The sequence below is a fragment of the Serratia sp. JKS000199 genome (assembly GCF_900215455.1).
Taxonomy (GTDB): domain Bacteria; phylum Pseudomonadota; class Gammaproteobacteria; order Enterobacterales; family Enterobacteriaceae; genus Serratia; species Serratia ureilytica.
Map to the genome: position 1 here is coordinate 3,180,073 of NZ_LT907843.1, position 55,520 is coordinate 3,235,592.

A 55,520-nucleotide genomic window follows, 5' to 3' on the forward strand; every position below is an offset into this window, starting at 1 on the left:
TCGATCGGCTCCGGGAACCACAGATCTTCGCAAATCAGCAGCCCCAGACGGTAGCCTTTCAGTTCCACCACGCAGGTGTCGTTGCCGGCGTGGAAATAGCGCTTCTCATCGAACACGCCGTAGTTCGGCAACTGCTGTTTGAAGTAGCGGGTCAGCAGGCGGCCTTCGGCAAACAGCGACAGCGCGTTGTACAGCTTGTCGCCTTCGCGCCACGGGTGGCCGACCAGGATCGCCGTCTCGGCGGAAGCCTGCTGCAGGCGCAGCAGCTGCGCATCACAGCGCTGATAGAAATCATTGCGGTACAACAGGTCTTCCGGCGGGTAGCCGGACAGCGCCAGTTCGGTGAACATGACCAGATCGGCTCCCGCCTTCTGCTGCTCCTGCACGATTTGCAACATGCGTTCGGTGTTGCCTTCAATGTCGCCGACCAGCAGGTTCAGCTGGGCCAGGGCGATGGAAAGTGATCTGCTCATTTGTGTACGATCCCGCTTAATACGTTCCATGGTGCTCTACGCCGGGGCGCGCCGCGGCAAAGAGAACGGAGTGTAAATCATTCCGCCGGATTTGTTGAGAACCTGCGTGGCAGGCGCCGGCGGGAATCTGTCATTCTTTGAAATCGTTGGCGTCCAGCTCGTGGCGCGACAGCAATTTGTAAAACTCGGTGCGGTTGCGGCCCGCCATGCGCGCGGCCTGGGTCACGTTGCCCTTGGTGATCTGCAGCAGTTTGCGCAGATAGTGCAACTCAAACTGGTTGCGCGCTTCGGCGAAAGTCGGCAGCGCGGTGTTTTCCCCTTCCAGCGCCTGTTCCACTAGCGCCTCGCTGATCACCGGCGCCGAAGTCAGCGCCACGCACTGCTCGATGACGTTGACCAACTGACGCACGTTGCCCGGCCAGCTGGCGGTCATCAGCCGCTTCATGGCGTCGGTCGAGAAGCTGCGCACGAACGGCTTGTGCCGCTGAGCCGCTTCGCGCAACAGGTGATTGGCCAGCAGCGGAATGTCTTCGGCACGCTCGTTGAGCGCCGGGATCTTCAGATTCACCACGTTGAGGCGATAGTAGAGATCTTCGCGGAACTCGTTCTTCGCCATCGCCTTTTGCAGATCGCGGTGGGTGGCGGAGATAATGCGCACGTCGATGTCCAGATCGCGGTTGCTGCCCAGCGGCCGCACCTTGCGCTCCTGCAGCACGCGCAGCAGTTTCACCTGCAGCGACAGCGGCATGTCGCCTATCTCGTCGAGGAACAGCGTGCCGCCCGCCGCCGCCTGGAACAGCCCCTCGCGGCTGCTGACCGCGCCGGTGAAGGCGCCCTTGGCGTGGCCGAACAGTTCGGACTCCAGCAGTTGCTCCGGCAGCGCCCCGCAGTTGATGGCGATGAACGCCTTGCCCGCGCGCGGGCTGGCGGCGTGGATCGCCTGCGCCAACACCTCTTTGCCGGTGCCGCTCTGGCCGTTGATCAACACGCTGACGTCGGACTGGGCCACCATTTTCACCTGCTCCAGCAGCCGCAGCATCAACGGGCTGCGGGTGACGATGTCTTCGCGCCAGGCGTCGTCACCCGCGGGGGAGGCCGACAGCGACAGCGCCTCGTCGATGGCCTTATAGAGCGCATCGCGATCCACCGGTTTGGTGAGGAAGCTGAACACCCCCTGCTGGGTGGCGGCCACCGCATCGGGAATCGAACCGTGCGCGGTAAGAATGATCACCGGCATGCCCGGCTGATGCTTTTGGATTTCGGCGAACAGCGCCATGCCGTCCATCTCATCCATGCGCAGATCGCTGATCACCAGATCGATCTGTTCGCGCGCCAACAGGCGCAGCGCTTCCTGGCCGCTTTCGGCGGTGGTGACGTGAAAACCTTCGCTGGTCAGGCGCATGCCCAGCAGCTTCAGCAGGCTGGGATCGTCGTCAACCAATAACAGGTTGGCCGGTTTGCGTGCGGTCATTGCGCGTGGGACTCCTTATTGGCGGGGTGCGGCGTATAGGTGTCTTCCGGTTCAACCGGCAGCGCGGTGCCTTTTTCCGGTTCGTCCTGCGTTTCAGCGCCTTTGGCGGCCGCGCCGCTTTTACCGGCGGCTTCGCCCTTCTGCTGGCCCGCGCCGTTTTCCGGGATTTCCCCTTGCAGCTGCTTGCGCGATGAGAGCTGGCGTTCGATATCGGTCAGGTTTTCCAGCTTGCGCGAGGTGTCCTGCAGCTGCGACTGCAGGCGCGCCTGATTCTGGCGCAGCGAATCGATCTGGCTGTCGCTGCTCTCCTGCAGATGCTGATAACGCGCTCTCTCATCGAACAACGTGATCTGCAGCATCTGCTGCTGGCGCCACAGCTGCGTCAACGGACGTAGCGAACCGGGGAACTCCATCCGGTAACTGTTGATCCTGTCGAGCATCTGGCGGCGTTCACCGGAGGTCGGCTGTGCGCTCCCCAGCAGGATGCTCTGTTTGAAAACGCCGGACCAGCTGTCGCCCGGCACCGTTTTCGCCAGCGCACGCGCCTGGGTCGAGCCGATGCGATCGGCGCAGTCCATCGCGCGCAGCCAGTAGAGCGCGTTATCCAGCGCGTCCTTGTCGTCCAATTGCCACAGGGTATCGCAAGCCGCGGTGCGGTAATCGATCACCTTGGTATCCGGGATCGCCTCTTGCTGCTGAGCGCTCAATCCGCCGCTGACGGCGCGATCGACGCAGCCCGCCAGCAACAGCGGCATAAAGAAAACGGCGCCCAGCCAGGTGATCGGGCGTTTGCCGAGCGGCGCTCTGTGCGTGGCACGCGGTGAACGTTCGGTCTGTGAAAGACGAAGGCGTTTAGACCATGTGTACATTATTTATTCATTCTCGGCGGTTAACGGCAGTTCAATGCGGAAGCAGACGTCTGCACCGGCGACCGTCGCCAGTTGCAGCTCACCGCGCATGCGACGGATACAGTCCTGAGCGATGCTCAACCCCAGTCCGCTTCCTTTTACCGCCCCTTTTCGCTGGTGACTACCCTGGAAAAAAGGCTCGAAAATCATGGCTCTTTCAGCCTCGGGGATCGGCGTGCCGGTATTGGCGACGTCGATTTGCACCCGTTGTCCAACCTGACGGCTGCGGATCCAAATGTTACCGGATTCCTTGCCGTAGTGCACCGCATTGGAGTAGAGATTATCCAGCACGCGCATTAATAGCGTAGGCTCTGCCCAGCAGATTTCCGCTTCCAGCGCGATTTCGGTGGAAATCATCTTCGCCCGCGCCGGCAAACTGTGCGCGGCGACCACCAAATCGACCATCTCGCGCAGCTCGACGTTCTCGTGCTCCGCCGGGCCATCGGCCAGTTTGCGGTTGTAATCCAGCAGTTGTTCAATCAGCTGCTGCAGGTGGCGGCTGCTGTTGTCGAGGATCGTCACCACCTCTTTCTGGTCGGAAGTCAGCGGCCCCGCCACCTCGTCGGCCAGCAGTTCGGTGCCTTCGCGCATGCTGGCCAGCGGCGTTTTCAATTCGTGCGAGATATGGCGCAGGAACTCGTGGCGCTGCGACTCCAGCCACGCCAGCCGTTCGCTCAGCCAGATGATGCGCTGCGCCAGCGAACGCAGCTCGCGCGGCCCTTTGAACGATGCGGTGCTGCCCAACGCGCGCCCTTCCCCCAGGCGGTTGATCATCCGCTCCACGGCCTTGACCGGCCCGATGATCATGCGGGTGAACAGCACCACCAGCAGCACGCTGACCAGGAACAGCAGCAGCGCCTGCCAGCCGAAGAACTGGCCGCGCTCGGCGATGGCCTGCTGCAGCTGCTGGCCGCGCGAGAACACCACCGCGCGCGTGGCCTGCACCATTTCGGCATTGGAGCGCGAGAACGACTCGAGCAAGGCGGAGGCTTCTTGGTCCGGCCCGCTGTTATGGCACTTGATCGCCGCCAGCTGGGTCAGCAACTGACGCAACGTTTGGTAGTAGCGCTCGTCCGGCAGAATCGGCGCGTGGGCGTCCAGCATCTGCGAATACTGCTTGCGCTGATTTTGGTACAGCTTCTGCAGCGTGGGCTCAACCAGCACGCAGTACTGACGATAGCTGCGCTCCATCTCCAGCGCCACGCTGGTCATCGCCTCGCTGCGCCGCGCGTCCACCAGCGTGGTGCGGTTGATGTCCGCCGCCTGCGCGCTCAGGTGATCCAGACTCTGGTAGGCCTGATAGGCCAGCACCAACAGCGGCAGCAGCACCAACAGGAACGCCAGCAGCACCAATTGCCGCAGCGAACGGGGGAATAAACGCCATTTTTTCAACGAAATCATCTCATTCTCTCAGGCCTGTCACGATGCTAACTGACTCGCCGGAAAGAGAAAAGCCCGGCAAGGGAGAATCCTGAACGCACAAGGAAAAAGCCGCGGGATCGGTGAACCGCGCCGATAAGGTTGGCCTGCCAATGACATACGGTCCCGGTAACAAAAACCGGTACGAAAGCGAGAGTGTGGGAATAGCGTCTGCGTTCGAGGGCATAGGCAACGAAACAGGGGTAAGCGCAGCGTTGAGAATTGACGCCGGGGCAATAAGCTTGCCCCGCCGCAAGGAAAGTGTGGATGCCCTTGAACCTCGTCCCCAGGGTGATGTAGCGCAGCGGCTGGCATCGAACAGGACGAATAGCATCCGTAAGTATCCAGGATTGATGAACCCTTCATCACAGTTGGATACAGGCGGTGCCTCACTCCACGTGTCGCCCGATGCTTGATAAAGCCGCTTGCGCGGTCTGTTATCGGTTTGGTTGGACGATAGGCACCATTTCTTTGGCATCATTCGGAGGCTTATGAGGTAATTTGCCGTCTAATTACGGCACCGTCATAAAAAGGTGAATGAGCAGCCGCCGAGAATAATGCACGTTACGTGCCAACTTTGCAACAAAAATCATAACATAATGATTTTATTTGATAATAAATAAAAAAAGGTAAATCCATGCACCCAATCAGCACCAATGCACGATGAAAAAAACACCACCCTGTCGCCAAACGCCGACAACTAAAGTCAAACCTGTTTACCGACAATAAAATCAATGGGTTAAATGTCTCCATTTAGCGACAAGCAAACCAGCGCTTGTCGCTAAATGCAGACACTGCCGCCAATCGCCGAGTGCCGGCCATAAAAAAGGGCGCAATTACTTGCGCCCTCTGTACGGTGGTGGCCGTTTTTAGCCCAGTTGCTTACGGGCGTTGCGGAACATGCGCATCCACGGGCTATCCTCGCCCCACTCTTCCGGGTGCCAGGAGTTGCTGACGGTGCGGAACACGCGTTCCGGGTGCGGCATCATCACCGTTGCGCGCCCGTTGGCGCTGGTCACGGCGGTGATGCCATTCGGCGAACCGTTCGGGTTAGCCGGGTAAGCTTCCGTGACCTGACCGGCGTTGTTGACGAAACGCAGCGCCACCAGGCCGTGGCTTTCCAACGCCGCCAGATGCGCCGCATCGCGCACTTCGACATGCCCTTCGCCATGGGAAACGGCGATCGGCATGCGCGAGCCGGTCATGCCCTGCATGAACAGCGACGGGCTGGCCGCCACTTCCACCAGGCTGAAGCGCGCCTCGAAGCGATCCGACAGGTTGCGCACGAAGCGCGGCCAGTGTTCGGCGCCCGGGATCAGCTCACGCAGGTTGGACATCATCTGGCAGCCGTTGCACACGCCCAGCGCCAGCGTCTGCGGACGGTGGAAGAACGCCTCGAACTCGTCGCGCACCCGCTCGTTGAACAGGATAGACTTCGCCCAGCCTTCGCCGGCGCCCAGAACGTCGCCGTAAGAGAAGCCGCCGCAGGCCACCAGCGTGTGGAAGTCCTGCAGATCGCGACGCCCGGCCAGCAGATCGCTCATGTGCACGTCCACGGCGTCAAAGCCGGCGCGGTGGAACGCCGCCGCCATTTCAACGTGGGAGTTCACCCCCTGCTCGCGCAGCACCGCCACTTTCGGGCGAGCGCCCTTGGCGATGTACGGCGCAGCGATGTCTTCCTCGGGTGCGAAGGTCAGCTTCACGTTCAGGCCGGGATCTTGTTCATCCTGCTTGGCCTGATGTTCCTGATCGGCGCACGCCGGGTTGTCGCGCAGACGCTGCATCTGCCAGGTCGTTTCCGCCCACCAGGTGCGCAGGGTATTGCGGCTTTCGCTGTACAACGCTTTGCCGTGCTGATTGATGACGAAACGATCGCCGGCCTGTACGCTGCCGATGTGATGCACGTTGTCGGTCAGACCGTGCTGCGCGAACGCCCGCTTCACGTCGTCGAGACGTTCGGCGCTCACCTGGATCACCGCGCCCAGCTCTTCGTTGAACAGCACCGCCAGCGCATCGTCGCCGAGGCCATCGAGGTTAACCTCTACGCCGCAGTGACCGGCGAAGGCCATCTCCGCCAGCGTCACCAGCAGGCCGCCGTCAGCGCGGTCGTGATAAGCCAGCAGCGCGCGATCGGCCACCAGCTGCTGCATGGCGTTGAAGAAGCCCGCCAGCTGCGCGACATCGCGCACGTCGGCCGGTTTGTCGCCCAGTTGGCGATAAACCTGCGCCAGCGCGGTAGCACCCAGCGCGTTATGGCCGTTGCCCAGGTCGATCAACAGCAGCGCGCTGTCGCCCTTATCGGTGCGCAATTGCGGCGTCACGGTGTGGCGCACGTCTTCCACGCGGGCGAAGGCGGTGATGACCAGCGACAGCGGCGAGGTCATTTCACGCTGTTCATTGCCTTCCTGCCAGCGGGTTTTCATCGACATGGAGTCTTTGCCCACCGGAATGGTGATGCCCAGCGCCGGGCACAGCTCTTCGCCCACCGCTTTCACCGCTTCGTACAGGCCGGCGTCTTCACCCGGGTGGCCGGCGGCGGCCATCCAGTTGGCGGACAGCTTCACGCGCTTCAGGCTGCCGATTTCCGTGGCGGCCAGGTTGGTCAGCGCTTCCCCGACCGCCAGGCGGCCGGAGGCGGCGAAGTCCAGCAGCGCCACAGGCGCGCGTTCGCCGAGCGACATCGCTTCGCCATAATAGCTGTCCAGACTGGCGGTGGTGACCGCGCAGTCGGCTACCGGGATCTGCCACGGGCCGACCATTTGGTCGCGCGCCACCATGCCGGTGACGGTGCGGTCGCCGATGGTGATCAGGAAGGTTTTCTCCGCGACGGCCGGCAGATGCAGCACGCGCTTCACCGCGTCGGCCAGCGTGATGTTCTCACGCTGTACCGCCTGGCCCTGCGCCTGCAGACGGGTCACGTCGCGGGTCATCTTCGGCGTCTTGCCGAGCAGCACGTCCAGCGGCATGTCGATCGGCTGATTGTCGAAGTGACGATCGTTCAACGTCAGATGTTGCTCTTCGGTCGCTTCGCCGATCACCGCGTAAGGCGCGCGCTCGCGGCGGCAGATCTCGTCGAACTGCGCCATCTGCGCCGGGGCGATCGCCATCACGTAACGTTCCTGCGATTCGTTGCACCATACTTCCAGCGGGCTCATGCCCGGCTCGTCGTTGAGGATGTCGCGCAGTTCGAAACGGCCGCCGCGGCCGCCGTCGCTCACCAGCTCCGGCATGGCGTTGGACAGGCCGCCGGCGCCGACGTCATGGATAAACAGGATCGGGTTCTGGTCGCCCAGCTGCCAGCAGCGGTCGATCACTTCCTGACAGCGGCGTTCCATTTCCGGGTTGTCGCGCTGCACCGACGCGAAGTCCAAATCGGCATCGGACTGGCCGGACGCCATCGATGACGCCGCGCCGCCGCCCAGACCGATATTCATCGCCGGGCCGCCCAGCACCACCAGCTTGGCGCCGACGGTGATTTCCCCTTTCTGCACGTGATCGGCGCGGATGTTGCCGATACCGCCCGCCAGCATGATCGGTTTGTGGTAGCCGCGCAGCTCCACGCCGTTATGGCTGTTGACGCGCTCTTCATAGGTGCGGAAGTAGCCCAGCAGCGCCGGGCGACCGAATTCGTTGTTGAACGCCGCGCCGCCCAGCGGGCCTTCGGTCATGATGTCCAGCGCGGTGACAATGCGCTCCGGTTTGCCGAAGTCCTGCTCCCACGGCTGTTCAAAGCCGGGAATGCGCAGGTTGGACACCGAGAAGCCCACCAGGCCGGCCTTCGGCTTGGCGCCGCGGCCGGTGGCGCCTTCGTCGCGGATCTCGCCGCCGGAGCCGGTCGCGGCGCCCGGCCACGGCGAGATCGCCGTCGGGTGGTTGTGGGTTTCCACCTTCATCAGGATATGCGCGTCTTCCTGATGGTAATCGTACGTGCCGTTCTCCGGCGCGGCGAAGAAGCGGCCGACCTGCGAGCCTTCCATCACCGCGGCGTTGTCTTTATACGCCGACAGCACATAGTCCGGCGTCTGCTCATAGGTGTTCTTGATCATTTTGAACAGCGACTTGGGCTGCTGTTCGCCGTCGATGATCCAATCGGCATTGAAAATCTTGTGGCGGCAGTGCTCAGAGTTGGCCTGCGCAAACATATAGAGTTCGATATCCGTCGGGTTGCGCCCCAAACCGGTAAAGGCATTCAGCAGGTAATCGATCTCGTCCTGCGCCAGCGCCAGGCCGAGCCGGACGTTGGCCTGCTCCAGCGCGGCGCGCCCTGCGCCCAGCACGTCGACCGACTGATACGGCGCCGGCTGATGGTGCGCGAACAGCTGTTCAGCCTGTTGCAGCTCGCTGAAGACGGTTTCCATCATGCGATCGTGCAGCAGCGCGGCGAGCTGGTGCCACTGGGCTTCCGTCAGCTCAGGCGCCTTGACGTAGAACGCCAGACCGCGCTCCAGCCGCAGCACCTGTTGCAAACCGCAGTTGTGGGCGATGTCGGTGGCTTTGGAAGACCAGGGGGAAATGGTGCCCGGGCGCGGCGTGACCAGCAGCAGCCGGCCTTCGGGGGCGTGTTCGGCGAGAGAAGGACCGTACTTGAGCAAGCGCTGAAGTTTGGCGTGTTCTTCGGCACTTAGCGGTGCGCTAACATCGGCAAAGTGGACATACTCGGCGTAGATATCACTGACGGGCAAGTGGGCGTCCTGGCAGCGGGACAGCAGTTTGGTAATGCGAAAAGCCGATAAAGCGGGCGAACCACGCAGAATTTCCATAATCAAAGTTCTCTCGTCTTCGAAGCGACGGATAAGACGCTTCATTGGGCGCAACAGGGGAAAACGCGCGTCATTATAGAGAATCCTCGCCGCCGACGAAACCGTTTGCGTAGGGATTATTGATAAAAGCGCGCCGCACCGTCGAATTGTCATAACGTGTCAATAAAGTTGCACACTGGCGTTTTGTTGCGCAAAATGCCCCCCGCACTGGTGATTTAACCATGAGAAAAGTCGCGGTTGTCGTCGCCGGCGTACCTGTGCCACCACTGGATAACTATTTGAAACGTCTTAAAATAAACTACATCCTCATCGGCGTTGTCACCCTGCTTCTGGCTCTCGCGCTGTGGCCCAATATCACCTGGCGCAGCGGCCAGGGCGGGCAACTCCAGGAGATCATTTCCCGCGGCGAGTTGCGTATCAGCACGCTGAACTCACCGCTGACCTATTTCAACACCAAGCAAGGGCCGGGTGGGCTCGACTACGAACTGGCCAAGCGCTTCGCCAACTACCTCGGGGTAAAACTGGTGGTGATCCCCCATCAGAACATCAATGACCTGTTCGACGATCTGGACGACGACGACGCCGACCTGCTGGCGGCGGGCCTTATCTACAACCAGGAGCGCCTCAGCCGCGCGCGCACCGGCCCCGCCTACTACTCCGTTTCCCAACAGCTGGTGTACCGGCTGGGCACCCCGCGGCCAAAAGGCTTCGCCGACATCAAAGGCAAGCTGGCGGTCGCCTCCGGTTCCGCGCACGTCAGCACGCTAAAGCAGCTCAAACAGGATAAATACCCGGATCTCGCCTGGGAGTCCTCCAGCGATCTCACCTCCAAAGAGCTGCTGGAGCGGGTTGCCGACGGCAAGCTGGACTATACCCTCGGCGATTCGGTGACCATCGCGCTGCTGCAGCGCATCCATCCGCAGCTGGCGGTGGCGTTCGACGTCACCGACGAAGAGCCGGTCACCTGGTACCTCAAACGCGACGGCGATGACAGCCTGTACGCGGCGATGCTGGATTTCTACAGCCAGATGGTGGACGACGGCACCCTGGCGCGGCTGGAAGAGAAATACCTCGGCCACGTCGGCAGCTTCGACTACGTGGATACCAAAACCTTCCTGTCGGCCATCGACTCGGTGCTGCCCAACTTCCGCCCGCTGTTCGAGAAACACGCCAACGAGATCGACTGGAAGCTGCTGGCGGCCATCGCCTATCAGGAATCGCACTGGAATCCGCAGGCCACCTCCCCCACCGGCGTGCGCGGCCTGATGATGCTGACCCGCGCCACCGCCGACGGCCTGGGGGTCAACGATCGCCTCGATCCGGAAGAGAGCATTCAGGGTGGCGCCCTGTACCTGCAGCGGCTGATGGCCAAGGTGCCGGACAGCGTGCCGGAAGATGAGCGCATCTGGTTCTCGCTGGCGGCCTACAACATGGGCTGGGGCCATATGCTGGACGCGCGCAAGCTGACCAAAACGCAAAAAGGCAATCCGGACAGCTGGGTCGACGTCAAACAGCGCCTGCCGATGCTCAGCCAAAAGCGCTACTACCCGCAGCTGACCTATGGCTATGCGCGCGGGCGTGAAGCCTACAACTATGTAGAAAACATCCGCCGCTACCAGGTCAGCCTGGTGGGTTATCTGCAGGAAAAAGAGAGAAAGGCGGCGCAAGCGGCCGCCGAGCAGGAAGCGTTGGGAAAAGGCTATCCGACGGTGATGCCGGAACTGGCGCTCAACTACTGATTATTCCGGCTTATCCGCCGCCCGCTGCGCCAGCTTGAGCGCTTTTTTCTGTTCGCGGCGCAGGCGGAAGAAATTGCTCAGGGTGGCGGCGCATTCGTCCGCCAGCACGCCCGAGACGATCTCCACCTGATGATTCATGCCCGGATGGCGCAAAATATCCACCAGCGAACCGGCCGCGCCGGTTTTCTCGTCGGCGGCGCCGTACACCAACCGGCGGATGCGGCTGTGCACCATCGCGCCGGCGCACATCACGCAGGGTTCCAGCGTGACGTACAGCGTGGCGTTCAACAAGCGGTAGTTTTGCAGCACCGCGCCGCCCTGGCGCAGCGCCATGATCTCGGCGTGCGCGGTAGGATCGTGCCGGCCGATCGGCCGGTTCCAGCCCTCGCCGATCACCTGATTGTCCAGCACCAGCAGCGCACCCACCGGCACCTCGCCCTCTTCCTGCGCGCGCAGGGCCAGCTGCAATGCCTGACGCATCCAGTACTCATCGTTATATTCAGTCATCGCATAATTCCTCGTGCGCTTTTGCGGCGGGCATTATACACACTAGCCTCCCTTTGTCGTAGCCGCCCGCCAATGGCTATACTGGCCACATCAGCGTGTGATTCAGGGACAAGAAACATGAAACTCAGTAAAAAGAACGCCGTCGTGGTGCGCAAGGCGCTGGACGGCTGGGTTGGGGAAGGTGCCTTGACCCCCGAGCAACAACAGCAACTGCTGCTGCATGTGGACGTGCAGCCTTTCGACTGGCGACGGCTGGCGCGCTATGCGTTTCTCGCCGCGCTGGCCTCGTTGCTGATCGCCGTCACCAGCCTGTTCGCCGACAGCGCACTGCTTGAATGGCTGAGCGAACTGTTCCGCTTCGACGCGCCGGTGCGCATGGCGATCGCCGGCCTACTGGCGGCGCTGGCCTACGTCTGGGCGCTGCGTCGTCGTCAACGCCACCCGGAAAAACGCTACGGCAATGAGGCGGCGCTGTTTGTCGCCGTGTTGCTCACCGCCTGCGCCTTATGGCAACTGGGCGTCTGGCTGGATAACGGCAGCGGGCGGGTTTCCGTGCTGCTGCTGGTCGCCGCGCTGCTGTACGGCGCGATCGGCTGGTTCAGCCGCTCCGGGCTGGTGTGGTGGTTCGCCTTGCTGTCGCTCGGCAATGCCTTCGGTGCCGAGACCGGCTACCTGTCCGGCTGGGGCGCCTACTGGCTCGGCATGAGCTACCCGATTCGCTTTATCGCCTTCGGCGCGGTGCTGATTGCCGCCGCATTGCTGCTGCGGCCGCTATTGGCGCAGCGCGGCCTGCAGCGGGTGTCGCTGGCGATGGGCCTGCTGTACCTGTTCATCGCGCTGTGGCTGCTGTCCATCTTCGGCAACTATGGCGATCTCGACAGCTGGTACCGCGTGCGCCAAATTGAGCTGTTCCACTGGAGCCTGCTGTTCGGGCTAGCCGCCCTCGCCGCCATCTGGCTGGGGTTGAAGCATGACGACGCCATGCTGCGCGGCTTCGGGCTGACCTTCCTCGGCATCAACCTCTATACCCGCCTGTTCGAATTTTTCTGGGACAGCATGCCGAAGGCGATTTTCTTCGTGCTGCTTGGCCTGAGCCTGTGGGCGCTGGGGCATTATGCGGAGAAGATCTGGCAGCTCGGGCGCAAACCGCACGACGTAACCGACGACTGAACGCGGCAGCGATAACAGCAAAGGGCGGAATCTTCCGCCCTTGGTTTATTCCAGCTGCTGCAGCTCGCCCTGCTTGCTTACCCGCCAGCGGTGCTCACAAAAGAACAGCAGCGGATTATCCTGCTTGCTGTCGCTGTAACCGCTGTACAGCTTCAGCGGCACACCGAGCCGCTGCTCGAGCTGCACCACTTTCTGCGCCCCCAGGCAGCGCAGGGTCAAGACCCAGCCGCCGCAGCGGCGCGTGATGCGGCTGCCGATCAACCGTACCCGCGGCAGAAACGCCGAATCGCGATACACCTGCTCCACCAGCCGCTCCGGCGAGCCGGTAATCAGCCACACTTCGGCATCGTGCTCCTCCAGGTACTGCCGCAGCCGCATTTGCACCACCGGAAATGCGGTCACCTTCTGGCGAAAGGCCTCGATAAACTGCCGCTCCAGCGCCTTTAGCGTCGCTTCGGAACGCCCGAAGGTGATCGCCCACAGCAGCAGGCTCATCGGCCAACGCGCGGCGCGTCCCAGCAGCAGCAGCGCCAGACCGATCGGCAGCAGCAGCGGTATCACCAGCAACAGGTTCAGCGGTAAGCGGCGCAGCAGAAAACGCAAGAAACTGCCGAACATATCCTCCTGATGCAGGGTGCCGTCCAGATCGAAAAAGACCACGCGGCGCCCCTCTGCGGCCGGTTGTTGCTGCTTGTCGCTCAAACGCTACTCCTCGGGATCGTTGAACCCCATCATCCAGGTGAAGAGAAAACCGGCGATAATCGTAATCAGCATCCCCGCCAGATACAACATCACCTTACCTGAGACGATGGTCAACGCCAAAGGCAGCCCCGAAATGCCGAAGGTGATCACCGTCGCCACCTTCCAGTAGCTGATCAGCGCTCCGCCAACCGCACCGCCGAGGCAGGCGCCGATAAACGGCCGGCCCAGCGGCAGCGTCACCCCGAAGATCAGCGGCTCGCCGATGCCGAGAATGCCGACCGGCAACGCCCCTTTGATCACCTTCTTCAGCCGCGCGTTGCGGGTTTTCAACAGCACCGCCAGCGCCGCCCCCACCTGACCGACGCCGGCCATCGCCAGGATCGGCAACAGCGGGTTGGAACCGTGCGCCTGCACCAGCTCGACGTGGATCGGCACCAGCCCCTGGTGCAAGCCGGACAGCACCAGCGGCAGGAACAGCCCGGAGAGCAGCGCCCCGACAAGCAGCCCGCCCTTGTCGATCGCCAGATTGGCGCCGTGGGCGATGGCATCGGAAATGGCGCCGCCGATCGGCTGCAGGATCAGGATCGCCAACGAGGCAGTCACCAGCGTGGTTAGCAGCGGATTGAGGATCAGTTCGACCGACTCCGGCAGCAGCGTGCGCAGGCGTTTCTCCACCCAGCACATCAACGCCACCACCAGCAGTACGGCGATCACCCCGCCGCGCCCCGGCTGCAGCGCCTCGCCGAACAAGGTGATCTGCGCCAGCGCCGGGCTGGAGAGGATCCCGGCCATCACGCCGCCCATCGCCTGTGAGCCGCCGAACACCCGCGCGGCGTTCACCCCGACCAGAATGTTCATGATGGCGAACACCGCACTGCCGAAGATCGCCAGCAGCCCCAGCGCGTTCGGGTAGTCCACCGCCAGCTGGCCGGCGATGTCGGGCCGTTTCAGCAGGTTGATGATGCCAGTGATCAGGCCCGAGGCGATAAACGCCGGGATCAGCGGAATAAAAACGTCGGCCAGCTTTTTCAGCGCGCCGCTCATCGGCGCCGCGTATTTCTGTTTGGCCTGCGCCTTGGTGCGGGCGGCGTCACCAACGGCGGGCTGCGCGCTGCCGCTCAGCAAAGCGCGCATGGCGTCCACCACCTTGGCGGCGGCGCCTGGGCCGACGATAAACTGATGCTGTTCACCCTGCTTGATATAGCCCTTCACGCCGGGCAACTGCTTGAGGGCCGCCAGATCCAGACGCTGTTCGTCGCTGACCTCGACGCGCACCCGCGTCATGCAGTTCTCCAGTTTGAGGATATTGCCCTCGCCCCCCACGCCCGCCAGGATCTGTGTCGCCAATGCCGTTGTCTTGTCCATCGCCGCCCCCACCGTGAATTAACGCGCCAACGCCGCGCGCAGGTAGCCGTCGTGCCGCTGCAGCCGCTGCTGAGCCTCATCGGCGCTGACGCCGGCTAAAATCATCAGGATCGCCGGTTTGACCTCAAAGCCGGTCTGCGCCAGCGCCGCCTCCGCCTGAGCGCGTTCGGCGCCGGTGGCCTCCACCACGATGCGGCAGGCGCGATCCACCAGTTTGACGTTGGTGGCCTTCACGTCCACCATCAGGTTCTGGTAGACCTTGCCCAGCTTGACCATCGCGCCGGTCGACAGCATGTTGAGCACCAGCTTCTGCGCGGTGCCGGATTTCAGGCGCGTTGAACCGGTCAGCGCCTCCGGCCCCACCACCGGCGAGATCGCCACCTGCGCTTCGTGCGCGATCGGCGAATCCGGGTTGCAGGAGATGGCCGCCGTCGGGCAACCCAGCCCGCGCGCATAGCGCAGCGCGCCGATCACGTAAGGCGTGCGCCCCGAGGCCGCCAACCCCACCACCATATCGACGGCGGTCAGGTTCAGCGCCCGGAGGTCGGCCTCGCCCAGGGCTGCGTCATCTTCCGCCCCTTCCACCGCTTTGAACAGCGCACCCGGCCCGCCGGCGATTAGCCCCACCACCACACCGTGCGGCACGCCGAAGGTCGGCGGGCACTCGGAGGCATCCAATACGCCCAGGCGCCCGCTGGTGCCGGCGCCCAAATAAATCAGCCGCCCGCCGGCCTTCAGCGCCACCGCGGCCAAATCGACCGCCTGCGCGATCGCCGGCAGCACCTTTTCAATCGCCTCCGGCACCTTGCGATCTTCCTGGTTAAAGCAGCGGACCATGTCCAGCGTCGACATCTCATCCAGCCCCATGGTGGCCGGGTTGCGGGTTTCCGATACCAGTGCGCCTAAGTTCATCTGTTCACCTTTGAATTTTTAATTCACAAAATTAAATCAATATTTGAATATTTTATTCAACAAAGCGAGCGCTATTTGCTATTTTAACGACGAGCTCACAAAAATTTTCACCGCGCGTTTTCGCTGCCTGCGTGGCAAAATGGCCGCTGGTTTCCAGGGAAAGATCAATGAGTACCCTTCTGCGCATTCGCCAGATGTATCCGACACTGGCGCAAAACGACCGCAAGCTGGCGGATTTTTTGCTGAACAATGCCGAACAGGCGCGCCATCTCAGCTCGCAAAAGCTGGCCCAGCTGGCCGGCGTCAGCCAGTCGAGCGTGGTGAAGTTCGCCCAAAAGCTGGGCTATAAAGGTTTCCCGGCGCTGAAGCTGGCGCTGAGCGAGACGCTGGCCCAGCCGCAGGCCGAACCGGTAGTGACCGTTCATAACCACATTCTCAGCAGCGACACGCTGAAAACCGTCGGTGAAAAGCTGTTGGCGGAAAAGCAGGCGGCGCTGCGCGCGACGCTGGACATCAACAGCGAAGAACGGCTGCATCAGGCGCTGGACATGCTGCGCCAGGCGCGCCGGGTGATGCTGATCGGCATCGGCGCCTCCGGGCTGGTGGCCAAGGATTTTTCCTTCAAGCTGCTGAAAATCGGGGTGATGGCGGTGGCCGAAGCGGATATGCACGTTCAACTGGCGGCGGTGCAGGCGCTGGACAAACGCGATCTGCTGGTGGCGATCTCCTTCAGCGGCGAGCGGCGTGAAATCAATCTGGCGGCGGAAGAAGCGCGCCAGGCCGGCGCCAGGGTGCTGGCGCTGACCAGCTTCTCGCCCAACGGCCTGCAGCAACGCGCCGATCACTGCCTCTATACCATCGCCGAAGAGCCCCGCACCCGCAGCGCGGCCATCTCTTCCAGCACCGCCCAGTACGCTCTCACCGACCTGCTGTTTATGGCGCTGATCCAGCACGACCTCGATCATGCCCGCGACCGTATCAGGCACAGCGAACAATTGATGAAAAAGTTGGTTTAACCGGTATAATCGCCGCTGCGAAAAATACCCCTGTTAATAATGAGAGATACGTCATGGCCCTGCTAATCACACGCAAATGCATCAACTGCGACATGTGCGTACATTGATTTATTTTTCATGGTAATCAGCAGATTATGATTGCGTGTTATAGTTTGCGTTCCTTCACCTCACCGCCTGAACCTAGCCTAAATTTCTCCCCGCAACACAAAATCGTCTGATTATTGTCTTAGCCGACTTGCTAAAGCTCATGGGTCAGCCAGATAATACTGTATGTATAAACAGACATGATGGATGAAATTTATGGGTAGCATTACACTCGCCGGGCGGCAGATTTTCGTTCTCAATGAGAATGACAGGTACCCAGAGCTACAGCAAAACAGCCCACCTTTTTTCGCAATCCGCGAAGATGAAGAAGGTCAACACTGGCTTTATGTTTTACATAAGGGAGGCTGGCCGCTCGTATCAAATGTGCCGTTTCAGACTCAAGGTAAAGCCGTTGATGCGGCCATAGCGTTTAATTTTGATGTGCTTTACAAGTGATAGGTGCTGCCCCTGCCGATGTTCAACCGTCCGAACAATACGAGGCCAGCAACGGGGCAGCAGATTTTAGATAGGGTCAACGTTCACATTTTCAAGAGCGGCAGTTTCCTCGACTGCTTCCGGTGCTGCTTCAACCTCGCGCGCAGGCATTTCCAGGCGCAGATCAATCCATCGCCCAGCCGGAATATCCATCGGCTCACCGGCCACAATCGCGGCTGTGTCGATGTCAAAGCGGCGCTTGCTGACCTTCACATAGATCGTGCCATCCTTGCCGGTGTTGGCTGAGACAAAGCACAGGCGGTTGCCGTTCACGTCCTGCGGCACTTCGATGTTCCAGCCATCTTCCGCAAAACCTAAAGCGCCGGTGACTTTGTAAACGCCAACTGAAACACGCTCAGCTGATACTCCTTCCGCTTCACCGTTCACAGCCGCGCAACCAGAGAGTGAAAAACCGCCAGAAAGATAGTCGTCTTGCATTGACTCCGGAGAACTCGCCAACCTGGCGATCGGCGATGCTGCTTTCAGGAATCCGTTACCGTCTACGGTAGCGTTGTAATCTGACCAAGTATTTTTAATGGCGTAAGCTTTATATCCTAGAGGCTGCTCAGCCTGCCATTTGTAATCCCCCATTGGTACAACATCCAACATGGGGCTTTCACGAATGCTGCTTAGCAGTGTTATATTTGGCACATTGAATGCCGGACCACAAACCCATAGCTCCCAACGTGAAATTGTATTGTTATAGAGGGCGCCAAACTCAATATCACTTACTGAATTTGGTGTTAAACCTAGCGAGAGGATTTCAAGCCCGCGCGCATGTAACGACGTTATAGTTGACCCTCTGCCAGTAAAATACACATATTTAATGTCCATTCCTATAACGCCATAATTTCGACCTCCAATAACGGCAAAATGCACTGCGGTGGCTCCGGTTGAAGATATGGGGCATTCTGCAATTTTACAATAACGTCGCGCACCTATTGGACCATTAATTCGTGGAGGAACAATCTGACCATAACCACCATTTTTTATAGCGCTGGCAAGAGTTCCCGCCGCATTGTTTTCGCTAATTTTTGCCGCCGCTGCCGATGCCGCTGATTTATCTGCTGATAACGCTGCATCGGCACGCAGGCGATCGACCGTCTGCACAATCTCTGGTGTGATATCACTTTCACCTGGACGCCGCAGGAAATCATTGAGTGTACCGGGTAGGGAGTCGGTATAAACCTCTATCGTGCCTACTCGTTCCGGTTGTGCACCATAAACTGACACAATCACCTCGTAGGCTCCAGGCTCTACATTAAGCGAATAGCGGCCCGTATCATCGGTGACAGATTGCGACTTTGCCAAATTCAACACCGTGGATGATGTTTTCATTGAGCGCATAGTAATAGTTACGCCAGAACGAGAATCACCGTAAGGCCCCTTTAAAACTCCGCTGATTAATACCATTTAATAATCTCCCATGCTTTTTATTTTTTCAGGTTATCCATTGCAGCTTCCAGTCGTTCTATTTTTTCCATCAACGCAAGAATCGCTTCGTGATGTAGCCCGGCTGAAACACCTGAACTATCTGGGGCTAGAACGTCTTTTACAATCGTGCCGTCACTAAACTCCATGTCGCCGGAAATAAACACTGATTCGGGAAACACTTCTTGTATTTCTTGTGCAATAAAACCAACCCCTGCGCTTCCATTAGATTTAAGATTCCACATATAGCCGCGCAGCTTTTTCATTTTCCCTAGAGGGTCTTGTATGAGGCGAACATTATCCTTAATTCTTATATCTGAACTCTCCACCCATTTCCCGTTAGCAGCATAGGCATTCCCATCAGATGACATTGAAAATGCCACTACCAGACCGCCTGTTGCATTTGCGATGCGGTATCTGAACCCCCCAGTTCCCTGTCCTCGGTTATTGACGAATTCACTGACGCCATTGGAACCATCCCAGCCTATCGCCGTGCACGCATTCGATATGATGCTTCCCGTTCCCTGAATTCGTACTGCACTGGTAATCAGCCCGCCGGTTTTATTGTCTATGGTCCCCAGCCTCACATCATCACCAGCGGCAACTGTTCCTGATGTTGCGCCGACGTTTCTTGTCGCAGAGTTGCCAAGGCCAAGATTTGTACGTGCAGTAGCAGCGTCTTTTGCTCCCGTACCTCCCTGCGCAACGGTGATTGCTGTGCTCAATGCCTTCAGCTGGGTTATATCGTTATTCACCCCTTTAGCGGCTTTATTTTCCAATGCCGTAGTAAAGCTATTCCAGGCTGGGCCGGTATAGGTACTGCCGTCAGGTAACGTCACCGTTATGTTTCCGGTGCCGCTGAATACCTGTTGCCAGTTGTTTTTATCGAGGTTCAGTCCGCGTAGCGCTTTCGCCGTCTCTGCGGCAAGCTGGGCGGTAATGGTGTTCATCGCGGCGCGCGGTACGGCATACCATGCTGCACCCGCCTGCGTTGGGCCGTCATAGGCTTTAATCAGCGTCGCCTGTGTGGCGCTATCAACGGTTTTCACCGGTAGCGTATAGGTGACGCCGCCGACGACGCTCACGATGAAATCACCGGCTTTCAGCTCGGTATTGAACGCCGTCCCCGCACCTTTCACTACGGCGGAGTTGTTCGTTAGGGTAAGAGTGCCTGCGGGCATGATGCTCTCCTAAATCGTTGCATAAAAAAACCGGCTCAGTGGCCGGTTGTCAGAAGTAATGGGCTGCGTTTATAACCATGAGCGGCATCTGTGACGAGTACCATCGGTTTGATGTATTCCACTGGGTCTGTATTCTTCTCCCTGATTCAGAACGCCAGAATTGGACGGCGCTGCCGTTAAACCGATAGCCGCAGCTGTAGTAGTTATAAACCCCGCCGCTACCTTGAGAGTCACCACGCATAAACGCATTAACGGCAAGGGGGATCATTGGCCTGGCTATCCCTGTATCGATTAAATCTTCGGGGTTCCTGCCGACATTAACCGAACGCCCATCCCAAACTAACGGCTCTGTATCGCTGGTGAATGTGTTATTACCGGCGGCGTTCTTAATCACCATTCCGTAACCGCGTGGTGTCGGTGGGTAATAACCGCTGTTCATAATGACCACTTTCACATTGGCAGTGGTTAACACCGCTTCACCCGAACCATTATCACGCGATACCGTTAATTCGTTATATTGCACAGCATGGTAAATAGAAACGCCGGGGTCATCGCACCGAACAAAGACAACCTTGGTGTTATCATTTTGAACGACTGGCAATGTCCATTTGCCGTTAATCGTCACTTCCCCTTTCCAGGCAACAAAACCCAGCCGGGACGAACTGTTAATGCTCATCCAGTCCACCGAGTTTCGAATCATTATTCCATACGTGCCTGAAACTGATTGCGGCGGTTGAACCTGGTATATGCTGAACTCGGTAAAGAACGCCTGCTGATTTGCATTGGTAAAATCAACAATTATCCTCCCACCATCGGTTCGCCATCCAGTAACCCCGCCGTAAGACGGGGGATTTGTCTGACTGCCGAATATATACCCGGTCTGACCAACCAGAAATACCGGGTTCCCAGCGACGTAATCAGGCGGAGTATAAATCTTTTGTTTATTGCCATCCGCCCAGGGTTCTTTATCGTTGGCTAATAGTGAAATGCTATTAACCGCCGCCAGCTCTTTGCCATTCATCCACAGGCCATACGCCACGCTACAACCTCCCCATTCTCACCCGCAGATTACCGCCAGCGTCATAAACATTAATCTGGTCGCCGCGTATCTCCATGCGCCCGTTACCGTCGCCACCGTTAATCTGGATTTGTCCAGCCCCTGCGCCGCTTTTATCCATCCGCCAGCCGCTGGTTGCGCTGAAATTGTCGGACTGAATAAAGCCGCTGATTTTGGCATTGGTGATTGCCGCATCCGCAATTTTCGCCGACGTGATAGAAGCGTTCTGAATGAAAGCATCGCTGATAAACACCTGGCCGTTGACTACAGCGAACGGCGAGTATTGCGTGTCGCCGCTGCCGCTCATCAACACGAACTGATTGGCGTTGAACCCGATACGGGTGATGACGGGTTTGCCGGTTTCTGCCAGCACGGCGATCGACATGCCCGCGTTGTAGAACACGCCGTTAACCCTCACACCGGCTTTCAGTGTGTGGATTGCCGTTGCGCCGTCGGCATCGACTGTTGCCGTCAGCTTGTCCTCCAATACCGCTGTCACGTCATCAATTTGCGCCTGCACCTGCGTAGACAGTTCAGCCAAGGCGTGATCGACTTCCGCTATCGTGGTTTTCACCACCAGAATATCAGCCCGCACCGTGCCGTATTGCGCCCACTGGTGTTCCACCGTCGCGTTGTTGGCCAGCGCGTTCTGGATGATGGCCTCAATGTTTGTGTCAATGTCGCCAGTGAGGCGGTCGCCGTCTTTGTCGGTCAGAAACCCATCGCCGATACTCTCCAGGTAGTCACCGGCATTTGCGTTGGATTGCCCCTTAATCCAGCCTGTCCAGTCGCCCTGATTGCCGGTACGGTCTTGCAACCGCGCGCGGAACCAGAATTCCTGCCCCGCCTTCAACCCGGTCATGGTGTGGGTGTGCAGCGGATACGGGATATCGGCCAACAACATCGCGTTATTCCCGGCGGCGTTATCTGCATACTGAATTTCGGTTTTCAGCGTGTCCTCGGCCCCGTCTGGGAATCCCCAATCGAGCTGGATACCCCAAAGTAACGGAGAAGCCTTGAAGCCGACCGGCACCGGCGGCTTGCCTTCTTTCCCTTTCAGGTAGGTTTCGATCGACGTCGCCCAGATAGACGATACGTCACTGGCGTTGATGGCCCGCACGCGAACTAGGTAGCGCCCAGCGTAAATTCCTGGCACCTCGAATCCCAACGCAGACGTGCGCGGCATCGATACCCAGTTACCATTATCTTTCCGCCATTCAGCCTCATACGCTATCGCGTTATCCACTGCCCCCCAGGCGGCGCGCAGGGTGGTAATCGCGATGCCCTGGCTCACCGAGGAGTAGCTGTCGATGGTGATGTTTTTCGGCGGGGCTTGCACGCCAGGAGGAATAATCGATATCGGGCGATCGTCGATGCGCGCGCCGGTATCGATGCGGGCGTACTTGTTCGGGTCATGCTCGGTAGCATTAATCGTAAAGGTGTTATCGCCATTATCGGCAATACCCACCACACGGTAGAGCTGAACAGCCAGATCATCAGCATCGATAGACCAGGCAGACTCCGACACGGGTATCTCGCTATAGGCAGTGGTAACGGTCACCACGCGATCATTCACCGCCTGCACGGTGCGAGCCTGTGCTTTGCCTGAAGGCAGGTTAATGATCAGGCGATCGCCGACTTTAGCGCCTGGCTTTCTGTCCAGCTTCAACTTGCGACCGTCCACCGCACTGATACGGCCACCGATCACCCGACCGGCAACCATCTGATCGGCCACGCCGACGATATGCCCAGGCATGGGGATCATGCCATCGAGGCCAACAGAGAAAGTAACCGTGCGGTCTTTGCTGTTGGTCAGCAATGCCCAGCGGCCCCGGCGGTTTGCCTCGCTCTGGCGGGTACAACCGATCGCTGTCAGCTCGGTTTGGTTCACGTCGTACCGGCGCACCAGGTCGCTATCAAATACGGCCTCTATCGCATCGGCGTAGTGGTTCGCCGGATCAGACCAACTGACCATCGCGGTGCTGTAGCGGGTGCGCTCGCTGGCAGACGAATAGGTAAACTTGCCGTCGATAACGTTGGCACGGGTATAGGTAAAGTCCATATCGCGCGGCATATCCGCCAGGGCAACCATTTGGTTTTGTCCCCAATAGGTCATGCCACGGAAGATACCGGCCAGATCGCTCAGCACCGTCCAGGCATCCTCGCGGGATTGAATGTAAACGTTGCAGGTAAAGCGTGGCTCCATGCCATCACCGCCGCGACCATCTGGCACCAGCTGATCGCAATACTGGGCGATGCGGTACAGTTCAGACTCGGATATTTGAGTTGAGTCGATGCGATCGCCCAGGCCAAAGCGGTCGGCTAAAATAATGTCGTAGAACACCCAGGCCGGATTATCGCTGTAGGCCCACTTATAGCCCCCCGTCCAAACACCGGTATAGCTGCGCGTTTCCGGGTCATAATTGTCAGGCACGCGGATAACCCGTCCGCGCGGCGCACAGCTGATCTTCGGGATGTTCGGAAACTGTTTTGAGTCAAACTCAACGTAAAGCAGCGCCGTGTTCGGGTAGCGCAACTTGGCATCAATAATTTCGGTCAGCGCCTCGATGTTCATGCGATCAGCAATCCGGGCGCTGTTAGCGTTAGGCGTCAATCGGCGAACGCGCACCTGCCAGCCCGTAGTGGCCTTCGGTAAGTTGATGCGGTGAGAACGCTCATATAGCGAGGTGGTTTTGTCGTCGATTGCTGCCGTTAACATTTCCTGATAGCTGCCACCATCGGTGGCCACATCAATGGCGTATTCGATGCGGTAGCCGTTAACGTCGCCGTTGTCCTCTTGCTTTTGCAGCATAGGCCAGCCGAAGCGCAGACGCACAGCGGAAAGTTGCAGGTTCGATACTGACCGAACCCACGGCGTGCCGCTTTTCAGTTCTGTGCCGACGGTGATCTCGTTTTCAACAGCAGGAATACCCTGAATATAATCCTGTGCCTGCGTACCTGGGCGAAACTCCCAGCGGAAGCCGGGGAAATTTTCAGAGCCATCGGCATTAAGTGCGGGGGTGCCGTCAGCAAAAATGTTTGTGCCATCCAGCCCACCGGCAAACTCTCCCTCTCCCAGGGCAAATAACATTTTCGCTCTGGCGATCGATTGAACGCTGTCTGGCGATTCTACCGGCGTGTGGCCGCCACCACCGCCACCTTTCCGCCCACGGATAATTTTCTGTGCCATATTTCGCCCATAAAAAAAGCCGCTATTGCGGCTGTCTGTTCAAACGAATGTCGTTATTGCTGGTCTTCGGTATAGATGCCAGCGGATATAACCGCCCCGCCTATCTCGCGCGTGCCGTATAGCACACCAACAGGATTACCCTGCGCCGTTGTGTTGACCGGCCCGCCAAAGGCATAACTCGGTTTGTTGTCCTGGTCTTGGCGCATGCGCAGTCCGCCAGCTTGAGGGGATAGCATTTGCACAATGCCGCCAAGAGCAAGAGAGGCTCCCATCAGGCCAACGGAAGTTGCTGTGGTTGCTGACATCATTGCCGCTCCACCTATAACTGGGTTCCAAGCAGCCAGTGCAATTAATGCTACCCCGGCAATGGTTTGAAAAAGCCCTGCACGTTTACTTCCAATGACCACTGGCACCAGGTGAATGTCTTCCGTGCCTTTTGTCAGCTCCATTTCATCTTGACCAACGTTCCGTTTCCCCACAAATACAGCGAAGGTCAGCCCTCGCTTATGAGCTTCCAACATATATCGTTCAAATCCGTCTATTAGATTTTTCATAGCATCGATAGCTTTTGGAACATTGTGTGCACGATATTTAAAATTTTCACCAAACAACCTAATCATCGGGCCGTGGAAGTGAATTACTCTTAATGGCACTTCGATAAAACTCATATACCCCCCAATAAAAAACCCGCCTAGGCGGGTATATAACGAGAAACCAATATACTATTTACATGCATTAACTGCCGACTCATAGAAGTCCATATCGCGTTTCTTATAAAATAAGAAATCGCTGCCAGAGTCAGTATTTTCCACATCAATTAACATTACAACACCTCTAGACATATCATTTATCTGAGCTGTATACCCATGCTTCGTAGGTTGTGGGTTAATTGGTGAGATGGTGTTTTTTTCATTCCAAACATTAAGAACGCATCCAATATATGCATCCGCTGTTTTAATTGTATGGCCTTGGATAGCCGGTGTTGTCAATCGAAGTTCGTTAGCCGTAGTTGAACAGCCAGACAAAATTATTGTGGCAATTACAGCGATAATTTTCTTCATTACCCTTTTCCTTAAGCTGAAAAGTGGAATGATAGCATCACATCAGTTCTTTGTGGCGCAGCACCTTCACAGTTCTCTCTTTCCAATAACCACCGTAAGGCACCCGCTGGCTGAGCATGCCGTACATGTGGTGCAGAAACATACCATCTTCGAGAAGAATACCGGCATGGTTCGCCACCGGTGCGGAAACCTGCATAATCACCATGTCACCCGGCATCGGTGGGCCGTCGAACTCCCGAAAACCGCAGTCGTGCCAGTTGTCCATGTAGAGATTTTCGCCCCGCTCCCACCACGGATAATCAACGCGGTAATCCTGGAGCGCTATGCCGTGCTCCTGCCGGAAATAGCTCATAATCAGCCCCCAGCAGTCGGTATGCCCCAGCACGAACTGGCGACCTATCAGCGGTAATTCCCCGCGCGGCATGATCGTTCTCAAGTCACCCTCCGGCCAGCTTGCAATCGCCCAGGGCAACTCCATCGCGTCGCACTGGGCTTTGTCCAGCTCGCTCGGCTGCGTGGTGGCATCCGGGTGACTGTGCACAATCATTGTGATCGTCCCCCACTCGGCAGCGGTCACATAATCCTCTGGTGACAGGTGAAACTGCTCGGTGGGATTGTCCGCCAGATTACGGCAGGGAAAGTAACGCTCAACGCGGGATTTCTGCGCCACGATGCCGCAGCACTCGCGCGGATACTCTGCCTCGGCGTGCGCCATAATGGCCGCTATGGTTTTCTCTTTCATAACTCTACCTACTGCTTAATCAGCGCTGCGCCGGGGAAGCCGCCGAACGGTAAGGGCTCAGTCTCACCAAAACGTTTTTGGCAATCACTCAACAGTCCACCGCAGCGATCTTTACTTGGGTCATCCACCGGATTGCCCTTGTCGTCAAAGTATCGCGTGCCTGCGTAATCGCAACCATTACCGGTGCGATACCATCCACGCGAACACCAGGTGCACAGGCTGTGGATTTGGCGGGTCGGGATGCGCAATCCCCGCAGGTCTGCCGGGCTGGAGAGTTCGAACTCCACCGCTTCATCGCTTTCCGTCGCCTTGCGATCGATGTAGAACACCTGTAGCTTTTCCTGCACCGGGTCAGCCGTTGGGTTCCCTTCTGGAAAATTCCGGGCATCAAGGTAATGCACCAGCGTATCGTGGATCAGCACCTTGGCCTGGGCCATATCTTCAAACTGAAGGCAAAGTGCAGTGATCAGGCCGTTGATATTGGCAACCGTCAATTTCGGCTCCGTGCTTTGGCTGTCGGAGGATATTTCCAGCCCTTCAACGGAAAACGGCCACGGCCCGTACTCTTTGCCCTGCCACCAGATCGATTTTGCGGGTAGTTTCGTTTCGTCCCCGCCAGCAGCGGCCAGTTCTTCAGGCGTATAGGGAAGCGTGTCGCTGTGAAAGCGCAGAATATCAGCGCCGAACTTTGTACCGTCCACTTCAACAAGACGAACGCGATTGCCCGGCTCCAACTTCTGCAGGTCTGTATTCAGCATGATTAATCTCGGTTAAACGTGGAAGGCCTCGGTAAACGTGGCCGTCAGTGAATAGTTTTCGCCGCCCATTGCAACAGGCTTATAGCCTTCGCAGCGATAGAGGCCGGGAACATTGGTCGGTGGTGTCCATTGGAATGACTTCACCCCTTGATGATCTTCAAGAAAGGCGATGATAGACGTGATGTAGCTGTACTTACCGATAAAGGTCAAATCCCATGAGCGAATGATCGGGTTGATACCATCACCGGAAACCTGCATATAACCATCGCCGAACTGCGCCTTCCTGATACGAAATCGGGTATCACCGGCGGCATTGACGCGCGCCGGATAGTTGAATGTCTGAATGGCCATTACATCCCCTTGATTGCTTTCCAGATAGGCTGGCCGGGCTTCAGGTTCCGGTTGATGACCTTCTGGCTTTCCTGCGCGGCGATGCTGCCCATCTGCTTGCCAAACTCTTCCCAGCCCTGATCGGCCTGAGTATTCACGTTGCCGCTGCCTTCAATCGTGATGTAGACGTTCGGCGCAGCAGCAGCTTGCTGTGGCATACCAATAGCCCGCACACCCAGCGAACCGTCCGCCCCCCGTTTGAGCGGCATGATCGCCTCCGGGCCAGCCTCGCCCATCAGGCCAGCGCCCTTAGCGAACGCAAACATGGTGGGATTGCTGACGATCTGGCCGCTGTACGCGCTCAGTGACGGCGACGAATAAACGCCGCCTTTTGCGTTGGCGAACATCGGTACTTGCCCTGGGTCATTGCCGGAGGGTGCGAAGAAGTTCATTCCGGCTTTCAGTGCGTTGAACATCGCCATCTTGATCATCATGCTGGCGAGATCGGTCAGGACAGACTTGGCGAAGTCGTTAAAACTGGCTTTGCCTGTGGTGACAAAGTTGGCCAACATACCGGTCATGCCGTCAAATGTTCGGGTGGTAGCGTCTTGCACCTGCCCATAAACGTTACCGGCATTGGCTGACCAATCCATCATTCCCTTTTTCAGCCCTGCGGTGTAATCGCCCTCGATAGCCGCTTTTTCCTGCGCAGCATTGCGGACAATATCGAGTTGCCTCTGCTGCTCACTGGCGAGAATGGCCGTCTGTTGCATGTACTGTTCGGACGTTTTGTCCGTCACTTCCTTATCCAGCTGCAAGCGGTGTTGCTGGAACGACTGCCGGATTTGCTGTTCAGCCACCATCTGATCGTAGGCATCAGTGGACATGGTCATCTGCGCATTACGGTTGGCGTACTCCTGCTGTTTCGCGGCCGTTTCCATCACCAGGCTACGGGTTTGTTCCAACAGTTTTTTGCCAATCTCACGTTCACGGTTTGCCTTTTCCAGCGCCACATTCTCGGTTAATTGCGCCCTGATCTGGTCTTGCATGGACAACAGACTTTTTTGACCGGCGGTCAGCTTCTTACCCTGAAGGCCTGCTATCTCCTGATCGAAGGCCACCAGCTTTTTCTGCGATTCGGTCAGTTTGTCGGTATCTTGCGCCTGTGCGCGCAGCACTGAGGATTGTTGCTGCAACTGTTGCAGACGCCTTACCCCTTCACTATCGCTATACGCAGCCCCTTTGGACTTTGCGCCATACTGCTTGTTAATGCCTTTCAGCGCCTGCGCGTATTCGTCTGCCGTCAGTTTTCCGGCCTTAAATTGCGCCGACACAATACCCGTTAGGCGGGCCTGTTCCTTTTTAGGATCAGCACCAGCCTTAATCGCTGCGGAGACTTCATTCTGTAGCTTTAACTCTTTACGTGCGGCTTCCTGTTCCTGTTGCCGCCGCTTGTACAGCTCTTCGTTGGTTTTCTTCACCTCGTTAGCGGTATCGTTGCTGATATCCAGCTTAACGCCCTGTGCCAGTGCCTGCGCCTGGCCGGTTTTCATGTGTGCCTGACCGATGATATCGAACGCGGACGCCACTTCATTTTTCAGCGACGTCCAGATAGACGCCAAGCCGCTGACGCTGTTCTCCTGCTCGGTGACTTTGGCTTTCACATCATCAAGGTATTTCTGCTGAAGTAACGCCGTCGCTTCACTGGTTTTGCCCTGCCTGGACAACGTGGCGATATGATCGATAAACGTGGTGTTGAGCTGAACGCCCTGATTGGTCAACGCCTCCATTGCCTTGAGAGGTTCACCGCTCAGGCTTGATAGCGTCGAAACAAGATCATCGGATGACATACCCAGCTCGTTCATCCGTGTGCCGGTTTCAGCTATGTCCGACAGCATATTGCCACCGAATCCTGCGCCGGCGGCGCTGGTGACAGCCTTAACCGCATTCTCTGTGCCGCCAAGCGTCATCGTCAGCATGCGCAGGTCATTCACCGTCATAATGGCCTGAAGCCCTGACTTTTGAAGCGCTGCGGTATATGCCTTGGTCTCTGCCTCCCCTTTTTGGAACGCGGTATACAATGCGGTGGCACCGGCAACCGCCGCCATGATGCTTAAGCCTACCGGGCCACCCAGCAGGGCCAGCGCACTTTTCATCAGGTTAGTGCTGACCGCTGCCGCACGCGCCGTAAAGGAAACCTCCTTGTTGGCCACGCTGATTTGGTTCAGGGAGGAAAGCAGATTGGTTTTGCCCTGGGATTCGGCAATATCTGCCGCCAGCACCGCTTTTGAGGCCTGCGCCATTTTCTCCTTGGCGCTGACCTCGGCAAGATCAGCCTCGCGCACCTTGCGGTGAATGTCGGCATACTCTTTCTGGTAGCTGACCGAAAGGCCGTAGAGCTGGTTCTCCTGATTTTTTGCCGCATAGAAGCGCGCCATTTCCTGAGCCTGCTCGCGGGATGCTTGAGCCTGTTCACGGGTACGCTTAGCCGCATCGAACTGTGCCTGGGCCTGCTGGCGTGCAGATTGCGCCTGTTCAATCTGGCCCTGTGCCGCCTTGTTAAACTCAAGGGCAGCAGCCTTCGCCGCTTCGCGTTGGGCCTCCCAGCCGCTGGTCAGCCCCTTAAATCCGATGAAAGTGCGGTCGAGCGTCGGGATTAATGTATTGGCCAGCGTGCTGACCGCAATGTTACTCCCACCAGCCAGGCCGCTGATCACACTTCGCAGCCCTTCGAAGCCGCCCTGACTGGCGCTAAGCGCACCACTCAACGAGTTAAGCTGACCGCCGGTGCGCTTCGCCTGATTGCCTATCTGGGTCAGCGCTTCGGTGGTTTTCTGGCTTTCCTGCTGCGCCTTGCCGGTAAAGTTTTTTGACGCGGTTTCTGCCGTTCTGAATGAATCGACAATTTGAGATTTAAAACTGGCGGAATTCAGGTGCAACGCTACCGCCAGAGTAGCTACATCGGCCATTACATGAGCGCTCGCACAACGGCAGCACACTGTTCATCAACATCAGATGCGACAGGGGCTGACAGATTGACAGGGGGCGGGGCAGCAGTATCGGACGTTGCCTTATCCACCAGCGAATAGAATGCCTCCCAGTGCTGGATAATGGAGGCCGGGAGGGCTGCAATTTTTCTGACGTCTGGCTCACCGAAGCGATCGGCCAACTGATAGATCAGCCATAGCCACGGTGAGTGGGTCAGTTTTTTTCGGCTTCCTCCAGCGTGCCGTAGCTGTGGTTCTGGATAGCGCGGATTGCATCAAATAACGCCGCGTTATCATGCGCGGCCAGCAGTTCCGCCGGTGAAGGCAAATCAGACGCCGGTACTGATTTACCCTGCTCGTCAACCAGTGCAGAGAGGATCAACTGAGCACCCAGCAGTGTTGCTGCCTTTTGGTCACTCTCTGCCTGCGCCTTTCCAAGCCCTTCGTCGTAATCCATCAGTTCACCGGCGGTCAGGCGTCGGATGTGTACCGGCACGCCAAACAGCGTGTGCGGCACCGCCGTATTGGTGGGTTGAAGCAGCGCGGTCTTGAGGTTGATTTTCTTCTGGGTCATGCCATGTCCTTACTTAATCGTTACGGTTGCGGTTGCGCTGTTGACAGTGTCTGACCGCTCGGCAGACAACACCACGCGATAAGCGCCTGCATCCGCCGCCACAACTGAGTTTTTGGTATAAGTGGCAGAGGTTGCACCGCTGATGTCAGTGCCGTTTTTCTGCCATTTGTATTTAACGGGCTTGCCGTTACTGGAGGTAGCCGCAACAGTCAGGGACAAATTGCCCCCGACTGCCAGATCAGCGCTCTTCGGCTGGGTAGTCACGCTGATCACACCTTTGGGGCCACAGCTCCCCAGGTGTTGCTGTTCTGCTTGCCTTGCACCGTGATCTGAATGACTTCACTCGCCGGAGCGGTGATTTCGTTCATCTTCCAGCCGGACAGCGAGAGGATCGAGGTGGAGGTGCGGCCGTTCGGCAGCTCAACATAGAACTGAACGGTTTCGCGGTTGTCCGCTGCGGTCAGGAACGCCGCAAAATCGGTATTGGATGGATCGTCGATAAACCCGATCGACTTCTCCGCGCCTTCCGGCAGGTCGGAGATAAATTGCTTTGTGGTGTCGATAAGGGTCGTGCAATCGACAAAACTGCCGGTCTGCCCCATCTCGCCCACAGCCTTACAGTTAACCAGCGCCTTCATGGCCGTCGGTGCTGCGCCGACAGCGCCCCACTTAACAACCGTGCCAGCCGGAAGCATGGCGTACTCTGGCGACGTTTTATCAGCCATAATTTCCCTCACTTAATGATTGTGGCAGCGGTCGCTACCGGTTTTCGATGCCGTAGCGGAGTTCTGCCGCCAGGATGCGTAATACGCGGGTTTTGTTGTAATCCAGCGCCGGGCGGATAAACGGTAGGGCAACCTGCTTAACCGTGCCGAATTCCTGCGCCAGCGCCTTCATGTGATGCTTCTTGCTCGGGCCGACCTTGAATGTCATTACCGTCAAATAACGGGGATCGTTCATGCGGCTCGTACTGCGGATTTTTATGTCGTCCCGCATGTGCGGCCCGGTGCTGCTCTCATCAAAACCGGCATGCTGTTTCATGTCTTCCAGCACCGGCTCCAGCGCCGCTCGCCCGGCATCTCGCAATACCTTGACCGCTTCATCTCCCATCGCCTTTAGCTGGCGCTCCAGAGAATCAAGGCCCGTAACGTTTATGCTGATCATGTGGCGTCCTCCGGGTAGCAGATGACGTAATCACGCACCAGCCGGTACTGAACGCTGTTGTTGGTGAGGGTGGTTGCTCCCTGTTGCATCGTGCCGCGTGTCACTGTCTGAACGGGCCAGCGCCCAATATGCCCGTGCTGAATGCTCTCCCAGGCTGCGCAAATAGCCTTATCCAGTTCAATGAGGCGCGCGTAATCGCCGATGACATAAAGCGCGACCTGAAAGCGCCCCTGAATCAGTGCCGTGCTGGCTAGCCCGGTATCAACTTTCGGGTTGCTGATCTTCTGATACGTCACGCCTTCCTGTTCCGGGTCAGGTAACAGCAGCGGGTACGCTGGCAGGTTCGTTAGTGCCTCCAGTGCCGCTTTGATTTCATACTCGATCATGACGAATATCAGCCTCCGCCGTAATTAACAGCCGGTCTCGTTGTGACCGGTCAGGCGCACGAACGGTAAAAGTTCGCTGCTGAAAAACCACCTGCCAATCAACAGTAATTTCATCCCGTGGCCGCAGTGTGAACAGCATGGTTTCCACTACCTGCCCCTGTTCACCCGTGCGAATTTTTCGGTTGGAGATCGGCTCCGCATCGGCCCAGACCTCTATAACAAATTCGAAGGATTTCACCGGCGCACCAGTTTTGTCGTCACGAATTATTACGGGTCGAAACAACTTGATTCGGTTATGAAGCTTGCCAGCCTCCATAATGCCCCCCTACAGATTGATGAAACGGTAGGGTTCAAGCAGCGATTTAAACCCTGATGGCAACGCCTGTGACTCCCTGTTCTCGTACCAAAAGCCCACCGCCAACATGATGGCCAACTTGATGTCGTCGGTAATAACAAGCCCGTCAGTATCACTTTCCGGCACCTCTTCGTCGTACAACGAGCGGTTGATATAATTTTCCGCCCGAGACTTAGCCGCACCAGCGTAAGTTTTCAGCAAACTGTCCTCTTCTCCCCCGTCAATGCGGCACTGGAGACGCAGTTCTTCGATGGTAGGTTTCATGCCAAGCTCCATGCCCGCAACCCAATAACCAGATTGCGGGCATAAAAAAACCGCCGAAGCGGTAAACGTTTTTTCGGGTTTTGATTAACCGCCAGCGGCTGGCTTACCGACCAGCGCCTTGATCGCCGCCGTATCTTCCAGAACGCAGTCAAAGCGGTGGAACGCCAGGAAACCGGTCTGGTCAAATTCGACATAACGCTCGGTCAGACGCTTCAGCACCATATAAGTAACCCGGCGCAGGATGAAACGATCGAAGTCGCCGCAGAAGATGAACTTATTACCCGCACCAACATCAGCAATAGCCTGATCGATAACGTAAGGCACCTGCAGAACAGTCGCCGGTGCGCCGCCGATAATGGACGGCAACCACAACGGACGCCCCTGGCCATCTTCCATCTCTTCCACCAACTTCAATGTGGCATCGTTGAACGCCCAGCGGAATTTAGGGCCATTGCGATACGCCGGGTCGATGCTGTGTTTCAGCGTGTTCATCTCTTTCCAGGTGAACTTGTCAGCGGCGGCGGCGTTGACCGTGCCGGTAACTGAAGCCTCAAGCCCTTTAGGTTGCAGCGGTGAACCTGCGCCAGTACCTTTTACAAGATAACGTGCTTCCCCGCGGCCGATACGCTCAGCGATACGCTTGGCCAGATAGGCTTCCATATCAATACCGCTGTCTTGCAGCAGTTCATTTGATACGCGGATGATCTTGGACGACAGTTTTTTTGCGCCCAGAGTTGCACCGCCAAACTCGGTATCCTCTTCGGAAGCCGCTTTGTTTTCGCCCAGCAGTTCACCTTCTTCCGTGGTTCCATCCGCCGTCGCCCAGGCGATATCCTGGCCGTTGGAGGTATTGAGAATTTGCGCCACGCCTGCAATACCACCATAGGCTTTCATGGACTCAACAACTTTGTTGAGGAACTGGGTCGGTACGGTATACCCGCCCTTTTCGTCAGGAGCAGTACCTTGAGCACGCAGCTCTCGTAATGCCTGGCGTTCTTCGGCACTCAGCTCACCTTGGCCGTGGCGCATCCAGCGATCGAATACTTGTGCCCGTTTGTCCGGGTCTTGGCCATTCGGATTTTCTTTCTGTTTCTTGCGCTGCTCCTCTTCCTGCTGATCGATAAACGACTGATCCAGTGAGCGAAGGGATTCTTCCCGCTCGATCCGTTCGTCGATGGATTGCAGCTCACCCTGAGCATTCTTCCATTCGGTGCGCTGTTCTTCAGTCCAGACGTTTTCACCAATTTTGTCATGCAGTGCGCGCATGTCGGTGGCGATGGTGTTACGTTTTTGCTTCAGTTCGTGCAATTTAGTTGCAGACATAGTTTTTCCTTACGCGTTGAGCAGAGTCAGCAGGCGCTCGCGCGCCATTCGTTGATTTACGGCGTTGGTGACAGCGCCGCTTTCGCGCGCCTCCTGCCATGCTTTCATAGAACGGACGGCAGAATCTGCCGCCTGATAGGCCGGGTACGTCACAGGGCTGACGTCATACAACCGGGAGAATTTGTGGATTTCGCGGATAACCACGCCTTCCTCATCCTCGTACCAGCGATCGCCGTCGCGGGCGACGCGGAACGCAAAGGAAGACTGGTTAATATCCCCGCGTTTCATCGGCGCCAGCACCAAATCACGAATGGTCTGTGTGTCTGGGGCTTCGATGTCGTACTGTAATCCCCGTTCATCAACGGAAACCTTGAGCGTTCCCGAGGTACTACGGCCTAAAATAAAATTGGGGTCGTGGTTAAACAGCCCGCGAACGTCATCATTAAGCACGTCATCGAATGCGCCTGGCTTAATGATTTCGCGAAAGCCCCAGAGTGGTTCGGAGCGAATGTTGAACACGGAGCCATAACCGATAATCCGCGTCGGCTGGTCTTCCTGCTGTTCAGCGCGCACCTCGCCGGTGTAACAGCGCATTTCTCTGTCACTCATCGGTCTTGTCCTCTTTGGTGTCATCGTTGAGTTTGAATTTCGTAGGATTTGCCGCGTTAACACTGACCAGCATTTCATCCAGCCCATCAACCGGATTCATATCCTCGAAAGCTCGGGCCTCGTTTCGGCTCATCCAACCGTCGGTGATCGCGTAGTGGTAGAATTGCGCGCGCTCCTGCGGTGTGCCTCGCATCAACCCAGCCAGGTTAAACCTCACGTAAAAGCCTGCCGTCCGCTCCGCACGGGTAAACAGGCGTCGGTTCAGCTCCTGCTCCCAGTTAGCCACCCACGGCATGATCGTGTAACGGACAAACTGAATGGCTTGAGAGGTGATATTGCTGAAGGTGGCTTTTTCGAGGTCGTTAATCATGTGCGCTGGCACGTTGAATATTCCGGCTATCATTGATCGGTTCAGCTTCATCATGTCGATAAGCTGAGCATCGACCGGCGACACAGTGAGCGCCTGATAATCCAAATCAGCAGGGAGCAGAAGTGTTTTGTTTTCCTGGCTTCGCAGCGCCACCGCCGCTTTTTGCCAAAGTTTCTTTAAACGGTCCCACCCTTCCGGCTTCAAGTCGCCTTTAACAGATACGATCCCCGCCGGTCTGGCGTTGCCACTGAAAAATGAACTGGTGTACTTCTGCCCGCTCATCCCCATACCTATCGTTTCGGCATGCTGCATGATTGGGCTTAGGCCCATCTTCTGGTTATTACCCAATGCGCGGATGTGGATCATGTCGTCAGGACTGACGGCAAAACTCCCTTCCTCGTTATAAAGTCCGTAGGTATAGCGGCCTCCGGTTTTTAACAAGGTGGTTTCCCACGGCATACAGGCTTCCAGCTCAGTCACTTCACCACGCCGGGAACGATGCACGCGGGTATAACCGTTACCCCAGCCCAAAACATGGCGCTGCTTCAACTCGCGCCATTTGTAACTTGTCTGCCACTCGTTTGGTTCGTCGTGAACCAAATAAAAAACAGGATGATCGCGGGCGGGTGAAACGGTATTTCCATCCTTTCGCATAACATGAAGCGGCATCTGCGCAACGTTTGAGGCCAGCACATAAATGCAGGAATAAACCGCCGCCAACTTCATTGCCGTTTCTGGGCTGACATATACATCAGAGTTGAAAATACCGTCAGTTTCGGCCATTTCAGCGGTGATCGGGTTTGCCGGGTTTTCCAGCGGTTCATTACGGAATAGCGCGTCAAGTATCACGTTTCCTCCTCCTGGCGGCGATAAGCGCAAATGCCAACAGAGCAGCTCCGGCAGACTGCAATGCGGTTGCCGTGCCAAATTGCAGGTAAATTCCGCCCACCAGCAGGCCGAGGCCAGTCAGCCCGATAGCATCGATAATCAGTGTTTTCATAGGAATACCAGGTCTTCGTCCGGGTCGAGAGTCGATAGGAAATCACGCGGCTCATTCAACAATGCACGCCCTAACCCCATCATCAGGGAAACAGCACCATCAATTTTGTTGCCATTCCCTTCTTTGATGGGGCGAACAATGTCATCACTGCCAGGCGGGTGTTTACCCACTACGTTTGAAATACACCACGTCATAAGCGGGTTTCCATCGTGGTGGAATCTCCCGGCAGCTATTGCAGCCTCAATTTCACGCATAGGGTCGCTCATATTTGTGAAGTTCTGAGTAATCGTTATTGGCTCTAGACCTTCATCCGCCAACATATGAGAAATACTGGTTGCTCCATAGGGGTCAATCGGGCACGAGGCTATTTTTACGGTTTCACGTAATTTTAAAATAGCCTCAAAAATAACTCGATAATCCACCTCGGCTCCATCTGTAGGGATCAATACTTCCTGATTTACAAACGATTGATAGCGCTCCGCCACCGTTTTTAGTGCAGGGTCAGTGGAATAAACCGTATCTTCAGGAACCCAGAACATAGGGCCAACACAATAATAATGGCTTAGTCCGTCAATCTCTCTACGGAACACGGGAACCACAGCGTTAAGGTCAAGCTTGGAAGCAAGGTCAATCCCCAAATAGCACTCATCACCAGAGAAGTCAGATAGCTTGAGACTTTTATCTGCCGCACCCATCCACTTTTGCAGGTTGTAATAAGCAGCTTTAGAACTCACCCACTTATTAAAGTGTTTGGTCAGTATTTTATTTGTCTGGCTTGGCGTAGACATAGCAAGTAATTGCTTGCTTTTTAAATATCCTTCTTTCAGCGAAACACCATAATTAGGATTGGCCTTTATCAAAGCCTCTGGTTTTGTCCAATCATCATCATCGTCAATTGTATAAATAATACCGAAGATGGATTCATTCTCTCCGCCTTCTCTTATACGCTTGAGTATTTCAACAACCTGTGCCCGTTTTTCGTAACATGGGGACGATATATCAAAACCAGCAGTCGTAATGATTAACGTCATGGGCTGTTCGCGCGCGCCCATGCCGGTTGTCATTGTCGTGTACAGGGCATCAGTATCATGCTCATGATATTCATCAATGATCGCACATGATGGGGAGTCCCCATCGCCAGGGTCGCCAATGACAGGGACGAAAATTGAACCGTCCGGGCGCGTCATCTTTTTTGCCCAGGGCTTGATACTGAATTTATTCCGCATCGCCGGGAGTTTTTTTACCATTGCCAGTGCGGGAGCAAACACTTTCCATGCCTGCTTTTCTGTTGTCGCGCCGCAGTAAACTTCCGCCGCGTACTCACCATCAGCACAGAACATGTAATTACCGACCGCTGCGGCAATTGCCGATTTACCGTTCTTTCGAGGAACCTCGATATAGATTTCAGTAAACCGGCGGAAGCCGCTGTCTTTGCGCACCCACCCAAATGGCACACCTAACGCGAACTTTTGCCACGGCTCAAACTCAATACGCTGTTTCCGACGCGCCCACTCACCACTGGTGTGGGGCATTTTTTGCGAAAACCGGAGAAATCGCTCGGCCTTGTTTTTGTCGAAGCGGTAAGGCCACCGCTGATCTTTAGCGCGCTCCAGGTCATCAAGATGTCGCTGGCAAGCGAGGACGGTTAACTGACAAGCCAGAATCTTCCCGCCAACAACGTCCCGCGCATATTGGTTCGCTGCATTGACGTTCGGATATGTAGCCATCAATCAAACTCATCAAATTCGTTCCCTTCATCGTCCGGGTCGTTTTTGCCGCTCGTCATTCGAATACGGCTGAGCGGGTCTAACCCAAGGAGTGAACCCAGACGGGCGATTTGCGAAACAGAGTCATTTCTTACGTTAACAGCGGGGTGTTTTTTCTCACCGCCCATTTCGCTTGATACTGTCAGGCCGTCTTTCGCAATAACGTTTTCAGCCTCAACCATCAAATGAAACGCGTTGCAGTAAGCCAAAAGGATCGGCGCATCTTCCAGCTCGAAAACTCCACGCTCAATTAAAATCTTGCTCTGTGTTTTCCAGAGACGAATTGCGATATCCCCCATCAGTTCTGACGGAGGGGCAATCCTTGTTAATTTGCTCTTCCTGCCGACGGGTAAATTGGGTTTACGTCCGCCACCTGAAGAGCGCACCGCTGATGGCATAAAGCCCTCCAATTAATAGGCAAAATCTTCCGGAAAAAAAATCCTTATTTTGGGCGCGTAAAAATTTACCGGAAGCGGCGGTACTTTAGGTCGAGAGGGGTAGAGATTTTATCCCCCCCCCCTCCCCCTGGCTTAATCGAGATAGAAATCGTCGTTGACCTGCCGACGTCGTGCGCTGCTGGCGTTGTGCGGGCAAGCGCTGGAGGTATGCCCAGAGCCGCCACAGTAACCACAGCTAAGGTTTGCGCGCCTGGCTGAGCCGCTGTGGGTATGCGGGCAGTTCGCGCGCGTATGCAGCTGTGAGCCGCAGAATGTGCAGCGTTGGTAGCTCATCGCAGTCTCTCCGTGGCGGTCTTCTTGCGGTGGCATGGCCAGCACAGGCTTTCAAGGTTCGTATCGTCATCGGTTCCGCCATGCGCCTTGGCCTTAATGTGGTCTACGGTAGTAGCAGCTACGGCGCGCCCATTGCGCAAGCATTCCTGGCACAGGTGATTGTCACGCTTCAAGATACGCTTACGCCTGGTTGTCCAGTCGCTGCCGTATCCTCTCTGGTGTCTGCTCTTGCCTTGCTGGTGATTCTCCCAGCCAGTGTTCTGATGTTCTTCACAGTAGCCAGAGCGGTCTGTCGTAGTGTTTCGGCATCCACGTTTGCGGCATGCTTTCGGTGTTCTCGGTGGCATGCTATCTCCCGGCGCTCTGCGCCCACTTGATTAACGCCTCCATGCGTGAGGCGCACACCTTCATTTCGCTCTGCTTGGCGTGCAGCGCTGTCACTGCATCACCGAACGTTGTGCCGGTAAACGGCGCGTCATCGCACTGTTGCAACAGCACCGCTGGCGGCAGGACGTATATCATCTGCGTGCTCTGCGGCTTTGGCCTGTCCGCGCAGGATGTTGAGAGCAGCACCAGGCAGAGGCTTGTTGCTACAGCCGCTCGCGTCCAGAGCCTCGCGCAACGCTTTGTTTTCTGCATCAGCCTTTCCCCTCAGTTTCCGCTCTCTTTCCAACTGCGCGGCGCTCGCTTGTCTGTCAGCGTCGGAAGCCTGTTTCATCGCCACCAGCGCAGCGTCTTTGGTATCCAGCTTTTCTACCAGCGCGCCGTTGTCCCTTTTGGATTTATCCAGGTCATCGCGCAGAGAAAGCGTGTAGAGCACCAGCACTGCGGCCAGCAGCGCCACCAGCAGAGGCCACGCTTTGATGATTACATCCCACCACCAGCGCCAGCTCATAACAGCACCTTGCAAGCACGTTCGAAGCGTTCGCTCCTGTCCTGCAGGCCGTTAGTCCCGCCGTTAATACGCCGCGTTGTCAACTCGACATCACCAGCGTTGCGGCCACAGTCGTTAGCTTTCCAGTACCAGCCAGCCGAACGCATGCCGTTCAGGTCTTCTTCCAACAGCTCAGGATGACCAACAAGGTCAAGCTTCAGCGCCGGGCCGCAAGCCATGTAATTTTTCAGGCCGGTCGTTTGCATCAGCCCACGTCCGCGATACTTCCAGCCGTCGCCGCTGGCGCTGTTACCCATTCTTCCGCCGTAGACCAGATTGGCAATAGCTTCCTGCTTGGCTGGCTGCTGGGCTGTACGCCCCAACATCCGGCACTGATAGTCAGTCAACCGCTTGGCTTTCGATTTGGGGCCGAATGTAGCGATCAAGCCATCAACGCTGTAGTTGAATGACTCGACTTTGGCCGTGAAGCCGTTCGACTCATGGCCGATTTGAGCGATAAACATCGCCTGCTCTAACGGCTTGTTGATGCCGAATTCTGCAAACGTTACGAGCAGGTGCGGATACCAGCGCGCAGCTAACCCGGCGCTAATACCTGCCGCCCGTTGAAAGTCGTTTTGTGTCATAGGTCTATCTCAAGAAAGGTTTAGCCAGGTGCATGACATTCCCGCGTGCCGCCAGCACCGTGACGCAAAACGCGATATTGATGAATGTCTCCGACCAATCGGCACAAACGTACTCACCGGTCAGGATGCGGATTGGTACGGACGCCGCAGCGATAATGAGGAAATAAGCCGCCCATGCGGCTAATGGCCGATGAGTGCCACCAGCCCTGCGAAATGTCATCAGACGCAACGCGATAGCCGTGCAGGCCACCGCATTCACAATCAAGATAATTTCACTGGCCATCACCACTACCTCCCCGCAGCCGCTTAAACCACTGCCCCGGATTTTCCGACTGCTTGCTGATGTACATGAAGATGCGAACCGCCACAGCAGCAGCAACTACAGCACCCAGCGGCCTTTCTGCGTGAATAGCGTCCGGGGTCAGGTAGTTGATCGCGTCAGTGACGAATCCAGCCGCCAACGTGCCAATCATGAATGATGCCAGGAACGACGCCAGACGATGCCAGATTGAAAGATCAGCTGCCGACAAGACATAAATCACAGCACCAGCGAAAGCCCCGATGATTACGCCCGTATCTGCTCCAGCCACCAGCCCAGCAATAGTGATACCGCCAATCATGTAAGTCCCTGCGGCGGTACTGGTTACCGGTTCGGACATGAGTTATCTCCTGTGTTAGCTCAGCCGATGCCGGGCGTTAGATGCAAAAAGCCCCAGCAGATGCCGAGGCAGTTCAGTTTTCCGGGAATATCTCCCGTTGTGTTTGTTCGAACCGTTCAGACTCCATCTCTACACCAAGACCGATACGGCCCAGCTTGATAGCGGCTTTTATCGTTGAGCCAGACCCCATGAAGAAGTCGGCCACCACGTCACCGGGGCGGCTACTCGCGCTGATGATGTGCTCCATCATCTCAGCCGGTTTTTCGCAAGGGTGTTTGCCAGGGTAGAAGGCCACCGGCGGATAGTGCCAAACGTCAGTGTGGGGAACCGCTGCCGTTACCGTGAAGGGGCGGCGGAGCGATCGGTATTCCTGGCACAATTCCAAATATTCGCGGTTCAGTGTCCGGTATTCCCGCACCAGCTCATGATGGGGCCGATTCAATCCACCAGCCTGCTGCCGCTCTTTTGCGATGCGGTCAAATAACGCCTGGAGCGCCTGATACTGCTTTTCGCTTGGCAACTGCCATTGGCTCTCTGAGAACCAGTGGCTGCACATCTGCGTTTTTGTTGCCGCGTTGATTTCCTTCGCTGACACGCCGAGGGATTGCCGGGCCGTTCTGAAATAATCAATCAGCGGCTTAAAGACGTTTTGCTTCAGCTCTCCACTCTTCGCGGCGAAGCCGTCTACCTTCGGTTGCAGCGGCCCGGCATAGTGACCGGCGAAAATGATCCGCTCAGTCGATGGGAAGAAAGCCCGTAGCCCTTCTTTGTGCTGTCGCTTCCAAGCCCCCGAGGGTTTAGCCCACACGATATGGCTCAGTACGTCGAAACGTTGACGCACCAGCAGCTCAGTATCGGACGCTAACCGGCTACCGCAGAACATGTAAAGGCTACCGTTCGGTTTCAGCACCCGCCAGAATTCCACCAGCAACGCATCAAGCCAGGCGAGATACTCGGCCTCGTTCTTCCACTGGTTATCCCAATCGCAAGATTTAACCCGGAAGTAAGGCGGGTCAGTCGCTATCAGGTCTACGGAGTTGTCCGGCAGGGTTTTGATAAACGCTGTTGTGTCAGCGTTGATAAGACGTGTTTCTGAAATCATAAGCGCCCTTAGTTGATACGCTCGTCCTGCTGTTCGCAGCACGGGCAAAGGTTCGCTTGTGACCATTGACATGAGCACCTGGCGGACGGGGTGTTACCTCACCCTCTCCGCCGCCCACTTCACAAACATTAAGGCGAAGCCCCATCACCCCGCTGCCGACACAACCCCTCAGTTGGGACACCGGTTAATGTTGGATGAGGCTTCGCTTTAATTTTTCCATAAAAAAAGCTGCCCGGAGGCAGCCTTAGTAGAGTTTAGGGTCAGCGGAATGTTCAGCCTTCCTTTCAACACAGCGTTTTCATCTTTCAAGCGGCCAACTTCTTTTTTAAGTTCTTCGGCCTCACGTTCGGATCGTTCCTGGTCACGCTGGAGACCTTTCAGAGCTTCACCTTGCGCTGCTTGCACTTCTTTCACCGAGTAGATTGCGCTTTCAGTTGTGTCGACGGTGTTAACCAGCCGATTACCAAAAAACGCTACGACGGCCATCGTCACACCGACCATGCCTGTCAGAATCCACACCTTTACACCAGAAGCATTGTTGTCTTTGTCAGCTATACCCACCACCTTCTTACCTGTTGATATCACCCAGCGTGCAGCCGCGCCGCTGGAACCAACAAGCATTTTAGCCACTAATCAGTGGCAAGGTCTTCATAAATTATAAGGTTAGCTGATTGAATGGTTACTTAATGAGCGAAAGTAACCAAATCCCCCAAACAGGGACGACGAGGAAGGCCATTGTGTACACAACGATTGGCTGAATGTTGTTCATTAAGATTCATCCTTAGCGACTCACATCTTGCGAGTGCATTAACAACGTACACAAAAATTATTGGGGTTACAACCGAAAACTATTACCACTTGGTAAATTTAAGCAGTAACGACGGCGCAGAATAATACGCATGTGTAAGCATGTTATCAACAACTAATCGACAATCCATGCGACTTTGTTTGTTGTAACTCTGTACAACGCCTTTGGTATGGATAAGTACCAATCCTAGCACCTCATCCATCTTTCACTCCTAAATAGAAAACCCGCTCAGTGGCGGGTCATTTTGTTGCATCGCTTGATGGTACAGCTTCGCGAAAGCATACCTGTATTATGCAGTTTCTCTGGCTATTTTCAAGCTATTTTTGCATTTTTCTTCATTTTCGATGCAGTTAGCAGCACGAACGGCGACGAACACCGCAGAATTGAATATCTCAATGCACCAGCGCACCCGATCATCAGCCTGATCGCGGGTCAGCCAAGGCGCGTAATGATTTTGCATATAGCGCCCCAGCACCGAGACCGTATTGTTCCGGCCTGTGTAGAACAGCTTGCCGATGATGTAGACCGGGTTATCGTGCTTCATCGACGCCAGCACCGCTTTTTCCATGAAGTCGCATTCCTCGCCAGCGTCAGCAGCCACCAGCATCGACTCAAGCGAGCGGTGCGGCCAAAGAATTGTGGTCGCCTTCTTCAACTGCTCTTCCCCGCGATACCCAAGTTTGCGCAGGTCGCCTAGCACTTTTACGATTCGAGCCGCGCTTTCGTCGTCCCACTGCTCAGGCACAATTTGCCCCCATACACCGCTGCCGCCGCTGCACTTCAACTTCCCATCGGTGTTGCCGCCGTACATATCGCCCCAGGCGTTCAGCAGCGAGGTGATCCACAATGTTTGCAGCCGGGTCAGGCGCTGGTACTTGCCCAGGTATTTCTTGCGAGGAACACCGGCAACAGTCGCCCAGGCGTTGTGTTTGATTTCTCGTTTCTGTTTTGGGGTCATCATGCTGCCTTCTCCTGCTTCAATGCTTTGCGTTTGGCTTTATACGTGTCGCGGATGCGCTCATAGTCACTGCGGCCCAGCTTGCCGACTTTCGGCGGAGGCCCCATTAACCGGTCAAAACGTGCCTGCCCGATTTTTGCTATCAGGTTAGGGCGGTACTCGCTCAGGTTCGCGGATTTGAAGTTGTTACAGACCGAGCACTGCTTGTGGCAGTTATCTTCATCAAAGCGCAGCTCCGGGTGGCTCCCAACGGTTCGGTAATGCCCGGCGTGATATTGGCCGGTGTGGTAGCGTCCACAGCTGATGCATGGCTCGTCGGCGTCGCGTTCGCGGATGTAGGCGTTAAATTCGGTCTGCGCCTGGTTGATGAAGTAGCGCAGCGGCTTAACGGCCAGTTTGCGAATTTTCAGCTTGTCCTTGCGTTCCCTTTCCGCCTGGCGATTACGTGCGTCACGCTGGTATGCGATAGCGCAGAGCGGGTCACAGACCTTTTGCAGGTACTTCACCGGCGTGAATGTTTCACCGCATTGGGCGCACTTTTTCGCCTTGTACTGCTTCGGCTTAGTTGGTTTTTTCATTGTTTTCCTCGCGTGGGAATACCCACTCGTAGACCTCTGAGCCGTTAAGCAGCAGATCGTTAAAGTCGCCGGATTGCGGCCAGCGGATGGATACTTGTTTGAGATCGTTCTTTGCCAGCAGGTTGGCGCGGGCGCACTCAAACGCCGCTGCGTGACCAGATGCGTTCTTGTCTGCGTCGGCAAAGATGATTAGATGTTGCACTCCACGCGGTACGCGGAACTTCTTCATGAAGGTGGTGTTCAGCGTCGCCCATGTGTTGCATTGCGTGATTTGATGGCAGGACAGCGCTGTTTCGATGCCCTCGGCGATGCCAAGCGTGGATGACGGCGGAAACATGCGGATAGCGACGGAGCTGGCGTGTTCCAGATAGCTGTCCTCCTGTAGCTTCATCATCTTTTTCGGCGCGCCAGCTACCGTGGCTTTTTTGTCCCCGTCGAGGAGGGTGCGGTGCAGGTAGCACAGTTCGCCTTTGTCGTCCGTTGCCAGCGCATAGATGGATTGGTATTCGCCACCCGCTGCGCGTTGCCGGTCGCAGTAGCGCACGTTGTCTTGTGGCAGACTGGTGATGCCGCGCAGCTTCAGGTAACGGTCTGCGCCGGTGCCTTTCAGACTGGTCAGCGATGCAAACTTGCAACTCACGCGCTGGCGTTGCGAGGCTATGCCAGATGAAGGGCCACCAGCTTGATACCCCTCTTCCGGCGAGTAGACGCGGCCCACAAGCTTATCAACCTCTGCCGCCAGCGTTTTAAAGTCCTTGCCGGTTGCGCCGGTCAGCAGCGCCCAGCCGTCACCCGCGCCGCATGCGCAGATGTAAGAGCCAGTGCCGTTCTTGTCGTCGCAACGATATTTGCCCTTGCGGCCACACAGCGGGCATTCACCCTTAAAATGTTTTTTCCCAGTTACCGGGGGTAGGCCGTAAAACTCGAATATTTTCGGCCAATGGCCGATAGCTGCCTGTTTGGTATTCATGCGGCTTTCCCTTCGTTTTGCTTAGATTTTGCGTATGCGATCTGCGTTGATTTGATGAAGTTGCTCACCACTGGTGTGATGGCCATCGGTGCGTGATACAGCCCTTGCGGCCATACCCCGAATTTTTTGCGGTAGACATGTGAGCACCAGCCGTCACTGACCGGTTTACCCTGTGCGGCTCGGGTGCGTTGGTAATAGAGGATTTGACTCCACCAGGCTTGTTTCACTTCTTTGGTGACAACCTCCTTGGCTTGCTTCACTTTTTTCAGGCCGCGTGACTTATCGGTTTCTACGTCCTCACCGGCGATCGGCTTGAAGCCACATTTCGGGCAGATGTAGACGCCGACCGGCTTCACGTAGTGGCATTGGGTGCATTCTTTCGGCAGGCGTTCAGGCTGGTCTGTCTTAACAACGCGCGCTGGCGTTTTCTCCATCCCGTCAGAACTGGCGGGCAGGTAGTCATATTCGATATCGTCGGGATAGCCGAGCTTATGCACGGTGCCGGTGTGATCGAAAATGAGGCAGTGGTCTTTACCAGACGCGGGACGCAGGCCGCGGCCAAGAATCTGAATCCAGCGCATTTCCGATTTGGTCGGACGCGCGAAGATGATGCAGCGGACATCGCTATCAAAACCGGCCACCAGCACGCCGACGTTGATGATGATCTTCGTTATGCCCTGCTCGAAGCGACGGATCGTCATCTGGCGGTCTTCGTGTGGCGTCGCCGCCGTCATCACTTCAACGGTCACGCCCGCCTTGCTGAATTCGACGGTCACGTAATTTGCGTGGGCCACGTTGACGCAAAAACATATGGTCGGGCGATCTTCCCCATTCTCCAGCCAGTTCTTAACGATATCGCCCACCAGCGTCGGGTCGCTCATTACTTCTGCCGATTGCGTTTCGTTGTAGTCGCGCCCATAGCCCGCCTGCTCTGACGTCTTAACGTCGCTCAGGTCTGGGTGCGATGGGGCGTAAAATTCGTATTTGCTCAGCGCGCCGATAGCTATCAGCTCTTTCATCGTCGTCGGCTTGATCAGCTTCTGGTAATACGTCCCCAGCCATGCCGAGAACGGAGTACCGGACAACCCGATCACTTTCACGCCTTTAGCGGTCAGCTCGTCGATGAACTCCAGCATTTTTTTGCGCTTCAGGTGGGCTTCGTCGATGATCAGCAGATTGATGTTGTCGGGGAAGTCGCGGCGGATCAGCGTATCGGCTGATGCGATTTGAATAAGGCGGTTCGGGTCATATGCCGGATGGTCGCGCCAGATGTAGCCGATTTCCTCGGCTGGCAACCCGTACTCAATAAAACGCGTTGCGGTCTGGTCGAGCAGGACGGTATACGGGGCCACAAACATTATGCGCATGTTGCGGCTGATGAACCCGCTGGCGATCAGCGCCGCGATTGCGGTTTTGCCGAACCCGACCGGGGCGTACATCATGAACGAGGCGTATTGCTTCCACGCCGCGCGCAGCATGTTCAGTGCAACTATCTGTTTTTCGCGTGGCTGGATTGTAAGCGTCATCGTTATCTCCTCGTTTAATCGTCTAGCCGTCTAAATGTCCGTTTGGCGTTTTTAAACACTCGATCCCTTAAAGATCTTCTCTCTGGTAAAGCCCGTTCCTTCCCCCACACCCCAACCCGATCACCCCCCTTTCCCCCCTCTTACCCTTCCCCTCTCCCCCGTTTAAAAAAACACCGGCTAAAAAATTCATGCCGCTACCCTGTTTTGCCCCACCAGCGGTGGCGCGGTTGTCATGCCCTGGCCTGCCCGTGAATACCGCTCGACGTACAGCCGCAGGCGCGTGTTAGCCGCTTTGCGGCCTGCGTTCTCCTGCCGGTAAGAAACCTCCTCGGCGTCAAACGCTGTGCGGTAAGCCTCCTCGTAGGCGTGCGCAATCTTCCCGCGCTGTCCGTGCGGTAACTTACCGAGCTGGTCTTGAATCCATGCGGCATCCTCGCGGCAATACACCGCAGGCATGGCGGTTCGAACAAACGATGCAGGCTGCATACGCTTACCCTCCGGTTGTGAAATACAGCAGTTCCTACGGCATAGGGCCGCACCACTTCGCTTTGTGGATTGGGGTGACTTCCGCCGGACAGAACACGCTATAGAGCAACAGGATGTGCTCCTGGAACGTCGCGATCAGGCGGTAGGTATTGGCGTCCAGCGCTTTACGCTCGGCGGCGTCTATCTCGCCGTCTTCGGTAAATTTGCGGACAAGTTCGGAGTGCTTGCCGATGTACTCAATCGCTTCCATCAGCTTGGCGTTGATGTCGTCTCGATCGACGTCTTCAACTTCGGGCAGACGCACGTTCACGCTGCGAGACTGGCGGGATACAGCGTCGGCAAAGTGGGTATTGCCACCAGCTCGCTGTAAAACCATGAACCAGCCGATCGGGAAAATTTGGTTGCTGTTTGGGCGAAGACGGTTAAACAACGCGTCTTCCGTAACCCCCAACCACTGTGCAGCCTCAGCATAGCCACCAGGCAGACCAGTGATGATTTTTCGGGCGGAATTGACCACCCATTCAGGCTGTTTTTCTGCCTGCCAGTCCGGCGCTTTTTGCTGTGACACAGTTGTACTCCTCGGGCTGTGGTTACTTCTTTGTTTCATTTGCTGGAAACTTACTTCCGCGCTAAGCAACTTTTGGAGGAAACAAATCGTCTAGATTTGCTTCACTTCCTAAGTTATTTAGGACTGATACCAGGTGGCGGCAGCCGTTTAGGTCTGGGATGCGAATGCCAGACTCATAGTTGGCAACTCTCGATTGAGTCCAACCGCAGGCCTCTGCCAACACAGACTGGGTTATGCCCAGTTTTTTCCTCTCTGTGGCAATGTTGTTCATAGTGATTCCTGTTAATGGGTTGCTGAAAACAATTAAACACGAAATGTGTTTTCAATGCAAACACAAAACGTGAAAAGCCATTTAACACGCTTTGTGGTAGAAAATTGATATGAACACGAATGAAAAAATCGCGGCACGCCTCAAATCACTAAGAGCTTCCAGGGGCCTTTCTCAAAAGGAACTTGCAATCCGTTGCGGATGGAAGTCTCAATCGCGTATAGGAAACTATGAGTTAGCAGAGCGAGGGGTCAGCATCGACGATGCAATAACGATTTCAAAGGCTCTGGGCGTCTCCCCTTCAGAATTACTATTTGGTGAGACAGCGACTTATGCTGGTCACGTCGTTGACGTGAAGGAATCGAATCCTTATCCAGTTTTAAATCTTGATACTGTATCCAAGCACATCGTTGATATGAAAATAACTTCAACCAATGATCTGAATAGCTGGATAGAGTCTGATGCCGAATTGGTTGGTGATGGCTTCTGGATTTCGGTACCTGATGAGTCTATGTCTTCGTCTTCAGGGCTTAGCATCCCCCAGACTGCTTTTGTTCTTTTTGATACAAATAGAGATTTGAAAAATGGTGACCTTGTGGCGATTAAGTTTAATAGCTCAGAGCGTGCCACCTTCAAAAAATACGTTGAAGAACCGGGGCTAAAGTTCCTTAAGTCTTTGAATCCATTGTGGCCAATCATACCAATTACAGAGGATTTTAAGATCTTAGGCATAGCCGTTGAGGCAAAAATTAAGCTCACCTGACATCATAGTTCAGCCGGTTCACATACCGGCCCCCCTCCATTTCACACATTCAACGATTCAAACCTACCCTCCCCCGCAAACTAAATTCACTTAAAAAACAAGCAATCACATTTCATCGTTTTACAAAAACACATTTCGTGTTGACACATAAACCACAATACGTGATTATTGCCCCATCAACCCGGAACGCCACCAGCAAAACACCGCCGCAAACGTTACGGACGCTCTTTAACAATCAGGTTTAGTCACCCAGCACTGAGCAGAGAGATCTGCACAACTCAGTACCCGGCAGTCCCCAGCCCTTACGGGGGTATGGCACCAACGGCATGCAGCGGACAGGACTGGGTGGCGATTTATCAACAAAGGAGAATCAAGCCAATGAAGCAGTAAATCGGCTCATGGCCTACAGGCCAGCCACGCGACGACGGTGTTACAGGTCGGGTTCCCACGGCGACGCAGTGAGGGAAAGGAGGCGTAAAGCATCACTAAGTAACCGGTTAGCGCCCGGCGAACGCATCAGCAGCTTCAAATGACGAGTGGATTTACCCTGCCGCTGCCAGTTTGGGGCGGTAGTCATAAAACCACTACAACAGAGGGTTACATGATGCAACTCGAACAAAACGCGAATTGGCAGACTAAAGCGCGCGGCGACAACGACAGCGAATATCAGATTTACCTTGCCTGCGCTGATGATGGTAAAGGCAATGAATTTATGACCGGAAAGCCGCTGAAAACCTATGACGAGTGGCTGGCCAGCTAACACCCACCGCGCCGTACGGGGTGCAATAGCAGGACTATCTATGCGCAAAATTGTTTTGACTAACCGCATTCGCCGCCGAGCACGCCGGGAATTGCGCTCACAGCGTCGCCGAGCATTCAAGGCTTATGGCCATTGCAATAAAGCCAGCCTGCTGAATAGCTACGCCCGCTGGTACTTCTGAAATAAATAGCCCCGGCTGCAGACGCCAATCTTTGCCGGGGCATGACCAGTAGAACGGAGATTCAACATGATCAACCACAATGCTAACACAATCGTTGTAGACGGTATGCGCGTTGTCCCATCCGTGCAGGCCGTTCGCCTCACCTTCTTTACCCGCCTGGTGAAAATCCTCTGCCAGAAAGGCTACCCGCTCTAAAAACTTACCGTGTGTAGTCTTTGGCGGCCGCCGAGCTTCAACCAACCCAAAGGAGGATGAAGATAATGTTCGTAGGCGAGCCGCCCTTTTTCATAGAGAGAAGAATTCAGGCATCCATTTAACCGTGGAGGGCGTCACCCGGCCCGAGTTCTTCTCTGTATGTGACGAGGAGAAATAGTATGTCTGAAAGCAAATGCACTCCCTTTAGCCAGCAGCTGGCTTATATCAACAAAGGCACCTTAGACCAGGAGCTTACCGAAGCTCTGGCCGAGGTTATTAAAATGGTTCGCGAAACCGGCAAGAAAGGCGCTGTTACTTTGACGCTTAATTGCCAGATGTTGAACAGCCGCGACGAAAACACGATGAAAATCACCCCGAACATCAAGAAATCCATTCCTGAACTGGATCGGGCTGACACCATTATGTTCTCAACCGCCGATGGCGATTTAATGCGTGATGATCCATCTCAAGTGCAAATGGATTTGAAAGTCATTGATACAGCCCCCGCCGCAGCGCCTATTAAGCTGCAAGCCCACGGCTAATTAATTTAGCCAGCAACGTTAATATTAATTAAGGAAAATAGCATGCAAGAACTTGCAAGCCTCGCTAATGGCTCAGTACGCGAAATTCAGGAATTGGCACTGACCGCGTTCACGCCGAAAACGGATATTCCAGTAGCTGTTGTGCCTAATGATCATAACGTCAAATCTCTGGAGAGTTATCAACTTCAGCCGTCCTTAATTCGCCAGGCGGTCAAGCTCATTTCAGCATCTTCACTGATTGCCTACGTTAAAAAGTTTTCCGACGAGCGCACAGCAATTTTCGCCGATAAAACAGCAACCCGTATCGAAGCGGTTCTGGATTACCACTCGGCCCCAAATTCCGCTGAGTGGGCTAATCATCGTGCTGTTTACGATTGCCCGTATTCCGATGAGTGGCAAGCGTGGGCCGAACGTGACAGCCGCGCGATGAACCAGACGGACTTTGCAGAGTTCCTCGAAAACCACATCCACGACATAGCGCCGATCAGTGATGACTACAAAGGCCCATCTGGTACGGCGTTGTTGGAAATGGTGCTGGCGTTCCAAGAAACCCGTAAAGCTGAATTCAAATCGGTGCGTCGCCTGCAAGATGGCACGTTCCAAATGAGCTATAGCGATGAAAAATCGGGGAGCGGTAATACCTCCCTGCCGGAAAAAATCAGCCTGGCTATCGCACCATTCCATAACGGCGCGCCTTACCAGGTTGAAGCCCGTATCCGCTACCGCCTGAAAGACGGCGGCTTAGCACTTTGGTACGAACTTATCGAACCGAAAAAAATCGTTGAGCACGCTTTTACTGAGATCGTCGTAGACCTGGAAAACCAGCTTGAAAACATCCCGGTTTATGAAGGCTCAATTAAATAAAAGTGCAGTCTTATGCGTCACCGTGTGTGGCGCATAGTGAAGCATTTTCACCCCCTCAGAATGGAAGATAATTATGGCAACTTTAAGTCAGCGTTATTCTGCAAAAGAAAGCATCGGTTCAGATATCACTACCCGCAAAACGTTTCTGGTTCCACTCAGTGAAATTTATGCTGAAGATGGCTATAACGTTCGCGAATTAAATCAGGCGCACGTTGAAGAGTTTAGGGATGCGTTTATTGCGGGGGAATATATACCACCGCTGGCAGTTGAAGTGACTGAGCAAGGCGTGAAGGTTATCGACGGTCACCACCGCTTCCACGGTGCGCTGTTGGCAAGTGAAGCTGGCCATGAAGTAATGCGTCTTGAGTGTAAGGATTTTGTGGGTACTGAGGCCGATAAAATCGCCTTCATGGTCACCAGTTCGCAAGGTCTGGCACTTACCCCTATCGAACGTGGCGCGGCCTATCAACGGCTGGTAAATCAGGGCTGGACTAACGCGGAGATCGCAAAGAAAGTTAAACGCTCCGAGTCCGATATCCTCCAGCACCTGCAATTGCAGGAATGCAGCCCCTACATCAAGAGCCTGGTGCGCGCTGGTTCCATTAACTATGCCCTGGCTATTCAAATTAACCGCGAGCATGGTGTATATGCCGACCGTGAAGCCGCGCGCTTAATGAAAAAGGCCGAAGAGTCCGGCAAGAAAAAAATCACTAAGAGCGTCGCCCAGCCACAATTCAGCGCCAAGAAAGCCCGTCGAATGCTGGAACTATTGTTTGATGCTGTGCCAATCGTGCAAGGCGATACCGATTCACTGATGTTAGCCAAAGGCGTTAAAGACGAGGTCATGCAGATAATAAATGATTATCGCAATGAAGGCCACCAGCAATGAGCATCAACCTGAATAATGCGCCTTTGTGGATTACTGCGAAGGCGCTGGAGAAATTAAAACAGTTCCGCGCAGGTCGATTATTCCCCAAAAAATCCTATGGCAAGAAATTCCTGACCCTTCGGGTAAACAAACGCTGGCGCTTACTTTCAAAAGACGATGGCCATAATTGGCTGTTGCTTACCCACAATGATTACAACTGCGCGCTCGATAAATAGAGGAGGTGCGTGATGCCAGCGAATGAACTGAAGCCATGTCCTTTCTGCGGTGTGCACGGACATGGAAACGTGCAGTTGCAGCACCGCTCCAGCCTTCTCGGATGGCAGGTCCTCTGCTTGTCGTGTGGATCCCGTGGCCCGATTGGTGACCATGACGATGCTATAGAGCGTTGGAATCACCGCACCAGTGCCAGCACTACCGTGACGGAGAGTAGTTAATCAATACCACGCTATGATAAATTAAAAATGTCGTGCTATCGTATACGCTTCACTGTTTTATGTGGGGTTCTTATGACATGTCGAGTATGTGAAAAACAGCCAAGAGGGCGGCGTCAACCGCCTTTAGAGTGTATGAGGTACATCCATGAAGAACAAGGAGAATACATAAGCCTGCATGGTCGTGGCACCGAGGAAAGCTACTATGTTTGTACTGAGTGCGGGCATAAATGGTTACATGAAACAGGCAATTGTGGCATGGGGTGGCAACCTTAAGACTGGCTATCACGATGTTATCAAGCCGTTACCTAGCCCAGCATTTCATCCAACGTAGGAAATAAAGTGATGGCGAAAGTTATTTTTATCGATACCGGCATTGAGGAAGAACATGAGATTGACTTTGAGGTTCGTGCGGGACAAGCAATAACGCTTATTCGTGATGGTGTGAGTAAAAAATACATTGTCGATATTGTCTCTGGGCCTATTTATGAAAGCAAATGTCATCCCACCCTTATTAGAGTCAGAGAAACGTAAAGTTCACTCATGATTATACTACCGCCTACGGGCGGTTTTTTATTACCTGGAGAATAGTTGATGAAGCACCTAATGCTTGACCTTGAAACGTTGGGTAAGAAGCCCAGCGCCCCTATCTTGACTATCGGCGCTGTGCTTTTTGATCCTCGCACCGGCGAGCTTGGCGAGCAGTTCTACACCGCTGTAGACCTGCAAAGCGTCATGGCCGGTAAGGCGACACCTGACGCCGATACGATTATTTGGTGGATGAAGCAAAGCAGCGAAGCCCGCGCGGCTATCTGCGTTGACGGTGCGCCGTCGTTGCTGTCGGCGTTGTATGACCTGAATAAGTTTATCCGGGCCAATGTCGCCAATCCTCGTAGCCTGCGCGTATGGGGGAACGGCGCTGTATTCGATAACGTGATCCTGCGTGAGTCTTACCAGCGTGAATGCGTTCCGTTGCCGTGGGAGTGGTACAACGACAGGGATGTGCGCACTATCGTTGAGCTTGGCCGCGAGGTTGGCTTTGATCCTAAGCGTGATATGCCGTTTGACGGCGAGCGCCATAACGCATTAGCCGATGCTATCCATCAGGCGAAGTATGTTTCCGCAATTTATCAGCGCCTGTTTTCAGGCCACCAGCAAGATTAAATCAAGGGGGGTTCATGAATAATAAAAAAGAAGGTACAGAGCTGGATTTGCTAACCCCAGAAGAGGTGTGCAAACTTATTGGAGGGGTTACTACTAAAACTTTGAGGGATTGGAACAATAATCACCGTCACCGGCAGATTTTAGCGCCCATTCGGTTTACACATAAAGTAGTCCGGTATGAGCGCAAAAATGTTTTGGCTTTTATTGCTAAATGCAGAAGCGTTTATTAACGTTTCTTTCTTAATAACGCAACCTGAGCGAGTATACTAGTCTCATGTGCCTCAAAGGCCAGCCGCTTCAGTGCCATCTCTTCATTTAATATTTCGTCGGAGAAATCATAAAACTCGCCCATAGGGTCTGATTCTTTGTCAGAGTGATGCATACACAATATGCTTATTTCCTTCGAATCACTTCGTGAATAACCTTTATCTCTCATCGTGGCGATAACATTACTCTTCAGGAATTTTCGGCACATTGTATTAAATGCACCTTCTTTCCCCTTCACCGTACCATCATGCCTAATACCTTTCACGGCGTTCTCTGGGCTATAAATTTTTATAAGCTTGTCCAGAGAACGCTTGGAAAATGGCTGTGATGGGTCACGCGGTTGGAGGAACACGTAATCTTTATTGCACCCTTCGACAGAATCCCTCCACGCCTTCTGCTCTTCAAGAATCTTCCCGATGCCTGGCGTTATAGGTAGCCGGAATTCTTTCTGGGTTTTCATAGCCCCGCGCATGCCAATTACCCCAGCCGGATATACTATTTCCCCTACCTGCTCATTGATAAAACTCCATCGCAAGTTGCTGACGTTGATCGGCCTGACGCCAGTTAGGATCATGTACCGCATCGCATTTTTCTGATGCACTGATTTGGCCGCAGCGATGTTTAGCCACAACCCCGCGATAGACTCAATATCGGTAAACAGGCGTGTCGGCGTCGGCTTCTGGACTCTCGATGATATGTAATCACTCGGCAGACTGGCGGCAACGTTGCGCCCGTTACAGTAACGTGGCGCGCCAAACTTCCATAGCCGTCGCAGTTCTGCTGATAGCTCCAACGCCTGATTATTGGATTTGGTTTCTATCCAGAGATCGAAAACTTCAAGCAGGCGGTTATATGTCACATCGCTGAAAACCTCACGCTCACCGAACGCGGCGGCTATTTGTTTCGTCCGTGTGCAGTAGGTTTTGAAGCTATCCTCCCCCAACTTTTTACGCTGAACTTTAGCGTATAAGTCCTCTTCATACTCTCTGATTGCCTGTTGTACCGACTCAGCTTTCAAGCCATTATCGGCGATGTCCTGAGCTTTCTCCCTGGCGATCTGAATAGCCATTTCTGGCCACTCCCCCAGTTTTTTACCCTTAAGCCCCATCTTCTTTGGAAACTCAGCGTAGAACGTGACCTTTCCTGCTTTGCTAAAATCTATGCGCAGATAGTTGTCTTTTTCGTACTTCGATCGCCGAGCTTGGCCGAGGTGCGCCAAAATGATTTTGGCGGCAGCAACACAGATTCTCATGTGTGAGCTTGCATAAGGTGGCTTGCAGTCTTCCCAACGCGCAGATGCGGCCAAGAACTCATCATTTTTGGGGATATCCTGCATCTGTGTTACAGTGCGCGGCATTGATATTTCCTTGTATCAGAGGCCACCAGCACTAAGCTCACACATGAGGTTAAATCTGGGGGCTAAAAAAGGCATGTGTTGCCATTCTGTGTTGCTGAACATGGTTTTTCAATGTTTCAAACACTGTATAAATATACACATAGTGCGGAATCGTGCGCAATAACTAAAGCCTATAAATGCATGATTTAAATAGATTAAACTCGTAAGTGATTGATATGGCATTACTAATAACAAAGCGGTGTATCAACTGCGACATGTGCGAGCCGGAATGCCCGAACCAGGCGATTTCGATGGGCGATGAGATCTACCAAATCGATACCGACCGCTGCACCGAGTGCGTTGGCCATTACGATACGCCAACCTGTC

At 55.5% G+C, this 55,520-nt stretch carries 63 protein-coding genes (2 of these 63 only partly in view); 16 read left to right on the forward strand and 47 right to left on the reverse strand.

From position 1 onward, the window contains the following. The 5 genes from CPH57_RS15145 to purL form a co-directional block, all read right to left on the reverse strand. On the reverse strand, positions 1-473 hold the 5' portion of the coding sequence (locus CPH57_RS15145) for an NAD+ synthase (RefSeq protein WP_033644110.1). Its footprint begins 1,150 nt before the window's first position; only the first 473 of its 1,623 coding nucleotides appear in the window; its start codon is at positions 471-473; its stop codon lies off the left edge, out of view. A gap of 130 nt (positions 474-603) precedes the next feature. Next, positions 604-1,944, reverse strand: coding sequence for a two-component system response regulator GlrR (gene glrR / locus CPH57_RS15150; RefSeq protein WP_033644111.1), 1,341 nt, complete (start codon positions 1,942-1,944; stop codon positions 604-606). Then, positions 1,941-2,813: a two-component system QseEF-associated lipoprotein QseG gene (qseG, locus tag CPH57_RS15155; RefSeq protein ID WP_096242497.1), complete on the reverse strand. Its 873-nt coding sequence runs from the start codon at positions 2,811-2,813 to the stop codon at positions 1,941-1,943. Before qseG ends, glrR begins: the two co-directional genes overlap by 4 nt. A gap of 3 nt (positions 2,814-2,816) precedes the next feature. Continuing rightward, positions 2,817-4,253: a HAMP domain-containing sensor histidine kinase gene (locus tag CPH57_RS15160; protein ID WP_033644112.1), complete on the reverse strand. Its 1,437-nt coding sequence runs from the start codon at positions 4,251-4,253 to the stop codon at positions 2,817-2,819. A gap of 887 nt (positions 4,254-5,140) precedes the next feature. Continuing rightward, on the reverse strand, positions 5,141-9,034 hold the full coding sequence (gene purL, locus CPH57_RS15165; protein WP_172428024.1) for a phosphoribosylformylglycinamidine synthase: 3,894 nt from the start codon (positions 9,032-9,034) through the stop codon (positions 5,141-5,143). Between the two features lie 275 nt (positions 9,035-9,309). On the opposite strand from purL, the gene mltF reads away from it, so the two are divergent. Further along, positions 9,310-10,770 (forward strand): membrane-bound lytic murein transglycosylase MltF, encoded by a 1,461-nt coding sequence (gene mltF / locus CPH57_RS15170; protein WP_033644113.1) that lies wholly within the window; start codon positions 9,310-9,312, stop codon positions 10,768-10,770. Here mltF and tadA read toward each other — a convergent pair whose 3' ends face one another. Continuing rightward, complete coding sequence (gene tadA / locus CPH57_RS15175) at positions 10,771-11,277, reverse strand: tRNA adenosine(34) deaminase TadA (protein ID WP_033644114.1); 507 nt, start codon at positions 11,275-11,277, stop codon at positions 10,771-10,773. Positions 11,278-11,394: 117 nt separating this feature from the next. Here tadA and CPH57_RS15180 point away from each other — a divergent pair, with 117 nt between their 5' ends. Next, positions 11,395-12,447, forward strand: a complete 1,053-nt coding sequence (locus CPH57_RS15180; protein WP_096242498.1) for a DUF2157 domain-containing protein — start codon at positions 11,395-11,397, stop codon at positions 12,445-12,447. A gap of 45 nt (positions 12,448-12,492) precedes the next feature. Here CPH57_RS15180 and yfhb read toward each other — a convergent pair whose 3' ends face one another. From yfhb to murQ, 3 genes are read right to left on the reverse strand one after another with little or no spacing between them, the layout of a single operon-like run. Next, positions 12,493-13,149, reverse strand: coding sequence for a phosphatidylglycerophosphatase C (gene yfhb / locus CPH57_RS15185; protein WP_070914447.1), 657 nt, complete (start codon positions 13,147-13,149; stop codon positions 12,493-12,495). Between the two features lie 3 nt (positions 13,150-13,152). Continuing rightward, positions 13,153-14,514, reverse strand: coding sequence for a PTS transporter subunit EIIC (locus CPH57_RS15190; protein ID WP_096242499.1), 1,362 nt, complete (start codon positions 14,512-14,514; stop codon positions 13,153-13,155). A gap of 18 nt (positions 14,515-14,532) precedes the next feature. Further along, positions 14,533-15,426, reverse strand: a complete 894-nt coding sequence (murQ, locus tag CPH57_RS15195; RefSeq protein ID WP_069100119.1) for an N-acetylmuramic acid 6-phosphate etherase — start codon at positions 15,424-15,426, stop codon at positions 14,533-14,535. A gap of 167 nt (positions 15,427-15,593) precedes the next feature. Between murQ and CPH57_RS15200 the strand changes: the two genes are divergently transcribed. Both CPH57_RS15200 and CPH57_RS15205 read left to right on the forward strand, forming a co-directional pair. Next, positions 15,594-16,442, forward strand: a complete 849-nt coding sequence (locus CPH57_RS15200) for a MurR/RpiR family transcriptional regulator (RefSeq protein WP_033644119.1) — start codon at positions 15,594-15,596, stop codon at positions 16,440-16,442. A 300-nt stretch (positions 16,443-16,742) separates the two neighbouring features. Beyond that, positions 16,743-16,982: a hypothetical protein gene (locus CPH57_RS15205; protein ID WP_096242500.1), complete on the forward strand. Its 240-nt coding sequence runs from the start codon at positions 16,743-16,745 to the stop codon at positions 16,980-16,982. A gap of 66 nt (positions 16,983-17,048) precedes the next feature. On the opposite strand, the gene CPH57_RS24710 is transcribed toward CPH57_RS15205, so the two are convergent. From CPH57_RS24710 to CPH57_RS15395, 37 genes are all read right to left on the reverse strand, one after another. Next, complete coding sequence (locus CPH57_RS24710) at positions 17,049-18,434, reverse strand: prophage tail fiber N-terminal domain-containing protein (RefSeq protein WP_231922807.1); 1,386 nt, start codon at positions 18,432-18,434, stop codon at positions 17,049-17,051. 20 nt (positions 18,435-18,454) lie between these two features. Then, positions 18,455-19,633 carry a tail fiber domain-containing protein gene (locus CPH57_RS15220; protein ID WP_096242501.1) on the reverse strand — a complete coding sequence of 393 codons (1,179 nt, stop codon included), beginning with the start codon at positions 19,631-19,633 and terminating at the stop codon, positions 18,455-18,457. 49 nt (positions 19,634-19,682) lie between these two features. Then, positions 19,683-20,672, reverse strand: a complete 990-nt coding sequence (locus tag CPH57_RS15225; protein ID WP_096242502.1) for a DUF6453 family protein — start codon at positions 20,670-20,672, stop codon at positions 19,683-19,685. Between the two features lies 1 nt (position 20,673). Continuing rightward, positions 20,674-23,880, reverse strand: a complete 3,207-nt coding sequence (locus tag CPH57_RS15230) for a host specificity protein J (RefSeq protein ID WP_096242503.1) — start codon at positions 23,878-23,880, stop codon at positions 20,674-20,676. 53 nt (positions 23,881-23,933) lie between these two features. Beyond that, a complete protein-coding gene (locus CPH57_RS15235) occupies positions 23,934-24,434 on the reverse strand; it encodes a tail assembly protein (protein WP_231922838.1) in 501 nt (166 codons plus the stop codon). Between the two features lie 168 nt (positions 24,435-24,602). Next, the gene (locus CPH57_RS24415) at positions 24,603-24,941 is read right to left on the reverse strand and encodes a hypothetical protein (protein WP_150130715.1); all 339 of its coding nucleotides are present in this window, start codon (positions 24,939-24,941) and stop codon (positions 24,603-24,605) included. Positions 24,942-24,978: 37 nt separating this feature from the next. Then, on the reverse strand, positions 24,979-25,683 hold the full coding sequence (locus CPH57_RS15240; RefSeq protein ID WP_096242505.1) for a C40 family peptidase: 705 nt from the start codon (positions 25,681-25,683) through the stop codon (positions 24,979-24,981). 8 nt (positions 25,684-25,691) lie between these two features. Then, positions 25,692-26,444: a phage minor tail protein L gene (locus CPH57_RS15245; RefSeq protein ID WP_172428025.1), complete on the reverse strand. Its 753-nt coding sequence runs from the start codon at positions 26,442-26,444 to the stop codon at positions 25,692-25,694. 9 nt (positions 26,445-26,453) lie between these two features. Continuing rightward, the gene (locus CPH57_RS15250; RefSeq protein WP_033655100.1) at positions 26,454-26,792 is read right to left on the reverse strand and encodes a phage tail protein; all 339 of its coding nucleotides are present in this window, start codon (positions 26,790-26,792) and stop codon (positions 26,454-26,456) included. Further along, complete coding sequence (locus CPH57_RS15255) at positions 26,792-29,740, reverse strand: phage tail tape measure protein (RefSeq protein ID WP_096242507.1); 2,949 nt, start codon at positions 29,738-29,740, stop codon at positions 26,792-26,794. The genes CPH57_RS15250 and CPH57_RS15255 overlap by 1 nt, the downstream gene beginning before the upstream one ends. A 232-nt stretch (positions 29,741-29,972) precedes the next feature. Then, complete coding sequence (locus CPH57_RS15265) at positions 29,973-30,332, reverse strand: phage tail protein (protein ID WP_096242509.1); 360 nt, start codon at positions 30,330-30,332, stop codon at positions 29,973-29,975. 9 nt (positions 30,333-30,341) lie between these two features. Continuing rightward, entirely contained in the window at positions 30,342-30,596 is a 255-nt protein-coding gene (locus CPH57_RS15270; protein WP_231922808.1) for an immunoglobulin domain-containing protein, read from the reverse strand. 5 nt (positions 30,597-30,601) lie between these two features. Continuing rightward, the gene (locus CPH57_RS15275) at positions 30,602-31,057 is read right to left on the reverse strand and encodes a hypothetical protein (RefSeq protein ID WP_033655098.1); all 456 of its coding nucleotides are present in this window, start codon (positions 31,055-31,057) and stop codon (positions 30,602-30,604) included. 34 nt (positions 31,058-31,091) lie between these two features. Then, positions 31,092-31,496, reverse strand: coding sequence for an HK97-gp10 family putative phage morphogenesis protein (locus CPH57_RS15280; RefSeq protein ID WP_096242511.1), 405 nt, complete (start codon positions 31,494-31,496; stop codon positions 31,092-31,094). Then, positions 31,493-31,882, reverse strand: a complete 390-nt coding sequence (locus CPH57_RS15285; RefSeq protein ID WP_096242512.1) for a hypothetical protein — start codon at positions 31,880-31,882, stop codon at positions 31,493-31,495. Before CPH57_RS15285 ends, CPH57_RS15280 begins: the two co-directional genes overlap by 4 nt. Next, on the reverse strand, positions 31,869-32,198 hold the full coding sequence (locus CPH57_RS15290) for a phage head closure protein (RefSeq protein ID WP_096242513.1): 330 nt from the start codon (positions 32,196-32,198) through the stop codon (positions 31,869-31,871). The genes CPH57_RS15285 and CPH57_RS15290 overlap by 14 nt, the downstream gene beginning before the upstream one ends. A 9-nt stretch (positions 32,199-32,207) precedes the next feature. After that, positions 32,208-32,501 (reverse strand): head-tail connector protein, encoded by a 294-nt coding sequence (locus tag CPH57_RS15295; protein ID WP_231922809.1) that lies wholly within the window; start codon positions 32,499-32,501, stop codon positions 32,208-32,210. Between the two features lie 84 nt (positions 32,502-32,585). Further along, positions 32,586-33,824, reverse strand: coding sequence for a phage major capsid protein (locus CPH57_RS15300; RefSeq protein ID WP_096242515.1), 1,239 nt, complete (start codon positions 33,822-33,824; stop codon positions 32,586-32,588). A gap of 9 nt (positions 33,825-33,833) precedes the next feature. Next, positions 33,834-34,433 (reverse strand): HK97 family phage prohead protease, encoded by a 600-nt coding sequence (locus tag CPH57_RS15305; protein WP_046687483.1) that lies wholly within the window; start codon positions 34,431-34,433, stop codon positions 33,834-33,836. Next, the gene (locus tag CPH57_RS15310) at positions 34,426-35,652 is read right to left on the reverse strand and encodes a phage portal protein (protein ID WP_096242516.1); all 1,227 of its coding nucleotides are present in this window, start codon (positions 35,650-35,652) and stop codon (positions 34,426-34,428) included. Before CPH57_RS15310 ends, CPH57_RS15305 begins: the two co-directional genes overlap by 8 nt. After that, positions 35,642-35,803 carry an LPXTG cell wall anchor domain-containing protein gene (locus tag CPH57_RS24420; protein ID WP_150130716.1) on the reverse strand — a complete coding sequence of 54 codons (162 nt, stop codon included), beginning with the start codon at positions 35,801-35,803 and terminating at the stop codon, positions 35,642-35,644. The genes CPH57_RS15310 and CPH57_RS24420 overlap by 11 nt, the downstream gene beginning before the upstream one ends. Further along, positions 35,800-37,530: a terminase large subunit gene (locus CPH57_RS15315; RefSeq protein WP_096242517.1), complete on the reverse strand. Its 1,731-nt coding sequence runs from the start codon at positions 37,528-37,530 to the stop codon at positions 35,800-35,802. Before CPH57_RS15315 ends, CPH57_RS24420 begins: the two co-directional genes overlap by 4 nt. Further along, on the reverse strand, positions 37,530-37,967 hold the full coding sequence (locus tag CPH57_RS15320) for a phage terminase small subunit P27 family (protein WP_076740788.1): 438 nt from the start codon (positions 37,965-37,967) through the stop codon (positions 37,530-37,532). The genes CPH57_RS15315 and CPH57_RS15320 overlap by 1 nt, the downstream gene beginning before the upstream one ends. A 329-nt stretch (positions 37,968-38,296) precedes the next feature. Further along, a complete protein-coding gene (locus CPH57_RS15330; protein WP_076740621.1) occupies positions 38,297-38,647 on the reverse strand; it encodes an HNH endonuclease in 351 nt (116 codons plus the stop codon). Between the two features lie 128 nt (positions 38,648-38,775). Further along, entirely contained in the window at positions 38,776-39,195 is a 420-nt protein-coding gene (locus CPH57_RS15335; protein WP_096242519.1) for a DUF2570 domain-containing protein, read from the reverse strand. Next, on the reverse strand, positions 39,192-39,818 hold the full coding sequence (locus CPH57_RS15340; RefSeq protein ID WP_096242520.1) for a glycoside hydrolase family 19 protein: 627 nt from the start codon (positions 39,816-39,818) through the stop codon (positions 39,192-39,194). Before CPH57_RS15340 ends, CPH57_RS15335 begins: the two co-directional genes overlap by 4 nt. 4 nt (positions 39,819-39,822) lie before the next feature. Further along, entirely contained in the window at positions 39,823-40,101 is a 279-nt protein-coding gene (locus tag CPH57_RS15345; RefSeq protein ID WP_033655083.1) for a phage holin family protein, read from the reverse strand. Continuing rightward, positions 40,091-40,477 carry a putative holin gene (locus CPH57_RS15350; protein ID WP_033655082.1) on the reverse strand — a complete coding sequence of 129 codons (387 nt, stop codon included), beginning with the start codon at positions 40,475-40,477 and terminating at the stop codon, positions 40,091-40,093. Before CPH57_RS15350 ends, CPH57_RS15345 begins: the two co-directional genes overlap by 11 nt. A 73-nt stretch (positions 40,478-40,550) precedes the next feature. Continuing rightward, positions 40,551-41,579 carry a site-specific DNA-methyltransferase gene (locus CPH57_RS15355; protein ID WP_096242521.1) on the reverse strand — a complete coding sequence of 343 codons (1,029 nt, stop codon included), beginning with the start codon at positions 41,577-41,579 and terminating at the stop codon, positions 40,551-40,553. Positions 41,580-41,786: 207 nt separating this feature from the next. Beyond that, positions 41,787-42,200, reverse strand: a complete 414-nt coding sequence (locus CPH57_RS15360) for a hypothetical protein (RefSeq protein WP_096242522.1) — start codon at positions 42,198-42,200, stop codon at positions 41,787-41,789. Positions 42,201-42,676: 476 nt separating this feature from the next. After that, entirely contained in the window at positions 42,677-43,348 is a 672-nt protein-coding gene (locus CPH57_RS15365) for a hypothetical protein (RefSeq protein WP_096242523.1), read from the reverse strand. Then, positions 43,345-43,923, reverse strand: coding sequence for a recombination protein NinG (locus CPH57_RS15370; RefSeq protein ID WP_096242524.1), 579 nt, complete (start codon positions 43,921-43,923; stop codon positions 43,345-43,347). Before CPH57_RS15370 ends, CPH57_RS15365 begins: the two co-directional genes overlap by 4 nt. After that, entirely contained in the window at positions 43,907-44,893 is a 987-nt protein-coding gene (locus CPH57_RS15375) for a toprim domain-containing protein (protein ID WP_096242525.1), read from the reverse strand. Before CPH57_RS15375 ends, CPH57_RS15370 begins: the two co-directional genes overlap by 17 nt. Continuing rightward, complete coding sequence (locus CPH57_RS15380) at positions 44,890-46,419, reverse strand: DEAD/DEAH box helicase (RefSeq protein WP_096242526.1); 1,530 nt, start codon at positions 46,417-46,419, stop codon at positions 44,890-44,892. The genes CPH57_RS15375 and CPH57_RS15380 overlap by 4 nt, the downstream gene beginning before the upstream one ends. Before the next feature lie 186 nt (positions 46,420-46,605). Next, entirely contained in the window at positions 46,606-46,905 is a 300-nt protein-coding gene (locus CPH57_RS15385; protein WP_033653818.1) for a hypothetical protein, read from the reverse strand. A 34-nt stretch (positions 46,906-46,939) separates the two neighbouring features. Then, positions 46,940-47,473: a YmfL family putative regulatory protein gene (locus CPH57_RS15390; RefSeq protein ID WP_096242527.1), complete on the reverse strand. Its 534-nt coding sequence runs from the start codon at positions 47,471-47,473 to the stop codon at positions 46,940-46,942. 61 nt (positions 47,474-47,534) lie between these two features. Beyond that, a complete protein-coding gene (locus CPH57_RS15395) occupies positions 47,535-47,744 on the reverse strand; it encodes a helix-turn-helix domain-containing protein (protein WP_096242528.1) in 210 nt (69 codons plus the stop codon). 109 nt (positions 47,745-47,853) lie between these two features. Between CPH57_RS15395 and CPH57_RS15400 the strand changes: the two genes are divergently transcribed. The 11 genes from CPH57_RS15400 to CPH57_RS15445 all read left to right on the forward strand — a co-directional run bounded on the left by CPH57_RS15400 (position 47,854) and on the right by CPH57_RS15445 (position 53,760). Further along, positions 47,854-48,504 (forward strand): S24 family peptidase, encoded by a 651-nt coding sequence (locus CPH57_RS15400; protein WP_231922810.1) that lies wholly within the window; start codon positions 47,854-47,856, stop codon positions 48,502-48,504. A 529-nt stretch (positions 48,505-49,033) separates the two neighbouring features. Further along, positions 49,034-49,264, forward strand: a complete 231-nt coding sequence (locus CPH57_RS24425; RefSeq protein WP_150130717.1) for a hypothetical protein — start codon at positions 49,034-49,036, stop codon at positions 49,262-49,264. A gap of 247 nt (positions 49,265-49,511) precedes the next feature. Beyond that, the gene (locus CPH57_RS24780) at positions 49,512-49,640 is read left to right on the forward strand and encodes a hypothetical protein (RefSeq protein ID WP_255407164.1); all 129 of its coding nucleotides are present in this window, start codon (positions 49,512-49,514) and stop codon (positions 49,638-49,640) included. A gap of 179 nt (positions 49,641-49,819) precedes the next feature. Further along, positions 49,820-50,182: a hypothetical protein gene (locus tag CPH57_RS15405; protein ID WP_096242530.1), complete on the forward strand. Its 363-nt coding sequence runs from the start codon at positions 49,820-49,822 to the stop codon at positions 50,180-50,182. Between the two features lie 42 nt (positions 50,183-50,224). Then, positions 50,225-51,046, forward strand: a complete 822-nt coding sequence (locus tag CPH57_RS15410) for a YfdQ family protein (RefSeq protein ID WP_096242531.1) — start codon at positions 50,225-50,227, stop codon at positions 51,044-51,046. A gap of 73 nt (positions 51,047-51,119) precedes the next feature. After that, complete coding sequence (locus tag CPH57_RS15415; protein WP_096242532.1) at positions 51,120-51,935, forward strand: DNA-binding protein; 816 nt, start codon at positions 51,120-51,122, stop codon at positions 51,933-51,935. Next, complete coding sequence (locus CPH57_RS15420; RefSeq protein ID WP_096242533.1) at positions 51,932-52,150, forward strand: hypothetical protein; 219 nt, start codon at positions 51,932-51,934, stop codon at positions 52,148-52,150. The genes CPH57_RS15415 and CPH57_RS15420 overlap by 4 nt, the downstream gene beginning before the upstream one ends. A gap of 12 nt (positions 52,151-52,162) precedes the next feature. Continuing rightward, positions 52,163-52,369, forward strand: a complete 207-nt coding sequence (locus tag CPH57_RS24860) for a Lar family restriction alleviation protein (protein ID WP_096242534.1) — start codon at positions 52,163-52,165, stop codon at positions 52,367-52,369. A 342-nt stretch (positions 52,370-52,711) separates the two neighbouring features. Continuing rightward, on the forward strand, positions 52,712-52,900 hold the full coding sequence (locus CPH57_RS15435) for a hypothetical protein (protein ID WP_096242536.1): 189 nt from the start codon (positions 52,712-52,714) through the stop codon (positions 52,898-52,900). Positions 52,901-52,960: 60 nt separating this feature from the next. Next, positions 52,961-53,530, forward strand: a complete 570-nt coding sequence (locus CPH57_RS15440; protein WP_096242537.1) for a 3'-5' exonuclease — start codon at positions 52,961-52,963, stop codon at positions 53,528-53,530. A gap of 14 nt (positions 53,531-53,544) precedes the next feature. Continuing rightward, on the forward strand, positions 53,545-53,760 hold the full coding sequence (locus CPH57_RS15445) for a helix-turn-helix domain-containing protein (RefSeq protein ID WP_096242538.1): 216 nt from the start codon (positions 53,545-53,547) through the stop codon (positions 53,758-53,760). Here CPH57_RS15445 and CPH57_RS15450 read toward each other — a convergent pair. Next, positions 53,757-55,154: a tyrosine-type recombinase/integrase gene (locus tag CPH57_RS15450; RefSeq protein ID WP_096242539.1), complete on the reverse strand. Its 1,398-nt coding sequence runs from the start codon at positions 55,152-55,154 to the stop codon at positions 53,757-53,759. The two genes, CPH57_RS15445 and CPH57_RS15450, sit on opposite strands and share 4 nt — an antisense overlap. A gap of 215 nt (positions 55,155-55,369) precedes the next feature. Here CPH57_RS15450 and CPH57_RS15455 point away from each other — a divergent pair, with 215 nt between their 5' ends. Then, positions 55,370-55,520 carry the 5' portion of a YfhL family 4Fe-4S dicluster ferredoxin gene (locus tag CPH57_RS15455; RefSeq protein ID WP_041922271.1) on the forward strand. Its footprint extends 110 nt past the window's final position, so only the first 151 of its 261 coding nucleotides appear in the window; it begins with the start codon at positions 55,370-55,372; the stop codon falls past the right edge of the window.

Excerpts from the sequence above, each read along its gene's own strand:
- CPH57_RS15340 (WP_096242520.1), bottom strand. The coding sequence starts at position 39,818 with ATGACACAAAACGACTTTCAACGGGCGGCAGGTATTAGCGCCGGGTTA.
- glrR (WP_033644111.1), bottom strand. The coding sequence starts at position 1,944 with ATGACCGCACGCAAACCGGCCAACCTGTTATTGGTTGACGACGATCCC.
- CPH57_RS15250 (WP_033655100.1), bottom strand. The coding sequence starts at position 26,792 with ATGGCCATTCAGACATTCAACTATCCGGCGCGCGTCAATGCCGCCGGT.
- CPH57_RS15320 (WP_076740788.1), bottom strand. The coding sequence starts at position 37,967 with ATGCCATCAGCGGTGCGCTCTTCAGGTGGCGGACGTAAACCCAATTTA.
- CPH57_RS15355 (WP_096242521.1), bottom strand. The coding sequence starts at position 41,579 with ATGATTTCAGAAACACGTCTTATCAACGCTGACACAACAGCGTTTATC.
- CPH57_RS24415 (WP_150130715.1), bottom strand. The coding sequence starts at position 24,941 with ATGAAGAAAATTATCGCTGTAATTGCCACAATAATTTTGTCTGGCTGT.
- CPH57_RS15335 (WP_096242519.1), bottom strand. The coding sequence starts at position 39,195 with ATGAGCTGGCGCTGGTGGTGGGATGTAATCATCAAAGCGTGGCCTCTG.
- CPH57_RS15305 (WP_046687483.1), bottom strand. The coding sequence starts at position 34,433 with ATGAGTGACAGAGAAATGCGCTGTTACACCGGCGAGGTGCGCGCTGAA.
- CPH57_RS15275 (WP_033655098.1), bottom strand. The coding sequence starts at position 31,057 with ATGGCTGATAAAACGTCGCCAGAGTACGCCATGCTTCCGGCTGGCACG.
- CPH57_RS15300 (WP_096242515.1), bottom strand. The coding sequence starts at position 33,824 with ATGTCTGCAACTAAATTGCACGAACTGAAGCAAAAACGTAACACCATC.
- CPH57_RS24425 (WP_150130717.1), top strand. The coding sequence starts at position 49,034 with ATGACGAGTGGATTTACCCTGCCGCTGCCAGTTTGGGGCGGTAGTCAT.
- CPH57_RS15405 (WP_096242530.1), top strand. The coding sequence starts at position 49,820 with ATGTCTGAAAGCAAATGCACTCCCTTTAGCCAGCAGCTGGCTTATATC.
- CPH57_RS15190 (WP_096242499.1), bottom strand. The coding sequence starts at position 14,514 with ATGGACAAGACAACGGCATTGGCGACACAGATCCTGGCGGGCGTGGGG.
- CPH57_RS15280 (WP_096242511.1), bottom strand. The coding sequence starts at position 31,496 with ATGATCAGCATAAACGTTACGGGCCTTGATTCTCTGGAGCGCCAGCTA.
- CPH57_RS24420 (WP_150130716.1), bottom strand. The coding sequence starts at position 35,803 with ATGAAAACACTGATTATCGATGCTATCGGGCTGACTGGCCTCGGCCTG.
- CPH57_RS15345 (WP_033655083.1), bottom strand. The coding sequence starts at position 40,101 with ATGGCCAGTGAAATTATCTTGATTGTGAATGCGGTGGCCTGCACGGCT.
- CPH57_RS15450 (WP_096242539.1), bottom strand. The coding sequence starts at position 55,154 with ATGCCGCGCACTGTAACACAGATGCAGGATATCCCCAAAAATGATGAG.
- CPH57_RS15230 (WP_096242503.1), bottom strand. The coding sequence starts at position 23,880 with ATGGCACAGAAAATTATCCGTGGGCGGAAAGGTGGCGGTGGTGGCGGC.
- CPH57_RS15350 (WP_033655082.1), bottom strand. The coding sequence starts at position 40,477 with ATGTCCGAACCGGTAACCAGTACCGCCGCAGGGACTTACATGATTGGC.
- CPH57_RS15330 (WP_076740621.1), bottom strand. The coding sequence starts at position 38,647 with ATGCCACCGAGAACACCGAAAGCATGCCGCAAACGTGGATGCCGAAAC.
- CPH57_RS15435 (WP_096242536.1), top strand. The coding sequence starts at position 52,712 with ATGGCGAAAGTTATTTTTATCGATACCGGCATTGAGGAAGAACATGAG.
- CPH57_RS24860 (WP_096242534.1), top strand. The coding sequence starts at position 52,163 with ATGCCAGCGAATGAACTGAAGCCATGTCCTTTCTGCGGTGTGCACGGA.
- CPH57_RS15205 (WP_096242500.1), top strand. The coding sequence starts at position 16,743 with ATGGGTAGCATTACACTCGCCGGGCGGCAGATTTTCGTTCTCAATGAG.
- CPH57_RS15375 (WP_096242525.1), bottom strand. The coding sequence starts at position 44,893 with ATGAATACCAAACAGGCAGCTATCGGCCATTGGCCGAAAATATTCGAG.
- CPH57_RS24710 (WP_231922807.1), bottom strand. The coding sequence starts at position 18,434 with ATGGTATTAATCAGCGGAGTTTTAAAGGGGCCTTACGGTGATTCTCGT.
- qseG (WP_096242497.1), bottom strand. The coding sequence starts at position 2,813 with ATGTACACATGGTCTAAACGCCTTCGTCTTTCACAGACCGAACGTTCA.
- CPH57_RS15235 (WP_231922838.1), bottom strand. The coding sequence starts at position 24,434 with ATGAAAAATCTAATAGACGGATTTGAACGATATATGTTGGAAGCTCAT.
- CPH57_RS15240 (WP_096242505.1), bottom strand. The coding sequence starts at position 25,683 with ATGAAAGAGAAAACCATAGCGGCCATTATGGCGCACGCCGAGGCAGAG.
- CPH57_RS15385 (WP_033653818.1), bottom strand. The coding sequence starts at position 46,905 with ATGCAGCCTGCATCGTTTGTTCGAACCGCCATGCCTGCGGTGTATTGC.
- CPH57_RS15365 (WP_096242523.1), bottom strand. The coding sequence starts at position 43,348 with ATGATGACCCCAAAACAGAAACGAGAAATCAAACACAACGCCTGGGCG.
- CPH57_RS15180 (WP_096242498.1), top strand. The coding sequence starts at position 11,395 with ATGAAACTCAGTAAAAAGAACGCCGTCGTGGTGCGCAAGGCGCTGGAC.
- murQ (WP_069100119.1), bottom strand. The coding sequence starts at position 15,426 with ATGAACTTAGGCGCACTGGTATCGGAAACCCGCAACCCGGCCACCATG.
- CPH57_RS15265 (WP_096242509.1), bottom strand. The coding sequence starts at position 30,332 with ATGACCCAGAAGAAAATCAACCTCAAGACCGCGCTGCTTCAACCCACC.
- tadA (WP_033644114.1), bottom strand. The coding sequence starts at position 11,277 with ATGACTGAATATAACGATGAGTACTGGATGCGTCAGGCATTGCAGCTG.
- CPH57_RS15410 (WP_096242531.1), top strand. The coding sequence starts at position 50,225 with ATGCAAGAACTTGCAAGCCTCGCTAATGGCTCAGTACGCGAAATTCAG.
- CPH57_RS15370 (WP_096242524.1), bottom strand. The coding sequence starts at position 43,923 with ATGAAAAAACCAACTAAGCCGAAGCAGTACAAGGCGAAAAAGTGCGCC.
- CPH57_RS15285 (WP_096242512.1), bottom strand. The coding sequence starts at position 31,882 with ATGATCGAGTATGAAATCAAAGCGGCACTGGAGGCACTAACGAACCTG.
- CPH57_RS15445 (WP_096242538.1), top strand. The coding sequence starts at position 53,545 with ATGAATAATAAAAAAGAAGGTACAGAGCTGGATTTGCTAACCCCAGAA.
- CPH57_RS15220 (WP_096242501.1), bottom strand. The coding sequence starts at position 19,633 with ATGCCCGCAGGCACTCTTACCCTAACGAACAACTCCGCCGTAGTGAAA.
- CPH57_RS15200 (WP_033644119.1), top strand. The coding sequence starts at position 15,594 with ATGAGTACCCTTCTGCGCATTCGCCAGATGTATCCGACACTGGCGCAA.
- CPH57_RS15380 (WP_096242526.1), bottom strand. The coding sequence starts at position 46,419 with ATGACGCTTACAATCCAGCCACGCGAAAAACAGATAGTTGCACTGAAC.
- CPH57_RS24780 (WP_255407164.1), top strand. The coding sequence starts at position 49,512 with ATGATCAACCACAATGCTAACACAATCGTTGTAGACGGTATGCGCGTT.
- CPH57_RS15400 (WP_231922810.1), top strand. The coding sequence starts at position 47,854 with ATGAACACGAATGAAAAAATCGCGGCACGCCTCAAATCACTAAGAGCT.
- CPH57_RS15290 (WP_096242513.1), bottom strand. The coding sequence starts at position 32,198 with ATGGAGGCTGGCAAGCTTCATAACCGAATCAAGTTGTTTCGACCCGTA.
- CPH57_RS15255 (WP_096242507.1), bottom strand. The coding sequence starts at position 29,740 with ATGGCCGATGTAGCTACTCTGGCGGTAGCGTTGCACCTGAATTCCGCC.
- CPH57_RS15415 (WP_096242532.1), top strand. The coding sequence starts at position 51,120 with ATGGCAACTTTAAGTCAGCGTTATTCTGCAAAAGAAAGCATCGGTTCA.
- CPH57_RS15295 (WP_231922809.1), bottom strand. The coding sequence starts at position 32,501 with ATGAAACCTACCATCGAAGAACTGCGTCTCCAGTGCCGCATTGACGGG.
- CPH57_RS15395 (WP_096242528.1), bottom strand. The coding sequence starts at position 47,744 with ATGAACAACATTGCCACAGAGAGGAAAAAACTGGGCATAACCCAGTCT.
- CPH57_RS15360 (WP_096242522.1), bottom strand. The coding sequence starts at position 42,200 with ATGCTTGTTGGTTCCAGCGGCGCGGCTGCACGCTGGGTGATATCAACA.
- CPH57_RS15315 (WP_096242517.1), bottom strand. The coding sequence starts at position 37,530 with ATGGCTACATATCCGAACGTCAATGCAGCGAACCAATATGCGCGGGAC.
- CPH57_RS15440 (WP_096242537.1), top strand. The coding sequence starts at position 52,961 with ATGAAGCACCTAATGCTTGACCTTGAAACGTTGGGTAAGAAGCCCAGC.
- CPH57_RS15420 (WP_096242533.1), top strand. The coding sequence starts at position 51,932 with ATGAGCATCAACCTGAATAATGCGCCTTTGTGGATTACTGCGAAGGCG.
- CPH57_RS15160 (WP_033644112.1), bottom strand. The coding sequence starts at position 4,253 with ATGATTTCGTTGAAAAAATGGCGTTTATTCCCCCGTTCGCTGCGGCAA.